Source organism: Rhodothermaceae bacterium (assembly GCA_009838195.1).
Taxonomy (GTDB): Bacteria; Bacteroidota; Rhodothermia; order Rhodothermales; family Bin80; genus Bin80.
In genome coordinates, this window is sequence record VXSC01000018.1 from 230686 (window position 1) to 274114 (window position 43429).

At 49.5% G+C, this 43429-nt stretch carries 34 protein-coding genes (1 of these 34 cut by a window edge); 14 read left to right on the top strand and 20 right to left on the bottom strand.

Annotated elements, in window-relative coordinates; all coding sequences use genetic code 11:
• The 6 genes from F4Y64_04020 to F4Y64_04045 form a co-directional block, all read right to left on the bottom strand.
• Positions 1-882 carry the 5' portion of an MFS transporter gene (locus F4Y64_04020; GenBank protein MXX96765.1) on the bottom strand. Its footprint begins 576 nt before the window's first position, so the window shows 882 of its 1458 coding nt (coding positions 1-882); its start codon is at positions 880-882; its stop codon lies beyond the left edge, outside the window.
• 660 nt (positions 883-1542) lie between these two features.
• Positions 1543-2556 (bottom strand): DUF2806 domain-containing protein, encoded by a 1014-nt coding sequence (locus F4Y64_04025; protein MXX96766.1) that lies wholly within the window; start codon positions 2554-2556, stop codon positions 1543-1545.
• 360 nt (positions 2557-2916) lie between these two features.
• On the bottom strand, positions 2917-3726 hold the full coding sequence (locus F4Y64_04030; GenBank protein MXX96767.1) for a 2,3,4,5-tetrahydropyridine-2,6-dicarboxylate N-succinyltransferase: 810 nt from the start codon (positions 3724-3726) through the stop codon (positions 2917-2919).
• On the bottom strand, positions 3726-4472 hold the full coding sequence (locus F4Y64_04035; GenBank protein ID MXX96768.1) for an ROK family protein: 747 nt from the start codon (positions 4470-4472) through the stop codon (positions 3726-3728). The genes F4Y64_04030 and F4Y64_04035 overlap by 1 nt, the downstream gene beginning before the upstream one ends.
• A gap of 255 nt (positions 4473-4727) precedes the next feature.
• Positions 4728-5054: a hypothetical protein gene (locus F4Y64_04040; GenBank protein MXX96769.1), complete on the bottom strand. Its 327-nt coding sequence runs from the start codon at positions 5052-5054 to the stop codon at positions 4728-4730.
• Positions 5055-5165: 111 nt separating this feature from the next.
• Positions 5166-5501 (bottom strand): hypothetical protein, encoded by a 336-nt coding sequence (locus F4Y64_04045; GenBank protein MXX96770.1) that lies wholly within the window; start codon positions 5499-5501, stop codon positions 5166-5168.
• Between the two features lie 472 nt (positions 5502-5973).
• On the opposite strand from F4Y64_04045, the gene F4Y64_04050 reads away from it, so the two are divergent.
• The gene (locus F4Y64_04050; GenBank protein ID MXX96771.1) at positions 5974-7827 is read left to right on the top strand and encodes a DNA primase; all 1854 of its coding nucleotides are present in this window, start codon (positions 5974-5976) and stop codon (positions 7825-7827) included.
• 146 nt (positions 7828-7973) lie between these two features.
• On the opposite strand, the gene F4Y64_04055 is transcribed toward F4Y64_04050, so the two are convergent.
• The 6 genes from F4Y64_04055 to katG all read right to left on the bottom strand — a co-directional run bounded on the left by F4Y64_04055 (position 7974) and on the right by katG (position 16202).
• Positions 7974-8390 (bottom strand): hypothetical protein, encoded by a 417-nt coding sequence (locus tag F4Y64_04055; protein ID MXX96772.1) that lies wholly within the window; start codon positions 8388-8390, stop codon positions 7974-7976.
• On the bottom strand, positions 8380-9066 hold the full coding sequence (locus tag F4Y64_04060) for a gamma-glutamyl-gamma-aminobutyrate hydrolase family protein (protein ID MXX96773.1): 687 nt from the start codon (positions 9064-9066) through the stop codon (positions 8380-8382). Before F4Y64_04060 ends, F4Y64_04055 begins: the two co-directional genes overlap by 11 nt.
• On the bottom strand, positions 9063-9395 hold the full coding sequence (locus tag F4Y64_04065) for a hypothetical protein (protein MXX96774.1): 333 nt from the start codon (positions 9393-9395) through the stop codon (positions 9063-9065). Before F4Y64_04065 ends, F4Y64_04060 begins: the two co-directional genes overlap by 4 nt.
• Positions 9392-9811, bottom strand: coding sequence for an arsenate reductase ArsC (locus F4Y64_04070; protein MXX96775.1), 420 nt, complete (start codon positions 9809-9811; stop codon positions 9392-9394). The genes F4Y64_04065 and F4Y64_04070 overlap by 4 nt, the downstream gene beginning before the upstream one ends.
• Positions 9804-13739 (bottom strand): DNA polymerase III subunit alpha, encoded by a 3936-nt coding sequence (gene dnaE, locus F4Y64_04075; protein MXX96776.1) that lies wholly within the window; start codon positions 13737-13739, stop codon positions 9804-9806. Before dnaE ends, F4Y64_04070 begins: the two co-directional genes overlap by 8 nt.
• Positions 13740-14015: 276 nt before the next feature.
• Positions 14016-16202, bottom strand: coding sequence for a catalase/peroxidase HPI (gene katG, locus F4Y64_04080; GenBank protein ID MXX96777.1), 2187 nt, complete (start codon positions 16200-16202; stop codon positions 14016-14018).
• A 331-nt stretch (positions 16203-16533) separates the two neighbouring features.
• Here katG and F4Y64_04085 point away from each other — a divergent pair, with 331 nt between their 5' ends.
• The 4 genes from F4Y64_04085 (at position 16534) to F4Y64_04100 (ending at position 23661) form a co-directional block, all read left to right on the top strand.
• Positions 16534-19008 carry a zinc-dependent metalloprotease gene (locus F4Y64_04085; protein ID MXX96778.1) on the top strand — a complete coding sequence of 825 codons (2475 nt, stop codon included), beginning with the start codon at positions 16534-16536 and terminating at the stop codon, positions 19006-19008.
• A gap of 241 nt (positions 19009-19249) precedes the next feature.
• Positions 19250-19906, top strand: a complete 657-nt coding sequence (locus tag F4Y64_04090; GenBank protein ID MXX96779.1) for a hypothetical protein — start codon at positions 19250-19252, stop codon at positions 19904-19906.
• A 465-nt stretch (positions 19907-20371) separates the two neighbouring features.
• Positions 20372-22687: a sensor histidine kinase gene (locus F4Y64_04095; protein MXX96780.1), complete on the top strand. Its 2316-nt coding sequence runs from the start codon at positions 20372-20374 to the stop codon at positions 22685-22687.
• Positions 22648-23661 carry a response regulator gene (locus F4Y64_04100; protein ID MXX96781.1) on the top strand — a complete coding sequence of 338 codons (1014 nt, stop codon included), beginning with the start codon at positions 22648-22650 and terminating at the stop codon, positions 23659-23661. Before F4Y64_04095 ends, F4Y64_04100 begins: the two co-directional genes overlap by 40 nt.
• Here F4Y64_04100 and F4Y64_04105 read toward each other — a convergent pair.
• A complete protein-coding gene (locus tag F4Y64_04105; protein MXX96782.1) occupies positions 23602-24915 on the bottom strand; it encodes a DNA cytosine methyltransferase in 1314 nt (437 codons plus the stop codon). The two genes, F4Y64_04100 and F4Y64_04105, sit on opposite strands and share 60 nt — an antisense overlap.
• 1267 nt (positions 24916-26182) lie before the next feature.
• Here F4Y64_04105 and dcm point away from each other — a divergent pair.
• The 4 genes from dcm (at position 26183) to F4Y64_04125 (ending at position 28786) form a co-directional block, all read left to right on the top strand.
• The gene (gene dcm / locus F4Y64_04110; GenBank protein MXX96783.1) at positions 26183-27136 is read left to right on the top strand and encodes a DNA (cytosine-5-)-methyltransferase; all 954 of its coding nucleotides are present in this window, start codon (positions 26183-26185) and stop codon (positions 27134-27136) included.
• A complete protein-coding gene (locus F4Y64_04115) occupies positions 27084-27806 on the top strand; it encodes a hypothetical protein (protein ID MXX96784.1) in 723 nt (240 codons plus the stop codon). Before dcm ends, F4Y64_04115 begins: the two co-directional genes overlap by 53 nt.
• 2 nt (positions 27807-27808) lie before the next feature.
• Positions 27809-28258 carry a DNA mismatch endonuclease Vsr gene (gene vsr, locus F4Y64_04120; protein ID MXX96785.1) on the top strand — a complete coding sequence of 150 codons (450 nt, stop codon included), beginning with the start codon at positions 27809-27811 and terminating at the stop codon, positions 28256-28258.
• Between the two features lie 228 nt (positions 28259-28486).
• On the top strand, positions 28487-28786 hold the full coding sequence (locus F4Y64_04125; GenBank protein MXX96786.1) for a glycoside hydrolase: 300 nt from the start codon (positions 28487-28489) through the stop codon (positions 28784-28786).
• On the opposite strand, the gene F4Y64_04130 is transcribed toward F4Y64_04125, so the two are convergent.
• Genes F4Y64_04130 through F4Y64_04155 form a run of 6 tightly spaced genes read right to left on the bottom strand, consistent with a single transcriptional unit; the run spans position 28783 to position 34399 of the window.
• A complete protein-coding gene (locus F4Y64_04130) occupies positions 28783-29325 on the bottom strand; it encodes a spore maturation protein (protein ID MXX96787.1) in 543 nt (180 codons plus the stop codon). The two genes, F4Y64_04125 and F4Y64_04130, sit on opposite strands and share 4 nt — an antisense overlap.
• On the bottom strand, positions 29322-30266 hold the full coding sequence (locus tag F4Y64_04135; GenBank protein MXX96788.1) for a nucleoside recognition protein: 945 nt from the start codon (positions 30264-30266) through the stop codon (positions 29322-29324). Before F4Y64_04135 ends, F4Y64_04130 begins: the two co-directional genes overlap by 4 nt.
• A gap of 4 nt (positions 30267-30270) precedes the next feature.
• Complete coding sequence (locus F4Y64_04140) at positions 30271-30660, bottom strand: cytochrome c (GenBank protein ID MXX96789.1); 390 nt, start codon at positions 30658-30660, stop codon at positions 30271-30273.
• On the bottom strand, positions 30660-31802 hold the full coding sequence (locus F4Y64_04145; GenBank protein ID MXX96790.1) for a sulfite oxidase: 1143 nt from the start codon (positions 31800-31802) through the stop codon (positions 30660-30662). Before F4Y64_04145 ends, F4Y64_04140 begins: the two co-directional genes overlap by 1 nt.
• A complete protein-coding gene (locus F4Y64_04150) occupies positions 31792-33660 on the bottom strand; it encodes an excinuclease ABC subunit C (GenBank protein ID MXX96791.1) in 1869 nt (622 codons plus the stop codon). Before F4Y64_04150 ends, F4Y64_04145 begins: the two co-directional genes overlap by 11 nt.
• Positions 33653-34399, bottom strand: coding sequence for a VOC family protein (locus F4Y64_04155; protein MXX96792.1), 747 nt, complete (start codon positions 34397-34399; stop codon positions 33653-33655). The genes F4Y64_04150 and F4Y64_04155 overlap by 8 nt, the downstream gene beginning before the upstream one ends.
• Positions 34400-34492: 93 nt before the next feature.
• Here F4Y64_04155 and rsmB point away from each other — a divergent pair, with 93 nt between their 5' ends.
• From rsmB to F4Y64_04180, 5 genes are all read left to right on the top strand, one after another.
• On the top strand, positions 34493-35809 hold the full coding sequence (gene rsmB / locus F4Y64_04160) for a 16S rRNA (cytosine(967)-C(5))-methyltransferase RsmB (GenBank protein MXX96793.1): 1317 nt from the start codon (positions 34493-34495) through the stop codon (positions 35807-35809).
• 167 nt (positions 35810-35976) lie between these two features.
• Positions 35977-37107, top strand: a complete 1131-nt coding sequence (locus tag F4Y64_04165) for a PorV/PorQ family protein (protein MXX96794.1) — start codon at positions 35977-35979, stop codon at positions 37105-37107.
• A 376-nt stretch (positions 37108-37483) separates the two neighbouring features.
• Positions 37484-39652: a TonB-dependent receptor gene (locus tag F4Y64_04170; GenBank protein ID MXX96795.1), complete on the top strand. Its 2169-nt coding sequence runs from the start codon at positions 37484-37486 to the stop codon at positions 39650-39652.
• A 2-nt stretch (positions 39653-39654) separates the two neighbouring features.
• On the top strand, positions 39655-40410 hold the full coding sequence (locus tag F4Y64_04175; protein MXX96796.1) for a hypothetical protein: 756 nt from the start codon (positions 39655-39657) through the stop codon (positions 40408-40410).
• 357 nt (positions 40411-40767) lie between these two features.
• Complete coding sequence (locus F4Y64_04180) at positions 40768-42156, top strand: NADP oxidoreductase (GenBank protein MXX96797.1); 1389 nt, start codon at positions 40768-40770, stop codon at positions 42154-42156.
• Between the two features lie 100 nt (positions 42157-42256).
• On the opposite strand, the gene F4Y64_04185 is transcribed toward F4Y64_04180, so the two are convergent.
• Positions 42257-43378 (bottom strand): 6-bladed beta-propeller, encoded by a 1122-nt coding sequence (locus tag F4Y64_04185; protein MXX96798.1) that lies wholly within the window; start codon positions 43376-43378, stop codon positions 42257-42259.
• Positions 43379-43429: the final 51 nt, after the last annotated feature.

Consider the following 43429-nt stretch of genomic DNA (forward strand, 5'->3'; position numbering starts at 1 on the left):
AAAAGCCATTAGCGGTGACTCTGCCATACTGAACAGGTAGAGTCCCAGTGTGGCAAGAATTGCGCCCCCAAACAGGATGCCGGTCGGAGTAAGAACTCGAACTACCGGACCAGCGAGCAAGCGAAGCGTGCCCATGATGCCAAACACGAATCCGAACACGAGCAATCCATCGATCCCGCCTGCTTGGAGTACAGGGGGAACCCAACTTGACGGAGGCAGCTCCATCGAGGCTGTAAGCAACATCATAGGTAACATGATGAGCATAATCGGGGCAAAGAGCGCCTTAAATGATTGACCTACAGAGACCCCAGCCTGAACTCCCTCCGTTTGTGGGAAGGGGGCAGTAAACATCATCAAGCCATATCCTAGGGCGGGGATCAAGATCAGTAAGGGTTGTGCGCGCCAACCCCCTCCAAGTTGTGCGAAGACTAGGGTCAGAAGGATGGCGGCAATCAGGTTTCCGTAAGGGAACCACATGTGAAAATGGTTCAGCTTGGAAGTCTTGTTGTCTGGATAGAGTGCTGCAACAAGCGGATTACACCCGGCTTCGACCAAGCCAGCACCAAGTCCGGCGCATAATGAACCGGCAACGGCAGGCACATAGCTCGGGGCAGTCATGATCAGTATTGCCCCAGCTACATGTGTCACGAATGCTCCTCGCACAATCCACCGCATTCCAATTATATCGCAGAGTGGAGAAAAAATGGCCTGACTGATGGTAAATCCAATAAAGAAAACACCAGTGAAAACCCCCAGTTGTGCATTTGTGAGTACAAACTCTGATTTCACCGAGAAGGCAATACCAGAAATGACAGTGAAAGCAAATGCTGTCGTTAGCAAGGCAAGACAGCTGCCATAAAAGAGACGATTACGATTAACCATATGTCCGAGTTAATTGGAATGGAATTCTGAGAATGATCAAATTGTGAAGCCTCGATTAATATAAACAAATCACAGCTACATGTGAGCGATGGCGTGCCAAGCCATCAGGGCCCACGGAGGCAGCACTGCGCTATGGGGTATTGGTGGATATTCTAAATCGGTGCTTCTCAATGCCCAAGCACATGTTGTTGCGAGTGTACCAGAGGCTGTAGTTAGTATGCCTTGGAAAACAGGGTCCTCGTCTGTGAGGCACAATGGGGTTAACCTTATTATAGACTAAACCCTAAGTTAGTGTGCGAATGGGTTGAGCCAATCGTGGCTAGGGCGGGTAATTAACTGGGCATTTATGGATTCCGTGTCCGTCTTTAACGCGGTTCTGATTTTGCAGAGAGTAGCAGATAAGTCTCTTTTCGCAACGAAAGCCAGGTCAGCATCAGGGCCTTGAGACTATTTGAGTGCAAGAGGCACTAAATTCGACCGTTATTCCAGTGTGGTAGGAGACCTTATGGTTGCATCAACCTTCTCTTTCAACAACTCTTCGGAATCATTAATTGGGTAAACAAATTCCCCAAAAAGACTACAGGTAGATCTTTGTAGAGACTGAGGACATTAGCTATGGCACAATGATCGGAAAGCCTGAATACAAGTCCTCTAAGCTGATTATTTACTTGAGCGTATTTTCTTTAACAACGAATGGTTCATTATGAGTTGCTCCTGTTGCTCGTTGAAATCGAAAGCTTCCAGTGTATCTAAGTCCACAAGTAATATTCCGGAAGCCCGAAGGAATTTGCGCATTGCGGCTAGATATGAATCATCTGAAACGACTTTCACCAAGGAGAACAGTTGATTGCCTGCGGTACTCAACATGTCTGAGTCAATTTTTCCAGTATGTGACGTGGTTGATTCAGGATTTTCGGCAATAAGAAGCCACTCCTTACCCTGAAACTCCGGCCAGTAGACATTATTGTTGTCCTGCCGCAAAACAAGGCGGTCCAAATCAATGGCCGGTATTCCCGCAAATGTTGTAAGACCGTATTCATTGAGTAGCATTTTTTCGTGATACTCCAACCCTGCCTTATGCAGCACCCCCGCCGCTGGCCTGGATCCACGTGGGTTTAATGCAAATCCTCTGGCAAACGGGCCCATACGTGGTGCGCGGAAGCACTGGGAACAGAATTTGGCGAACACGTCGGCCACATGTGTATCCATGTTCTTCAGCACCGTAACGGTTCGAATTGAGTACGAACCGGGGTGCATAATCTTGCCGGCAAGAAGTCGTGCCCATATTTCCTGCATCTGGTCAGAAGAAACATTTTGCACACATGAGAAAAATTCTGCTACAAAATCATGGTCGGGTTCCACGTCGGGCGGTTTTTTTCCTTGGAGTAATGGTACAGCCTTCATTGACGTACTCATTACGTTATCTAGCTTTCTGGTTTCCTGAAAGACTATTTTCTGCCTAATCGTATTTCCAATCTCAATTTCTCGAGATGCCACAGTATCTGGAGGGATAAGTACCTTTAGTGCTTCAGATTGATTTTCTGCCAGTAGCTTTAGGTCCTCCTTCCACAGCCTGTTCTTGAAGTCTGTAAACTTGGTGCTAATGTAGCTTGCGGCGATGTTGCCTAAGCCGTATTCGATAAATGTTTGAAGTGCGAAAAGTCCCGGATCCATGCGTCACAATGGCATATGTCGGCTGAATTGGGCAAGATACGCCTCATTCGCAATTTATGTCCCCCTGTTCTTACATTCTGCTTTGCCGCTAGTCGTTAGCGAGACCACGCAACAGGTACCTGCTGAATACAACAGTTGCTCCACGGTGCAGGGTAGCCTCCGGGTTACAACGAATGGGCAGGGCAGTTTCTTGAACCTTAGGCGTGGTGCGTGTGCTCTGAGGGAAAGAGAGAAGATCGGGATGTATATTCACATCCACGGTCATGCCCAAAAGAGCAGGGTCAGAGTATTTGAAAAAAGCGAATCCCCCACCCCTGACCAGCTAGGGTAGCTCTGCTAACGATCTCAATATGCGGTGGGTTAACGCAGCGCCGATTCCAGCTCCGTTGCCGCATCTGTCTGAGTGTCGCGATACTTCACGATCACGGGCACATACGTGGAAATCCCATGCTCATGGGCAAAGGAGCCTGATTTGGATCGGCTCCCGGGGACAACAACAGCCCCGGCAGGTACCTCACCCGGCTTGGCGATCCGTTCATGGACTAGATCGTAGAGTCGCGTGGAATTAGTCAGAATGACCCCGGGAGCCAAAACAGCACCTTCTCGAACAATGCAGCCTTCATAGATACCGCAGCCACCGCCAAGAAAGCTGTCATCCTCAATGATCACCGGCAGGGCCCCGGGAGGCTCTAATACTCCTCCGATCTGCACAGCAGCAGATACATGTACCCGTTTTCCAACCTGTGCGCAACTACCCACGAGAGCGTGTGAATCCACCATGGTCCCCTCATCCACATATGCACCCGTATTGATGTACATCGGGGGCATGCAGATGACGCTTGGGCTGACATAGCAGCCGGTTCGAATGGAAGAGCCTCCGGGTACCAGTCGAACACGATCTGTGACGTTGAGGGGTTTGACCGGAAACGTATCCTTGTCAAAGAAAGGAGCCGGCTCGGCAGCAATTTTCTCCAGTCTCCCGATTCGAAATCCGTAAAGCAGACCTTTCTTCACCCAGGCATGAGCCTGCCAGATCCCTTCTTCATTGCGGGAAGCCGCCCGCACAGACCCATGATTGAGCGCATCAATCAGGTGCTCAAAACCAGATCTTTGTAGACTGGGGTCATCCGATGAAAGCTGCTGTTGAATGACTGATGGTGAAAAGGGCATCAATCTGTTAAAGTGTGGGCCGCACACGCGGCTCCGATAATGCCGGCTTCATTCTGAAAATGTGCTGGTAGAAGTTGTGCCGTTGTTTTGAGCAGGTGAAAGTAGTGCTTGGTACGTTTCGGCCGGCTGACCCCGCCACCGAGAATAATCAAATTTGGGTCAAAAAGGAATTCAACGTAGGTCAGGTAGTTTTGAAGGCGCTTCGCCCACTTTTTCCAAGACAGTTGATCACGCTTGCGAATGCTGTTGGCTGCCAAGGCTTCCGCAGTGGTTCCAGCCATGCGTAGATGGCCCAGTTCCAGGTTGGGGACCAGAACGGGTCCCACGAACAGGCTGGAGCCAATGCCTGTACCCAAGGTCAGGACGAGCGTCTTTCCAGATGCACCTTTGGCCGCACCATAGTGGACTTCTGCGTAGCCAGCGGCATCCGCATCGTTGAGCACCGTTACTTCAGAGCCTAACGTAGATGAAAACAGTTCCTCTACATTTGTGCCGATCCAGGATTGATCAATATTTGCGGCCGTACGGGCAATGCCGTCACGTATGCGTACAGGCATTGTGACTCCAACCTTTTTCTTCCACGAAAAACGCTTCGTGACCGCGTGCACGACTCCCGCAACCTCCTTCGGGTATGCTCCGGTGGGCGTCTCAAGGCGGAAACGCTCCGAAGTCAGTTGCCCGGATTCAATATCAACCAGAGCTCCCTTGATCCCGGATCCCCCTATGTCTATTCCTAGAATTTCCAAGCCAAGACGTATCAAACCAAGCCCAAAGATAGTGTAAATCGGGCACCATAAGCAAGGCTCATCAGTTCTTGATTCAGTTAGTTGAGATTGGGCAGAGAGACTTTGTTAACGGTTCTGGTGGAGAGTTTATGTTAAGCAGGATGTTATTGGTTCCTCTGGATGAGTGAACCAAGGCGGATGTGCAAATTTTACGCTAGATGGCAGCCAAGAGAGTACCGATAGGAACAATAACCAACAAAGCCCTAACCATATCGGCTAATAGAATTCGAACATCCTCTGCACGAACCAGCCATAACCAAAAACAACCAATAGAACCCAAAACACAATTCCGATGAGGAATCCCCACCAAGTGGCCTTGATCCGTTTTGCTTTCAAAGTCTCACTATAGGCTTGTTCAAAAACATATCGGTCATCCCCTTCCCAGTTCACTAATATGCGGATGGGTACCTTAGGAGAGAGCAGATATACAATCAGCAGACCTATGGTATTAGCAAACAACCCCACGAAAAACCAGCCAGTGACTGACACATTTTGTGCCGTTGACTCGGCTTCTGTTATGGGAGAATGCTTGTCATTTGTCATGAGAATAGTTGAATCTTTTGAATGAGATGAGGCAGATATGTTGTGAGTTGGATGTGCGATTTCCAAGATAGATTGTAGTTGGGAGAGTAACGATAACCGACAGAATCCAAATTACATTGACGGAGCGAATTTCATCATGAACCAGAAGAAAAAGACATAAAATCCACCAATCAACAGAACCAACAACAAAATTCCCGCGAGGAATCCCCACCAAGTCGCCTTGACCTGTTTTGCTTTCAAGGCCTCGCTATAGGCTTGTTCGAAAACATATCGGTCATCCCCGTCCCAATTTACGGATAACCGGATTGGTGTTTTGGGTGAGCGCAGATATACAATCAGCAGCCCGATGGTAGTAGCAAGAAGCCCCAAGAAAAACCAGCCGGTCACAGACACGTTTTGTGCCGCCGATTCGGCTTCTGATAGGAGGGAGCGCTTGTCATTCGTCATGAGAATATTTGAATCGTTTGAATGAGATGAGACAGATGTGTTTTGGGCTGGAATACCTTCTTGTTTCACAGCATGTGTCAGATAAGCTCAACCAGATTTTGTGTCTTTAGAATGTTTTCCTGCTTCTTTGAATGTGACAGACTGATCGGTTATTGTACTGCAGACACAAATATAATAAGCTCGGATGGAAAACATGTACTCTATTAGGTTGGTGAATTATAGCAGCAAGGGGTGATGTTTGCCGCCACTGAGACCACTGGTTCATGAGAACAAAGGCCTACTGAGCAGGTACAGAGAATGAGGTAAAATATATACCCGTTTTTCGTTAGACCTCCAATTATAATTGTAATTCATTTGCCATGGTAAGAATTATTTTTTCGATCCTTCTAGTAGGACTGCTTGCCTTGGGGGCATGTCAGTGTTCCGATAAGCCCGAGCAACCTCCGGTGGAGACAGCTCGCCTGTAGGGCATATGTGGATCCCCGATCACATAGTGGATCAGGTGCGGGAAAGCTCAGATATCCTGGGTGTGGTTCAGGACTATGTGCGGATGAAAAAGGCGGGCAACAATTACGTGGGATTGTGTCCGTTTCACGAAGAAAAGACCCCATCCTTTAATGTGAATCCATCCAAAGGAATTTTTAAGTGTTTTGGGTGTGGCAAAGGGGGCAATGTCTTGACATTCGTGATGGAGATTGAGAGGCTTGAGTTCGTGGATGCGGTGCGTTGGCTTGCTGACCGAGCTGGGATTAAAATCCCGGAGCAGAGAGTAGATCGGGAGGCATTTGAACAGACAGAAGTCGTCTATCATGCGCTTCGATTCGCGTCCGAGTACTTTACCCAAAAACTTCAGGACCCCGTATCTGGTGCTGTGGCTCTTGCGTACTTGCAAAGGCGTGGATTAACAGAAAATACTATTGAGCGATTTCAATTGGGTTATGCGCCCGATTCATGGGATGGTCTTCTCAAGGCGGCAGAGCGCGGACATATCAAGCCTGAGGCCCTGGAAAGAGCCGGACTGGTCAAAAAGAATGACAAAGGGGGATATTATGATCGGTTCCGAAACCGGGTGATCTTTCCGGTCTGGTCCCATATCGGTAAGATTACAGGTTTTGGCGGTCGGGCGCTGAAAGAAGGTCCGAGAACGCCGAAGTACCTCAATTCACCAGAGACTGAAGTGTATCACAAAAGCTTCGTGCTCTATGGTCTTTATCAGGCCAAACGGGAAGCACGTCAGCAGGGCAAGGTTCTATTGGTGGAAGGGTACACGGATGTCCTGGCTCTGGATCAGGCAGGCATTGGATCGGTGGCATGCTGTGGAACCGCGCTCACACCGCAACAAGTAAAGCTGTTGGGACGCTTTGTGAAAGAAATCCAGTTGCTCTATGATGCAGACACAGCAGGAGCTGAGGCGACCGAACGTGCCATTGACTGTATCCTCCAAAATGGACTTGATGCAAGCGTTGTGTCGTTGCCGGAGGGAGAGGACCCGGATTCATTTGTTCGCAAACAGGGTGCCGATGAATTCAAGGCCTACCTTCAGGACGAGACCAGAGATTGGCTTGAATCCTTTTTCTGGTCTGCTAAGCAGAAGAACACACTCAGCACACCCCAGGGGATGCGGAAGGAAATTTCCAGGGTAGCAGAACGGATTACATGGTTGCAGGATCAGCTTCTGCAGAAATTATATATCCAAAAAACGAGTCAATTATTTGGTGTTCTGGAGGGAGATGTAGCGCAGGAGGTCGCTGTGCATTTCAGGAGCCGCCAAACGTCGGCCAATACAGCTCCTGCGCAGCCTGAAAGCTCTGAGACCGTCGATACAATTCCCGAGCCGGAGAGAAAACTCTTGGAGTTGATGCTGGAGGAGGGGGCTCCCATGATTGAATATATCCTGGGGAATATGAGCCTTGAAGAGTTTCAGAAAGGTCCCTCTCTGGAACTCGTAGAGGCATTGGTTGCTCTTTACCATGGGCATACTCGGGAGTCCGACAAACTGGGTTCGATCGACGTTGGGCAGCTTCAGATCAGCGCACTCGGTCGGCAGTTGGCCGCTAGCCTCCTGATACGTCAGCATGAGATTTCGAAGAAATGGGAAGAGAAAAAGATTGCAGTTCCCAAACTGAATCAAAATCCAAAGCGTATTGCGAAGGATTGCATGCGGCGAGTCAAGAGAAAGTTGATCAAAGGAGAGATGAAAGACCTGATGTCTGGGATAACAAGTGCCGAAGAAGGTAGTGAGGCGCAACTCGAACTACAGGAGGAGTACCGAAAGAAGAGTCAGTATCTGATTTCTCTTGAGAAGGGAGAAGTTTTTGAGGATTGAATGCAGGAGGCAATCAGAACGAATACTCCAGCAAGTACTGGGTCAATTAGGACTCACTGCAATGCGGTGTGGGTGCTGTCGGCATTAGAGACCGGTTGGCACAGAAGTAGGATCCTTAACGGGGCGGAGATTTCGGCGTGGCAGAATCAGTAGTAGCGCTCAAGGCGCTCGGGTGCCTCGGCATCGTATTCTTTGGAGATCCAGTAGGTTTTCGCGTCTGGATCGAGTTTGCGCCGAAGCGGATCCTTCCCGAAGAGTTGCATCAGCAAGCCAATCGGGATGAATAGGAATACGAAGATTACAGTCAGTATAACCCGCGTCATGATGAAACCCAGAACCAGTGCCAGCGCCATCCATGGCTTGTAGAATGGTCGCAATAATCCTGGGGCAATCAACCCGGTAACCAGGAGCAGACCACCAATCCCCGCAACGATTACCACTCCCGGAATATCACGCCAGTAGAGTACACCGGCAACGATTAGGAATGCAATCCCAAGCGTGATCCCAAAGGAGCGCAGTTGACGGGGTCCTGTATCAAGTGACTGTAATTCTTCACGCAGCATATTCGTACTCCAGGGCCTGTCGGACAAGGTTACGGAATAAGGAGTATGCCTCCATTCGTTCTGGATGAAACTGTACACCGATATGGATGCCGTCTATGCGTTCGATGGCTTCAATGGTGCCATCCGAGCTCTGAGCACTTACAATATAGCCGGTTCCTGGATCGCATACGGCTTGGAAATGGCGGGAATTCACAATGTTAACGTCTGAATCCCAGATCTTCGCCAGGTGGCTGTTTGGAAGAATTTTCATCGGATGGTCAGCGGCTCCTCGTTTTTCGCTGTGCACGCATGTTCCGCTGACCTGCTTTTCGACATCTGCGTAGAGCGTCCCTCCAGCCCGGACAGAGAGCAGTTGCATGCCATAGCAAATTCCAAGGATAGGCAGATTCTGTTCAATTGCCACATCCAGAATCAGGTTGTCAGACTTCCACCGCTTCGGATTGACAGGGTCCAGTTGAGTGGGGAGGGTTCCAATCATGTTGGTGGTGATACCGGGGCCACCGGGGATGATTAGTCCTTGAAGCGGATCACAAAGTCGTTTCGCTTCTACTACAGAATTCACCAGTGGCAGAAGCGTTGGCTGTCCGTGAGCGGCCCTTACCGCATTCACATAGCTGTGATCAAGCCGGTATTGTTCGTCTTCAAAAGATGTCGTTATACCAATCAACGGTTTCATAAATGGCCGATGTTACGCAAGGTCATGCGTCCAGGGATGTGACGGTTTCCCGTTCTTCGTAAGGCAACAATCATATGGCCTTCAGACTTGAACGCGCCGCTCACATGTAGGGTAAGCTCCCCACTCTCAATCAACTCAGTGAGAGCAGATTTGATCGTGCGCTTGCCGGGGGTTGAAGTAGACATTCCGTGAATCAATCGCACCGAGTCCCGGCCACGACGTGAAGATTCAATGATTAGCTGGCGGGCAAGGCGCAGCGCCTCGTTTACTGTACAGCCGTGTAAATCTAGTTCCGGTCGGATTCCATTATCGGTGAGGCGGGGCTTCATGATGGAGGTGGACGAAAGTAGTCCTCAATCCAGACATATATTTGCTGTCGCACACGTCGAAAGGCTGCGAGCTTTTCAGCATCTGAGCCACTGGTTGCGCGGGGGTCCTCAAAACGGCGATGAATATTACTTCTGGCAGGGACGAAGGGGCAGGCTTCACGCGCAGAATCACAGACGGTCACAACGGTATCCAAGTTCATCGACAGGAATTCGCGGACGTTTTTGGAGGATTGGTCCTGGATGTCAATCCCGATTTCATCCATGGCACGGATTGCAAATGGGTTCACACCGCTTGGATCCGTCCCCGCGCTGTACACTTCATAGTGATCGCCGTAGAGGTGTTTCAGCAAACCTTCTGCCATTTGCGAGCGGGACGAGTTATGTGTACAAACAAATAGCACAGTCGGCTTATTCATCGTGTTTTTTCTCTTTCCATTCAAGGTGCACCTTATGTGCTCCGAACGTAGATGCCAGAGTTGATATGACATCCGAATTTGCCTCTATGGTCGTGTTCTCACTGATGAGTTTTAACTCCTGATCCTTTTCCTTGACCTTAAAGAAAAGTTTCTTTTCTCCCGGATTCTTTTTGCAGATCCGAATGAAATGATTCAGATCCTTGTCATTCAGCTTCTCAAAGTCAGGAGAGATAACAATATTATCAAGAAGTTCACCGCGGATTGCACTCAATGGAATAATACGGCGAACAAGGATTTTGAGAGATCCTCCACTCTCTTCAATCTCACCGGAAGCCATCACAAGGACGTTCTCCTTGAGATGGTCCTTAACCTCAGCATGTACGGAGGGAAAACAGACGAGCTCCGCCTGTCCGGTACGATCTTCAAGCATCGCCGATGACATCAAATCCCCTTTGCGAGTTTTTCTAGGCTTGACCAGGGTAATAACGCCACAGACGGAGCGGTATGGCTTTTCCTCGCTCTTGGAAGCGAGTGCGGCAATGCCTGCTAGGTCAGAGTCAGAAGAGGAGCGCTGTTCAATTTCCCAGCCATCCAGCGGATGCCCGGATATATAAAAGCCGGCCAACTCCCGCTCCATCGCAAGTATTTCGGCGTGGGACCACTTTTCACATAAGGGTAGATTTGGTTCTGGTCTCTCGGTAATCGAATCTTCTTCTGCAAACAGGAAGCCTTGTCCCAGATCTTCATCACGCTTTGCATATTCCGCATAATTAGTAGCGAGGTCCAGGGCTTCAACGATTTGTGCCCGATGTTCTCCAAATCGGTCTAGGGCACCCACACGGGCCAGAGACTCCAGTGATTTCCTATTGAGGACATGTGGGTCCAGGCGCTTCACAAACTGGAAGAGGCTTTCTGCTGGTCCCTCTTTGTCCCGGCTGGCCACGATATGGTCAACCGCGGTCCGGGCAACGCCTTTGACAGAGGACAACCCAAAGTGAATCGTTCCACTTTCATCCACGGAAAAGTCCTCCCTGCTGTGTGTGACGGACGGGGGCTGAGGTTGCAGCCCCAGTCGCCGTGCCTCATCCAGCATTGAGATGAATCTTTTGGAATCGCCAGAGGCGTGCGACAGGACCGCTGCCATAAATTCAGCGGTATGGTGCGCCTTCAGGTATGCAGTCTGGTATGCGACAAGTGAGTAGGCAACGCTATGGCTGTTATGTACCACAAAGCCATTTGCAATGTAGTTATGATCTTCTGCCACGGTGAGATCGTACGTATGTGCGTGACCTGCCGGGATGATTTCTGCGATGCTGTCCCAGATAATTTTTACACCGGTATCAATCACACAGGTACCCTCTCTACCATATTCAGCGGAAACCAGCGAGGATTCGGGTTCGAGCGTTGCGATCTGATCCCCAGTGCGAAGGTTTCCCAGGCGCTGCCAGTCTCCTTGTATGCGAAACCGGTGCGTAGAGGTTGTACGAATGCGTCGTCCATTTCTCGTCACCAATTCAAAAACCTGCTTGAATCCGTTATAGTGAACAGCCTCCACATCGCGGGGAACCAGAGCGCCGTTACAAGTAAGTGCGTAGACCTGAAATCCCTCCCAACCTTCTTCATGGAGTTGACGAACAGTCGTCTGTGAGCCTGTGCGTGCATCCATGATGAGAGTGGATTCTTCGACACATTTATTGAATCCGTAACCCGCAAATTTATCCATCATGTCAAAGACTTCTTCCGCAGTTGCTTCGGGGATCCCGCGTTCTTTTGCCCCCTCTACGAACCGACTGCGCTGGGCGCTCATTACGGATTTTTTCTTCTTCCCCATTGCTCGGCGTAAGATATCCGCTGCGCCAAGAGAATAGCCTCCCATGACCTGAGCCATTTGCATGACCTGTTCCTGAAAAACGGGGAGTCCGTAGGTAGACTTCAATACTGGTTCGAGAATTTCGTGTGGGTATTCAATTGGCTCGTCACCATGTTTGCGCTTGATATAGCTCGGAATTAAGTCCATTGGCCCCGGCCGGTAGAGTGCGTTCATAGCGATTAAATCATCCAGCGAGGTAGGCTTCAACTGCTCGAGCCACTTGCGCATACCGTCTGATTCAAACTGAAAAATACCGTTTGTGTCTGCCCGTTGAAAGAGTTCAAATGTACGGGCATCGTCCAGCGGTAGTGCATCCATATCGGGTGCATTACCGGTACGATCTTGGATAATTTTACAGGTGTCGTTGATGATGGTCAGGGTTGAAAGCCCCAGAAAGTCCATCTTGAGCAAGCCGAAATCCTCAACCCAATCTCCCGAATACTGGGTTGTAAGAACCTGTTCATCTTTGTTTTTTGTAGTTGAAACCGGGATGTAATCACTGACTAAGCCCGGGGCAATAATGACGCCAGCAGCATGAACTCCGGTGTGTCTAGCGCATCCTTCCAATACCCGTGAGGCCTTGATCAGGGTCTTGAGGTCCTTACGGTCGGATTTTCGCAATTCTTTTAGTTCCGGGACGGACTTCAATGCCTCCTCCAAACTGGTTCCAAACGGGATGGATTTGGCAAGTTTATCCGCCTCTTGAAGCGGGATCCTAAGGACCCGTGCCACATCCCGAATGACTGTGCGCGCTCCCATAGTGCCGAAGGTGACAATCTGACTGACGTTACGTTTTCCATATTTTTTGATCACGTAATCAATCACCTTTGCTCGCCCATGGTCATCAAAGTCAATATCAATATCCGGCATGGAAATGCGCTCTGGATTCAGGAAGCGCTCGAAGAGTAGATCATACTTGAGTGGATCTACGTTCGTAATTCCAAGGGAGTAGGCCACCGCACTGCCAGCTGCCGAGCCTCGTCCGGGGCCGACGGACACACCCATTTCACGAGCGGCAGTAGTAAAATCCTGCACGATCAGAAAGTAGCCGGCATATCCCATTTCGCGAATGATGCCCAGTTCGTTGCGCAGGCGGGCCTGCACAGAATCTGAGAACTCCGGGTACCGCTTTCTGCCCCGCTCAAACACCATATGCTCCAGGTATTTGTCTGCACTGTCTCCAAATTCATCGGGGATCTGGAAGTGTGGCATCAGAAGGTTTCCCATCGGCAGATCGAACTGACATTTCTCCGCAATCGCCAGGCTATTTTCCATCCAAACGGCGGTGTCTGGTTTCTTCCCTAGGCTGGCACGCATTTCGTTCGCGGACTTCAGATAGAACTCTTTCTTATCAAAACGAAGGCGCCGCGGATCATCGAGATCCTTTCCTGTCTGAAGGCAGAGGAGGATGTCCTGTGCGAACGCATCCTCCTTCATGACATAGTGGACATCGTTGGTTGCGACCACATTCAGATTGAATTCAGCGGCCCATTTCAGGAGTGTCTCATTGACTAAGGCCTGCTCTTTAATACCGTGGTTTTGAATCTCTACATAGTAATCCTCAGTGCCAAACAGATCCAGGAATTTTTTGAGCAGCTCGCGTGCTTCGTCCAGGTCGCCATTGAGAATCGCCTGGGGGATTTGTCCCTGAAGGCAACAGGTCGATGCAACAAGGCCTTCTCGATATTCTGAAAGAAGGTCAAAATCAATGCGGGGTTTGAAATAAAACCCATCCAAAAAAGACAGGGAGGACAGCTTGATCAGATTCCGATACCCGGTCTCATTTTTCGCCCACAGGATCTGATGATATCGTACTCGGTCTGCTCGTTCCCTCATGGGGCTTGCACAGAGATAAAACTCGCAGCCTATTACAGGTCGGATCCCATTGCGTTTGGCAATTGAGTAAAATTCCGGCACACCATAAAGATTGCCGTGGTCGGAAATGCCCAGAGCATCCATGCCAAGCTTTTTTGCCTGTCCTACAAGAGAGTCAATCCGTGCAGCTCCATCCAGTAGGGAGTAGGAGGTATGGCAATGCAAATGGCAGAAATCAGACATAATTGCGCAGCACTATTTATGCAAAAGGTGTGATGGGGAAGATAAGCAGTAGCAATGCTATGTTGTCCCTGGGGTTATTGAGATTTAGGAGTGCGGCATACCTCAGGTAGTCAACCTTGCAGTATCGGGAGCCTGCACAGGTTTCTGGAAGACGTACTCTGAGTATTAGGCGGCTTTTGCTTGGGAAATTCAAATTCCAGGATGACAGGTAAAGGGGCTGGAATCCCGATTGTGCACAATAGGGACTCAATCAGAAAACCATCCGCTGCCTCAAGTTTACTGGAGATCAAAGCGGTCGAGATTCATGACCTTTGTCCAGGTACTTGCAAACGTTTGTACAAAGAGGTCATCCGCATCATCACAGGCAAAAGTCTCTGCAATCGCGCGCAGTTGTGAGTTTGAGCCAAATATCAAATCAACGGCCGAGCCGGTCCATTTGAGCTCCCCGGTATTGTAGTCTCGTCCCTCGAAGACTCCATCCCCCGAGGCCGAGGAGGTCCATATCGTATCCATATCCATTAGACTCACAAAAAAGTCGCGTGTGAGCAGGCCAGGCCGATCTGTAAATACACCCAGGTCAGATTCATCAAAGTTTGCATGAAGAACACGCAGTCCCCCAACCAGTACCGTCATCTCGACCGGAGTCAGCGTTAACATGGAGGCACGGTCAATCAATAATTCCTCTGCAGACCGAGTTAATCCTGGCTTGACGTAATTGCGGAATCCATCTGCAACGGGCTCCAGTACGGCGAACGAGTCCTCATCGGTTGTTTCCTGTGTAGCATCTGTACGGCCCGCAGAGAAGGGAACATCAATGTCATGCCCCGCATGCTTTGCTGCTTCCTCAACCGCTGCACAGCCTCCCAAAACAATCAAATCTGCAAGTGAGACCTTCTTGCCATTCTCAGCCGAGAAGTTCGACTGGACCTGCTGCAAAGCATGGAGCACGTTCTCGAGTTGGGCCGGCTGGTTGACTTCCCAATTTCGTTGTGGTGCCAGACGGAGGCGTCCTCCATTCGCTCCACCGCGTTTGTCCGTACCTCGGAATGTAGAGGCGGATGCCCAAGCAGTTCGAACCAACTCTGAAATTGTTAAACCGGATTCGAGTATACGGCGCTTCAGTGTATCAATGTCCTGGGAATCGACCAATTCATGATCGACTTCCGGCACAGGATCCTGCCACAGGAGTGGCTCATCAGGCACTTCTGGACCAATATATCGACTGATCGGGCCCATGTCCCGGTGCGTCAGCTTAAACCATGCACGCGCGAACGCATCTGCAAATTCATCAGGGTTCGTGTGAAATCGCTTTGATATCGGAGCATACACCGGATCCATGCGAAGTGCCAGATCTGTTGTTAGCATCATGGGGGCATGGGTTTTAGACGCATCATGCGCGTCCGGTACTGTTCCGTTAGCAGTTGTGTCAACCGGCGTCCACTGCATAGCTCCACCAGGGCCCTTCACTGGTTCCCATTCGTATCCGAACAAATTCTCAAAGAAGTTGCTGTCCCATTTTGCAGGGGCTGTAGTCCATGCCCCTTCCAACCCACTTGTAATTGTATCAGAACCTTTGCCATCACCAAACCGGTTCTTCCAGCCCAGTCCTTGCTCTTCGATAGTGGCTCCTTCCGGTTCAGGACCTACATACTCGCCGGATGGTGCAGCACCGTGCGCCTTGCCAAACGTGTGACCACCTGCAATAAGGGCAACCGTCTCCTCGTCGTTCATTGCCATACGTGCAAACGTCTCACGGATATCTACGGCGGCTGCTAAAGGGTCTGGAGTGCCATTGGGGCCTTCGGGATTCACATAAATGAGTCCCATCTGAACCGCACCCAATGGGTGTTCCAAATCACGGACGCCAGAGTACCGTTCATCGCCTAGCCATGTAGTTTCTGATCCCCAATAAATATCTTCCTCGGGTTCCCACACATCTTCGCGTCCTCCCGCAAAGCCAAACGTTTTGAGTCCCATGGATTCCAGAGCGCAATTCCCGGTTAAAATCATGAGGTCGGCCCACGAAAGCCTGCGACCGTACTTTTGTTTAATGGGCCAAAGCAGTCGGCGTGCCTTGTCAAGGTTTGCATTATCCGGCCAGCTGTTGAGGGGAGCAAAACGGAGTGTGCCGGTGGAGCCACCTCCACGTCCATCTCCTGTACGGTAGGTACCCGCGCTGTGCCAAGCCATCCGGATGAATAAAGGACCATAATGCCCGTAGTCTGCAGGCCACCAGTCTTGTGACTCGGTCATCACGGCATAAATATCCGTTTTGAGCTCATCCAGGTTCAACTTGCTGAATTCTCTGGCATAGTTAAAGTCTTCGCCAAAAGGGTTTAACTGAGGAGAATTTTGGGTAAGAATTTTCAGGTTTAACTGGTTTGGCCACCAGTCCGAGTTGGAAAAACTTCTTGTTGTCGGGCGGGTTTTGCCTGCCACAGGGCAGCATCCTTCTTTGCTCATTTAGTGTCTAGAGGTTGATGATTGGAGTTGTTCAGGGCCGAAGAGAACTCACAAATATACTGCTAGTTTCTGAAGCCAAAAAAGCGAGATGAAAACACAGATTTGTGTTGACGATCAAGATACAAAGCCCGTTGAACATGGCTGGTTCGGGGTTGATTCAGATTGTATTGTCTGCATGTAGGAAGTCGTTGATGTTAGGGCAGAATAAGTGCATCCTGCTGCGAAGAGGTGGACGCAACGAACCATTTATTTCTTTATTCCTGATGCTCCTGATAGGTGTGGATACCCTTTGATGTCGTATCTTCGGTGACTGGACCGAACCTTTATAATCATGAGATTCCTTCGCGGCTTACTATTCCCCTTGATTGCACTTATGCTGATCGCAGGCTGTTCATCCATGCGCCAGTCCGCCCCTACCGTTGCAGACAAGCCTGCTCAACCGGAGAGCAAAGAGGATGATTCAAAAAAATACAGTGATGTCATCACCGAGGATGCGGTGACGGATGAAGGGCTTTTCAAGGTGCATCAGATTGAAGAAAAGTTGTATTTCGAAATCCCCGACTCGCTTCTGGATGTTGAAATGCTCCTGGTGACACGTCAGGCAGCGACGATGAATAATATGGGATACGGGGGGATGAAGACGAATACCCAGGTACTGCGCTGGCAGAAACAGTCCGAGAAGATCATGCTGCGCATTGTGTCTTATGAGAATGTTGCAGACGAAGATGATCCGATCTACAATGCGGTTCGTAACTCAAACTTTGAGCCGATCTTGCGCTCATTTGATGTTGAAACACTCAACGATGATTCCACAGCGAAAGTAATTGAGGTCACAGATCTGTTTACCTCGGATGTCCCCTCGCTCGGATTACCCTCATTTCGACGGGAGCAATACCGTGTACGCCGCCTGGATTCTGATCGGACCTACATTGTCTCAGCGAAGAGTTATCCGCTGAATATTGAGGTCAAGCACGTGCTCAGCTATGATGCAGCGGAACCGCCTTCAAATTCTTCTGCGGGAACAATTTCCGTTGAAATGAACCAGTCCATGATCCTTCTGCCACAGGATCCGATGCAGCCAAGACTCTGTGATCAGCGAGTCGGATTTTTCAGTGTGAACATGATTGACTATGGTCGAGACGCGCAGAAGGCGGAGGAGAGGTGCTACATTACACGCTGGAGGCTCGAGCCCAAAGACCCTGAAGCGTATGCGCGGGGTGAATTGAGCGAGCCCATTAAGCCGATTGTCTATTACATCGATCCCGCCACGCCAATGAAGTGGAGACCTTACCTGAAGCAGGGTGTGGATGACTGGAACGTGGCTTTTGAGGCTGCAGGGTTCAAGAATGCGATCATGGCCAAGGATCCACCCAGTGAGGAAGAAGATCCCGAGTTCAGCCCCGAGGATGTCCGCTATTCTGTGATCCGTTACTTCTCCTCTGACATACAGAATGCATTTGGTCCTCATGTCCATGATCCACGCACCGGCGAGATCCTGGAAAGTGACATCGGGTGGTATCATAATGTGATGAACCTGCTTCGGAACTGGTTCTTTGTGCAGACTGCTGCGGTCAATCCCGATGCGCGTTCCGTCAAATTCAGAGATGAAGTGATGGGGCGTTTGGTTCGTTTTGTGTCTGCACATGAGGTCGGGCACACGATTGGGCTGCCTCACAATTGGGGCTCAAGTGCTGCCTATCCTGTAGATTCCTTGCGGTCACCTACATTCACAGATACCCACGGAACGGCTCCTTCCATCATGGATTATGCCCGATTCAACTATGTTGCACAACCGGGTGATGGGGTGACAAATCTCATGCCGGATGTGGCGACCTACGATAAGTGGTCGGTGAAGTGGGGATATACGGTGTTTCCAGATGCAGAGTCAGCAGATGATGAGCGCGAAACCTTGAATGCGTGGGTTGTTGAACGTGCAGGGGATCCACTTTACTTCTATGGACGCCAGGGGCCGCGCGTAGATCCGCGGTCGCAGAACGAAGACTTGGGAGATGATGCCGTCAAGGCAAGTGACTATGGAGTTGCAAACCTGAAGGTGATCCTGAATGAGTTGATTGACTGGACGGCAGAGGATGCGAAAGACTATGGGGATTTGAATGAGCTTTACGGTCAGATCGCATCCCAGTGGAACCGCTACATCGGCCATGTGGCTGCGAATGTAGGCGGACACCATGAGAATTTCAAAACCTATGATCAGGATGGTGTGGTCTATACGCCTGTGCCAGTTGAGGTTCAGCGCGATGCCATGGACTGGCTCTCAAGGCAAGCATTTGCAACCCCAACCTGGATCCTGAATAGTGACATCCTGCGCCGGATTGAGGGAGTTGGAGCGATGGATCGTGTTCGTCGTTATCAGGTCGGTACTGTGAACACACTTCTGAATCCAATCCGCATTGGACGGCTCATGGAGACCGAAGCGTTGGCGAATGGGGAGGATGTCTACACATTCTCAGAACTCTTGAGTGACTTGCGTGACGGGATCTGGACAGAGCTGCCAAGGGCTTCGGCGATTGGTCCATTTCGGCGTAATCTGCAGAGAGGACATCTGGAGCGTCTTGAGTATCTGATGACTCAGGAAGCTGCACCGGTTCCATCTTTCTTTGCCAGCTTTGGGATGGCACCTGTCGATGTGAGTCAGTCGGACATCCGTGCGTATGTGCGAGGCGAGCTCAAGTCATTGAAGACTGCGGTTGATCGAGCAGCTAGGCGGACTGGTGACCGGATGACACGACTCCACCTAGAAGATGTCAGTGCCCGCATTGAAGATATTCTGGACGGCGAAGACTAGGTTTTTAAACTTCCTCCTAAATTTCCTCAATCGAGGATAGGGTGACGAGCAATTCACACTTTTTTGTTTGCACACAGCGTCGATTGGGTCCGATTTCGGCTTGAATCGCGAAAAATTGAGGTATTATGGACGATATCGGGGGATGTCTCGATTTTCTCAATGCCTAATTTTGAGATAGTGCCCGAGGCCGCTGGAGGGAGGTGACAAACTTGCAAATAGATTCCTCAGAGTTCCGTAATTCATGATTAACCCTCAGGAGGCAAGTAAGCAATATGGTCATTTCATGCGGCGAATATGGTATCGGATCGATGTGATCTCTCGGTGTAGAGCAAATAGCGAATATAGCAAGTTAATGACCGGGTACTCGCACGTTGATGTTGACCTTTGCTATCTGCAGTTGCGTAAATGCTTTGAGTTAATGATGTTCGCCTCGGTTTTGGCACATGACTCATTCGGACACGAATTAGGCAAAAAAATACTAAACAAGGAATGGAAGCCTGGGAAGATCATAGAGAAAATGCGTCAGGTGAATCCTGACTTCTATCCCATACCCATTCACGAAACCTCGTCCGGAACCTCCGGTGCTCGGAAGTCAGAGAGGCTCAAAGATGGATTTTTGACAGAACTAGAATTTGCCCAAGCATATGGACACTGTGGTGATTGGCTACATGCAAAAAGGGAAGATCCATACCGAGATCTGGACATGTGCTGGCAAAAAATCCAGAACTATGAGACTAAACTAGTCAGACTCTTGAAGCATCATTTTATACTTCTAACAGATAGTCTCATTCTTGAAGCGAAAATGCCTGAAAAATTAAGTGGAGAGGTTGAAGTAATCATTTTAACACATTCTACACCCGATGGGCCTGTAGATTTGCATCACAACCACGCTCCCTAAATTGTGGAGTCAAAGGACCTTGTGCGTATTTGATTCCATGGTGATTCCGTCCTTTGTGTGTAAGTATTGGCTACCTGTGATAAGTTGTAATATCAGATTGCTCATTAAAGGATTAAACCTCCAGATCAGCTTTTTCAAAAGATCGCGGGAGGAGTTTAAAAGTCATCTTAGATGCGATTCATTCTTCGGAACAAAGAAGTGTTTTGAGTTCTGGTTTGCAAGTGTGAAAGGTGCAGCCGTAAAGGAGATCATGAGGATGGCCGAGACGTTTGAACAACACGTCAAAGGTGCTTGCAATGCAATTTGGCAAGTACATTCAATGCTAAAGTGGAGCGACTCAACGGAACGATTCGGGAAGTCATACAGTCGGAAAAGGATACACAAAATTTGAGAACTTCAGATCTACACTAGATCTTATGTCCACAACATTTGCGGTAGAGCCATCTTAAGAAATAAATTGCTTCAATGTCAAGACATAGCTTTCGTGTGAGTACTGGCCTGAAAGACCTCATCGGACGGGGGCTTATTACTAATGAATTTGTCGCAGTCTTTGAACTGGTTAAGAACTCGTTCGATGCCCACGCCAACAAAGTCATACTTCGCTTTGGGAGCGATAGTATTCATATTATTGACGACGGTAAGGGAATGTCAAGGCATGACATAATTAACAAGTGGCTCTTTGTTGCATATTCTGCAAAACGAGATGGAACAGAAGATGTTGACTACAGAGATTCAATACGTAAAGGGAGACGTGATTTTGCCGGCACCAAAGGTGTAGGTCGTTTCTCTTGTGATCGCCTGGGTAAATCTCTAGTTCTCTTATCCAAAGCCAAAAATCGTCCTACATACAAATTGACTACTGACTGGACAAAATATGAGGTAGACGCACAGGAAGATTTTGCGAACATACAATGTGACTTGTCACAACTCCGACCAGGCTCACAAGAAAACGATTTGCTGGCTGCTGAGACTGGAACAGTGTTACATATTACTCAATTGCGCACATCTTGGGACAGGCAACGACTGGTGCAACTGAAATTGGAATTAGCCAAACTTATAAATCCAATAGAAGAGATTTCGCCTAAGTTTTCGATTGAGATAGAAGCCCGCAAGGAATCAGATGCCGATAAGCAGGAGTCAGATCCTGTGAAAAAAATTAATGGTCCCGTACAAAACAAGGTGATGGACATCTTGAAACAACGGACGACTACTCTCTCCGTTCATTTTTCTGACGAAGGTCAACGGGTTGAAACTGAGTTAGTTGATCGCGGAGAGATGATATACCAAATAAGTGAACCCAACACTTTCGAGTCGCTCTATGAATCAGAATTTCGGGCTGAAATTAGTTTTCTGAATCGAAGCGCAAAAGTCATATTTGCCAGGAAAATGGGGCTAAGAAGTAGGGACTTTGGATCAATATTCCTGTTCCGCAATGGGTTTCGAGTATACCCCATCGGAAACGAGACGAACGACTTCTTTGGTTTGAGCCGTAGAAAACAACAGGGATGGAGTCGCTACCTAGGTACTCGAGACCTGATTGGTGTAGTAGATGTCAAAGGGATTAAGGGCATTGATGAAGCTACAAGCCGGGATCAAGGGCTCATATTGACTCGCGAGGCACGTGAGTTGCAAAAGTGCGTGCTCGAAAAATGTGTTATACGCCTTGAGCGGTACGTCGTGGATATTTCCTGGAAGGATAAGTTAGATAAGGATGAGGATACTATTTCACGAATGAAGTTAGACGAAAGTAGTGCTCTGATTACTAGTCTTGTTTCACGCTTAGCGGCCACAGAGGGTGTCGAAATAATCGGATTCAACCCAGATCTTGTTCGAATAGTAAGTCAAAGGTCCGATCATTTCAAAACGTCGATGGATGCTATGGAACAGTTAGCTGGAAAAATATCCGACCCGAAACTTACAGATTATATTAGAGCAGTCAAGGATAGTGTTCGTGAATTGGCTCGTGAAAAGCAGGAGGCGGACAAGATTCAAAAAAAGGCAGTGAAAAGGGCAATTCGTGCAGAAAAGGAAGCGGAAAAGGCCAAAAAACAGGTAGACAAGGAGCGTAAGCGCAATAGATTTTTAGTGGCAGCCTCGTCGCTTGATCACGATACTGTCTTAAATTTACATCATCAAATCATTATGTATTCCTCTGATGTGAAACATCATATTTTGCGCTTGATCAAAAAGGCAAAAAAAACAATCGACATTAGCTACAACGATTTGCTCTCATCCTTGAATGTAATCTCCTTCAGAAATAGTCAGATTCTCTCGGCCGCTCAATTTGCAACAAAGAGTGGATACGTACACCAAGCAGTAAAAACAAGAGACGATATTGCTTTGTACATTCATGACTACGTTGAGCATGTATCGCCACTGTGGAAATCAAGAGGGATTGAGGTGATCGTAAGTGAACCGTTACCCCAGTTTGTCGTGGAGTATCAACCGATTGATATTGCAATACTGATAGATAACCTCGTAACAAATTCCGTTAAGGCCTCGGCTACCCGTCTGTGTCTGTTCTTGAGCGTAATATCGTCAGAAAAGCGATCTGAACAACTTGTTGTTAATGTAGCCGATAATGGAGATGGGTGGGCAGCGGAGATTGATCCACTTGACACCGTACTTGAAAAGGGGACTACTACTACATCAGGTGCAGGACTTGGTCTTTACCATGTTGCCGATGTAGTTCGTTCACTGAACGGATCAATTTCGTTGTCACGCACGGGACAATCTAAAGAATGGTCGGGTGCGTCCATCAGTATTCGCATCCCGAAATGACATTAACCTTCTCGCTTTTGGTCGTTGACGACCAACCGGCTACAATCTCTGGTGCTATTGCCCTTCTGGACGACCATCTGCAAGAGAAAGGATTTCGTTTGAAGTATGATGTAGTGGCCATAGAATCTGGTGATACATCTTCGCTTGGCAATTATGAATCAGGGGCATATGATCTTGCGATTATTGACTTCAACTTGGGTGATCCGAATATGAACGGTATAGAAGAGGCTAAGTACTTTCGCAATAAAAATCAATACAATGAATTGATCTTTTACTCGGGGCAGGCAGGATTATCAAATCTTCGATCGGAGTTGTCGGAGGCCGCAGTTGATGGAGTGTTTCTTAGTACACGTGAAAATCTTGGTGAAGCTCTAATCGGTGTTACTGATATCGTCATTGGAAAGCTTACGAACGTAAACTTCATGCGAGGTATCGCGATGGCGGAAGTGGCGGAAATAGATGTGGAAATGCTGACAACCTTGATTGATATTTTCGAGGATAGTGCCAATGCTGATCTACAAGAGCTGGCAACACGCATACAGGGAAAATTAGCAGATAAAAAAACCACTCATTTCGAGAAAACAGTAAAAAGGTTCGAGAAGGACTCTCTTTCGAAAATCCTAGAAGATGGTAAAACGGTTACATCAGCAGAAATTTATCAACTGATCATTTGGCTTTTGCAAGAGATAGGGGTCATGGGTCGGAGTAAGAAGAAGAGTGATCGGCAATTATGGAAATACAATAACAAAGTGCTCAAGCCTCGTAACATCCTTGCCCACGCTGTAGAAAAGCAAGTTCAGGGGCAGCCTCCTGTCCTCTGTTTTAAGAAAACAGGGGAGTCTCCCTCAGAGATAGATGAGGAGTGGATGATCGGTTACCGTCGTACTTTATGGGAGACTAAAGAAGAAATCAAATCAATCTGCAATAATCTCCTCCAGAAGCTTCCGGGGAGGGACATTCGTGAGGATGCTTAACAGAATGATGCCAATTTGCTCCGATACAAGTGGCGGGACAGCATCCGCTACCTGAGTATATCGCGGTGTTTCTTGGCTTCTCTTATGCCCTCCGGTCGTATAATTGCCTTTAAAAGAAAACCAGTCTGGAAACGATTGTAGTCGCGCATATTCTCTAACAGTGAGTATTCTAGGTTCTGAATAATGTAATAAATCTTCTGGCAGGCTTGTGAGTGTCGGAGCTACTCCTTGGGATTTAAGGATACGAACCGTGTGCTTTTTCAGTCCGTGCATCTCCCGTATTTTTTCTGGAACGGTTACACCGGGGCACCCGTCTTCCCTACAGTGCGAGATAATCGACTCAAATCGCTCTATTATATGTTTCCTGTGACGTGGAAGTCTTAAGTCTGATGGTGTACCATCTAAACCGTCGTGCATCCCGATTTGATATGATGTCTGAGGTGATTTATATCGAATTGAATCAAATCCAGGGAATTGAATGCTTGGGGACTTGCCGTTGCCAGACAATTCTAGATCCCCAATAGCGTCTTTGACTGTTGGACAGTGGGGAAGTCCCTTTGAGTTAAGAAATATTTCTACATTTTGACTGAGCTCGAGAAAGAAATCATGAATGCGGGAAGCAGACTGCATATCTTTATTCGCGCCTACGAGGATGTACCGCTTTCGCGCCTGGGGAACACCAAAGTCTCGTGTATTGATAATTGTGCTATTAATTGTGTACTTATTTTCTAATTTCCGTTCAAGTTCGGTAGCAAAATTTCGAATTGATTCTTCGGCATCAACGGGGAAGTTGTTGGTGAATCCGGTGACATTTTCAAAACAAATTAGGCTAGGCTGGACCAAATGCAATAGCTGAATGTACGCCTCGTATAGGCGATTACGAGGATCAGCCTGATTTCTTCTTCCTGCCATAGAATAACCCTGACATGGGGGCCCTCCAACTACCAGATCCACCGCACCCGCCATCTGTGACAGCTCATGTGTATGTGTATCTAGCAATTTCTGGATGTCCCAGGGTTTAAGTTCAATTCCGTCGGGCCAATCGAAACTATTACGGTACTTTCCTTCAATTAAGTTGTGTTTGTACGTATTAAAGGCCCACGGATCTTTCTCAACTGCTAGTAATCCCCTCCAGTTTCCACGTGCAAGGCCAAGGCTAAGGCCTCCACAGCCGGAAAAGACATCAATGTACGTTGGGGAGGACAAAAACCCTTTACAGCATTCAATGACCGCACCACCGTTGCTATTTGTCATGGAGAATCATGAGTTTTGGGTAGTCGTACGCCGTACACTGGAAACGTTGTACCGTTGGCACCGCATTGCGAATTCGACGAGCTCCTGAGATGAAGAAGGCTTCTCTTCATACGGGATCACTATTCGCTAGGTTAATTGGCGCTCCTCCTGATTTATTTTCCGCAGGGCGAGAGGAACATAATTGTCGACCGATTCAACAAGAGATCACCTGCACTAGTAGCTCTGTGACGGTCTTCGTGGCACGCGTGGTCCCGTATTTGGCATATACATCCGATAGTGGCCCACTCGGTTCCACGGATAATTAAAGTCACAGCTTAGGACCTGCTTCACGATACTCAAAACAAAGGAATTTATATGTTTAAGTTGAAAAATCGAAAAAACGCACCTTAGGTAATATACGAACACTAATTCGGAAGTTGTATATTAATGTTGGGTTTTGGTCCTTTACACTGAAAGGGTGCTACCATTTTGGAGTTCACCGAAAAGGAACCCCGATGAAGCAACAACTCAACGATGGAGTGAGAATTTCCATTGTCCGGACAGTGAATTAACATCCATCGATACGAAAGTGAGAAAGTGTATCGATGCAAGCACAATACCATGGGACTCGAATTTCGCAACTGAAGAAAATGCTTCAGCTTCAAAACGAATACGGCAATGGAGAAATCACGGTTCCTTTGAAGATATGGGTGTGGGCGATCTGCCTGAATCGCACCAGTCTGAAGGGTATTTTCTTTATGAAGTTATTTAGATACGTTGATGTTTGTCAGGCAACTACATGGTTTATGCTTCAACGGATTCGAGAAGGGTTAATCCCTAGTAGGATGTTATTTGAGGCTCCGGTTGAAGTATACTTCGACAGTCTTGAGAAGAACAAGCACGAGCGGAAAAAGGCCAGAATGGGCCGAGGGCCAGCGAGTAAAACCGCCGTAGCCACTATGAGGGACGGGACTATTGGGTTGATCAGAGCGCAGCTTTACGCGGACTCTACCAGTAGCTGCAAGAACATAGATCCTCTACGTAATACGGTTGCACACTCGGTTTTAGGATACGTTAACGGTTGGGCGCACGTCGGTGGTATGGAGAGTTTCTGGGTCGGGTTCAAATGGACGTTGCAAGGCACGCATCACCAGATTTGCAAGAGGCACTCGAATCGATATGTAGTGCAACCTGTGGGCAAGCAAAACATGTACCTGTTGGGCACTGTGGCCAAATGCATTATGTGTTGGTGGGGCTTGTTGGAAGGCGAATTCTTTATAGGGAATTGATGGCAATGAAAATGGAGACGTTTGCTGACTTGTTTTGCGGTATTGGGGGCTTTCACTACGCGGCTGCTAACTTGGGCCTGCGCTGCGTTTTCGCTTGTGATATTGATGAGGCGGCGTGCAGACAATACAAGGAGAATTTCGGACTTGAACCAGAGAGGGACATTTATGATGTGGTGGCCACGGATATACCAGATCATGATTTGCTGTTTGCCGGATTTCCGTGCCAGCCATTCAGCATTATCGGCGACAGGAAGGGGCTAGGGGATTCCAGAGGTCTCTTGGCATTTGAGATTGTCCGCGTGCTTCGGGCAAAGCAACCGGCGGCGTTTGTCCTCGAGAATGTTCGCCAGTTCGCCACAATTGGCAAGGGCGCAGTAATCCGCTCGCTTCTATGCGAATTGGGAGAATCCGGCTATAACTGCGACTGGCGAATTTTGAATGCTTTGAATTATGGCCTCCCTCAGAAGCGAGAACGAACGATAATTGTCGGTTTCCTTGAACAGCAGACAATGGATCAATTCAAGTGGCCCGTTTCTGCGCGAAAATATAAGCCGTTGTCTGAAATTCTTGAGGACGACCCGGACGCCAGGTTTTTGGCAAGCGACTACATACGAGATAAGCGAAAGGCGGCTCACACTCCCCAGATCGCACCGTCGATCTGGCACGAGAATAAGGGCGGCAACATTAGCAGTCACCCATATTCGTGTGCACTTCGGGCTGGCGCGTCTTATAATTACTTACTGGTCAATGGCGAGCGCAGGCTTACACCTAGAGAAATGTTACGGCTTCAGGGATTTTCAGACAGCTTTGATATAATTGGCAATGATAGCCAGATTAGGAAACAGGTGGGGAATGCCGTCCCCGTCCCTATGGTTCAAGCAGTCATAAACGAGGTGCTAGATGCAAACAAGAGTACGTGGCGGGTTCCAGAAGCGCGAACCGTATCCGCTTAACCAGCCCACCGAGGCTGTCGTATTAAGGATCTGCCAGCGAATCGTTTACCAGCTAGCTAGTGGCCGTGCTGAATTGTCCGGCGACGATTGGTCAAGGATATTCGCGGAATCCATAGAAGGGGTCAATCACGCCAGCCCATTGGGCTTGGCCGACGTTTCGTGGAACGGTTGTTGCTGGTCGCTCAAAACCGTTAAAGCGCGCGACCCCCTTAATACGCGCACCGTCAGACTAATTTCAGGACGAAATGATCCGAATTTTTCGAGTGGGATATCCGATCCTTATGTAGATATTTCTGCCACGGGGGCATCGGTTCTTTCCATTTGTAATCAGCGGTTGGCCGAGACACAGATACAGCACAGTGACATACGCTTGGGTGTGTTGGTGCGCAATATGAGTCGACTTGAGTTCACTTATTTTGAGCGGCCTATGGTCATATTTCCCGTGAATGATTACAAATGGGAAGTTAACCGCAACAACAATCTGGAAGGGTATGGGAAAAGTGGCCACAGGTTCACTTGGCAGCCACATGGGGGACAGTTTACGATCAAAGAATCGGTACCGGACAGTGGGAGACGATTCAGAATCGTCCAGCGTCCTGGAGTGGCTAGTCTTGAAGCAGTACTGCAGAACGTTGGTTTTGCCGAAGATTGGGTACAGATCATAAGGTAGCCATGGATCGACTCACTCCGAAACAGCGTAGCAAGATAATGGCGGCTATTCGCTCTAAGGACACGAAGCCCGAACTGTTCGTGCGACGGCAACTGCATGCACTCGGCTACCGGTTTCGATTACACCGAAAAGATTTGCCCGGGAAACCAGACATTGTGTTCCCTTCCCGAAAATGCGTGATCTTCGTGCACGGTTGTTTTTGGCACGGACATGGCTGTAGACCTAACGCGCTTCCGACAACTAGGCGCGAATACTGGGGGCCTAAGATCAAAGGAAATATGGCGCGTGACGAACGAAACCGCAACGATCTTGAGGCGGCGGGATGGAATGTATTGACAGTTTGGGAATGCGACTTAAGACAGCCAAAATCATTGGACTCCGTGGCAGCTTGGCTGGACGCGCATAGCGTAATGCGTGGACCAAAAAATGGAAGTGGACAAATGAATCCGTGAAACAGCCGATTACAAGCAAATTTTGAGCACATGGGCAACGCTCCCACCGCGAACTCGTGTGCTGCCAAGGAAAGCCATATGGTGTGGACGTTAATTTGATCTGCGATAAAACCTCATTTTTGAGTGCAAATCGAGCCAAAAATAATTTTTTTCAAGCATGCAAGCGCTTCCATTGAAACCAAATCTCAAAAGACCGTAAACAGGGGCGTCATAAATTTTTGCAATCTCATGATTATCAAAAAAGTCAGCCCTAAAGGGCGCTCAGTACGTGTCACGTTTGAACTTCCTCTGGAGGAAGCTCAGCACAGTGCCAGCATCGTTGGAAGTTTCAATAACTGGGACGCGACGGAGCATCCGATGACCCGCAACGATCGTAAAGGTGTCTGGACAAAGGCACTATCGTTCAAGCCGGGCTCCAAAATTGAATTCCGTTACTTCATTGACGGACACAGATGGCATAACGAGCCCCAAGCCGACACGTATGAGCCGAATCCACACTATTCGGATAACAGCGTCCTGACGCTTTAACCGAACAGGAATAGGACGACGTAGACCGCGGCAATCATTGCGAATACATCTGCAATGAGCCCCGCTGGAACGGCGTGACGCGTTTTTCGGATATTCACGGCACCAAAGTAGACCGCAATCACATAAAACGTGGTTTCGGTGGAGCCGAACATGGTGGCGACCATTTTGACGAAGATGGAATCTTCGCCGAACTGGTTGATCATGTCTAGGACAATCCCGACGGATCCAGATCCCGTCAACGGACGGACTATACCCATGGGGATTACCTCAGCGGGGATGCCGATCAATCCGACGACAGGTCGAAGGAGGTCGGTTAGGAAGTCCATTGCGCCGCTGGCGCGAAACATCCCGATCGCAAAAAGGATTGCGATCAAATAGGGGATGATCATTACGGCGACGTGAAACCCCTCTTTGGCACCGTCCACAAAGACTTCGTAGACACGAACCTTGCGGATCATCCCGTAGAGCGGGAAGCCGATCAGGATTGCCGGTAGGACCAGTGCAGATGCGTAGTCCAGAAATACCTGTACTATATTCATGGTGTCACCTCGCGGTAGCGTTTGAGCCGTCCTAAAAGCTTGACAGCAGTAATCCCCACGATCAGGGAAAGTGCGGTCGTAATCAGGATGGAGAAAAACAGCTGGTTGATTTGCAGCCCCATGATGGCAACCAGCGTGACTGGGGGAAGGATCTGTACGCTGGCGGTATTCATGGTGAGCAGCATGACCATCGGGTCTGTTGCGGTGTCTTCGGTTTCGTTGAGTGTCTGAAGCTCTTGCATGGCTTTGATGCCGAGGGGTGTGGCTGCATTGCCCATTCCCAGCATATTCGCAGAAAGGTTGAGGACGATCATCCCTAGAGCGGGGTGATCCTTGGGGACTTTCGGGAAGAGTGGTCGGATGAGCGGCTGCGTGAAGCGGACCAATGCATGGAGCATGCCGGATGCTTCTGCGATCTTGAGAAGCCCCATCCACAGCCCCAGGCCTCCAATCAGTCCAAGGGCCAGGGTGACTGCTGTCCTGGCAAAATCCAGTGCAGCAGAGGCTATGGCATTCATCTTGACCCAGCGCACGGGACCAAAAGTGATGGCCGTTTGCCATTCGGCGCCGGTGGGGGTGCCCTGCAAGGCACCACGACAGTCATCCTGACCTGTTTCCTGGCAGACCGTTTGCAGAGGCTCTGCGAGGGAGGCCTCTGCTGCAAACCGGAGTTCACGTCCCGCAGACGTCTGAAGAAGTATACCAGGCCAGGTGTTACCAGTGATAGAGCTGTCTCCGTAGTGGGTCGCAAGATCACTTCCCAAGAGCTGTACGTCTACATATTGTCGACGGGCATCGGCATTGTACTCCTCATCAAACGTGACCGTGATGGGCAGAGGGGTGCCGTTACGGTAGGTATCCTGCACAAAATCCGTTAGATCACTCGTCAGAGCGAATACCAGACTCAGGACAATCAGTCCACCCCAGATATGATTCAACATAGGCTCAAGGTTTGGGCGTGGAAGGGGATACCTCTTCGGTTGGAGGGGAGAGTAAAACAGTTTCCATATTGCGCATACTAAGTGTGGTGTTTGGTCCGAGCAGGTTTGCACGTACAAGAAGCCACGCAGTCACATTCAGATAGTCCTCATCTGAGAGCGTTTCCGCCGCATTATAGGGCATCTGCTGTTGATTGTAGGTATAGAGCTTGGCTGCATCGAGTCGGGAGGCAAGAACTGCAGGGGTCAGTCGTGGGCCAGTTCCGGGAGCTTCGTGACAACTATGGCAATAGGTGGAGTAGACGGCACTGCCAAGTCTTTGCTGCAACTCGGGATCCGGGTTTGAACAGGCGGAAGCGGCAATCAGGACGGATGTCAGTCCAAACATGATCCGCATCAACTCACTACCTGAATGGGATGGGGTAACCGCATGTTGAACAAGTAGCCCTTTTCATTGTGCGGGATAGTTTCGGGCTGCTCCGTTCCCAAAGCGTCCACAGCAGAGGTGATGATGATGTGTTGACCAGGTGTTGCATTCCAGTCAAGTTCAAATCGTGTCCAACCATAGCGCATGCGAGGCTCTAATAGCTTTGCATCCTTCCAAGAACTGCCGCCATCATCGCTCCAGCGGACCTGAGCAATTGGGCCATCCGGGCCATAGGCATACCCATAGATGCGGTGAACCCCGTTTCTTAGCACGGCTGGCCACGGCAGGGCTAACGTGCTCTTGAGCGATTGCTTATTGGCGACCTGCCCGCGGGCCTGTCCTTCGGGAGGGTAATCCTCCCCGATCAGTACGTAGGAGGTCGTATTGTTCCGGCTCCATATCTGCGTGTCCGATACTTCAATCCGGCCGAGCCATTTGACGCTGCTGCTACCAACCCATCCGGGCACTAATGCGCGTACGGGTGCGCCATGATCTTTAGGAAGCGGAACTCCGTTCATGCGCAGCACCAAGAGTGTATCCGGGTCCATCGCTTTGCTCACAGGCAATGGTCGCCTGAATCCTCCCTCTGGAGCACCTTGATCCATCCCAATCAGTTGGACAGCCTCTGCAGATTCCTGGATTCCTGCTGCCTGGAGCACCTCAATGAGTGGAACGCCGGTCCACTCGGCCATCCCAACTGCACCACGCTTCCATTGGGTTCCCGTTGCGACTTTGCCAAGTAATGAGCCAAAGAAAGCGCGCTGATTCCCACCACACTCTAGGTAGGCAAAAACGGTTCGGCTCGGCATGGATCGGAGATCCTCATAAGAAAGGGTGAGAGGGGTCTCAATCGCGGTCCCTTCCACCGTGAGGCGATAATCATCCACGGGGATATCAAGACTCACATCATTATTACGAACAAAGAACTCCTCTACCGGGGTCAGAAAGCTTTCCTGATTCTCCAGCTTGGATTCCAAGTTGGCCGTGCCATGCTGCACGAATGGTTTTGGATCCTTGAAGAAGGCCTCGGGCGCATCCTCGGCACTGGTACAGCCTCCGATGAGGCTGATGGATCCCACTGTTTTGAGAAAATTTCGGCGGTTACGGGACATTCACTTGTTTCGAAAAATACGCTTCAATCTGTTTTGCCAGAGACGGACCAACAATATTCTTGAGTGATCTTTGATCAGCATGTTTGATTTTTCGGACGGACCCGAATGCTCGAATCAGTTTCTGCACGGTCTTGGGGCCGACTCCCGGGATGTCTAGCAACTCCGAATGTAATAGACGACTCTTTCGTTGTTTTCGCTGGAGATTAACTGCAAATCGATGCGCCTCATCCCGAACACGCTGAATCAGTTGCAATGAGGCACTTTGCTTTGCAATGTGATATGGCTCTTTGTCTTCCGGGAAATATACTTCTTCCAAGCGCTTGGATAGTCCTATGACAGGAAAATTTCCATACGTGTCCGTTTGTTTCAGGGCTTTGATTGCACTGGAGAGTTGCCCCTTTCCCCCATCGACGACGACTAGATCGGGCCAAGGGCCATCTTCGTCTTGGATACGCTGAAACCGGCGGCGGATGACTTCTTCCATAGATAGAAAATCATCCGGTTTTCCGTCCAGGACGCCGCGGATTTTGTAGCTCCGGTAGTCGCTCTTTCGGGGGCGTCCATTATGAAATACAATGCACGACGCAACTGTACCGGTCCCGCCGAGATGGGATATGTCAAAGCATTCAATCCTTTTGGGTAGCTTGCTTAGTCTCAGATCAGACTGCAGGGCCTTTACTGCGAAGGGGATACGGTCTTCTCCACGCTTGAGTAATTCCAGCTTAAATTCCCCGAGCAAAAGATCCGCATTGGCCTGTACCATGCGCATCAACTCTGCCTTTTGTCCACGTTGAGGGGTAATCAGGAGAACTTTTTTGCCACGCTGGGCGGTTAGGAATTCCACGAGGGCTTCCGGTTCGGAAGTTGGGATATTCAGAAACACCTCTTCGGGGAAGAAAGCCGTTTGCGTGTAATAGTTTTCGAGGTAGCGCTGCATCAGAACAGAATCCTCATGCCCCTCAATCTGGCGCATGATCTTGTGTTCACGTCCTATAATTTTCCCCTCCCGAACCTTAAAACAGACACCAACGGCAGCATTCTCATCGCGTGCAGTCGCTAGGGCAAATAAATCCCGATCTACGGGTGTCGCTGTCACCACCTTTTGCCGCTGTGCATATGTTTCGATGGCATCAATTTGATTCCGAATGCGTGCTGCCTCTTCATACTGTTGTTGTTCACTGGCGGCTTGCATCGCATCTTGGAGCGTACGCTTCAGTGCGCTCGTATGGCCTTTCAGGAGCATTTCGACCTGAGCAACGGTCTCGTCATAGGATTCAGCAGACTGATATCCTACACAGGGGCCTGCGCATTTCTTGATATGAAATTCCAGACAGACCTGATACTTGCCACGCTGAATGGGCTCGGGAGACAGGTCCAATGAGCATGTACGGAGCTTGAAAATGGACCGTACGATTCCTAGAGCACGCCTCATACTTCCCACGTCGGTATAGGGGCCAAAATATTTGGAGCCATCCTTAAGGATACGTCGGGTAATAAAAACGCGAGGAAATGGCTCCTTCTTAATACAGATATAGGGATAAGTCTTTCCGTCCCTCAGGACGATGTTATAGCGTGGCTTCCGTTCCTTGATCAGGTTGTTCTCAAGGATGAGGGCTTCTGCTTCGTTATCGGTCACAATCACTTGGACATCAACTGCCTTTGCAATCAGAAGCCTTATGCGACCCTGCACATGTGTATCCTTGCGGAAGTAGGATCGGACACGGCTACGCAAGTTGATGGCCTTACCGATGTAAAGCGGGTTACGGTTCTCATCCAAAAACTGGTACACGCCACACCTGGTCGGCAGCTCAGACACTTTAGTCTGGAGGCTATCATTATTTGTTGTAGGTTCACCCATTCTCCAATGATGACCAGAAATCTAGCAGGGCTGTCGGGAGTAGCTTAAGCTGTGAATTCTCTGGAAGAATGATGAGCTCTGCTTTAGGCCATTGCTCCTGAAGCGCTTGGGCATGGGTTGATGCAGAACTGGCTTCACTGATGAGAACCGGTACCGATGGGGCATCAGGCTTTCCCCGAGACAGTTTGGATGAGGCGTTATGAAGCACCAGGCTTCGACATTTCTCGGGCACAGGTCCACCGCTCACAACATGTCCGGGAGTTTCATCACAGGGGATGCAATGACCGGTTGACAGCATGCGCTGTTCCAGTTCATTGCACGACTCGAATCGTACGGCGTACTGTTTGTTGGGTTGGCAGAATTCCACAAGGATTCCACAGGTATCGCGCGGATGTAAAAAGAAGATAAGCTTTCCGTTGGCTCCCGGGATGGGATTTTCAGTCAGTGGTTGAAACCCCGCTGCGCGCATGCGCTCAAGCTGCGCTTGCGCATTGGCCACCCTGAAAGCAATATGGTGAAGCCCTTCGCCACGTTTTGAGAGGAAGCGGGCAACGGTGGAATCTGCGTTCAAAGGTTGAAGAGTTTCCAGTTTGGTACCATCACCATAGAACCGCACCCGAACACCCTGCGCATCAATATCCTCAGGTAGAGAGGGGGCAGAATTTGCAAGTTTTTTGAGCAGGCTATCCATAACCCTGTCATCATGAACGGCGACACCAATGTGGTCTATGGGTAGCATGGGGAGCGGAATAAAGGATGCAAATTTATACAAACTACGGGATAAAGTGTCCAGTTGCGTGTCAGAACTGGATGTGCTGCGTATACGTGCTCTATGAATACATCAACCCAATCGGCCATCAGGTCACCGAATGATCGAAGAGATGCGGTGCAGCACTTACTGCGCATTACGCAGGATGGAGCTTATCGTAGCTTGGTCGATCGCGGTGCGGGGCCAAGAGTGGTTGCATTCGTGTCTACGGTCACACGTTGGAGACGATATTTATTATTCCTTCTCCACTTTTTCCTCAAGAACAAATCCCAATCGCTTTCACAACCTCTAGAACAGCTTCTGCTGCTGGGAATTGCAGAGATTGTTCTTTTGGATGAGCCGCCCCATGCAGTGGTGAACGAGACTGTCAATCTGGCGCGATCCATGCGCTTGTCTACAAGGCTAACAAATGGGGTACTCCGGTCTGTGGTACGGTCCCGTACTACACTTCCCGAACCCAATACTGGGAATCCGGTACGTGACTTGGCGATTCGCTGGTCTCATCCTACATGGCTCACTCGTAGGTATGTGAAGCGTTTTGGCGTAGATGAAGCCACTCGCCTATTTCAGCGAAATAATGAAGCTCCGATCTATGGTATTCGTGTGAATCAGACGCACACGAATGCGGCACAGCTTCTGGATGAACTCAGTGCTCAAGGAATAGTGGCCAATCCGTCACCTCTCCTAGAGGATTATCTACAGATCACTTCTTTGGGTCCCCTGATCCGAAAGGGCTACATGAGTCGTGGAGTATGCTCCGTGCACGATGAGAGTGCAGGGCTTGTGGTAGCATTGCTTGATCCGAAACCTGACGAGATCATTCTGGATGCATGCGCGGCGCCGGGAGGCAAGGCACTGGCTGCGGCCTGTCGGATGCAGGGGAGCGGGCAGCTACATGCCTGGGATATTCATCCAAACCGGCTTTTGAAGGTGGATGAACTGGCACATGTTCAAGGGCTGGAAAATATTCACACACGGGTCGCAGATCTTCTGGATCCTCCAGAAATGCATGCGGACCGTGTACTTCTGGATGTGCCTTGTACTGGGACCGGGGTCATGGATAAGCGTGCCGACCTGCGTTGGCGGCGAAGAGAAGCAGATCTGGTGAATCTCACCAAACTGCAGCTACGCCTAATGGACGCAGCTGTACCGTGTGTTCGCCCTGGTGGTCTTCTCGTATACAGTACCTGCTCCATTGAACCGGAGGAAAATGAACTGCAGGTGGATTCTTTTCTGGAACGCCATCCCAATTTTACTTTGGAGCGTGTGGGGGATTTGCTTCCCGCTGAGCTCGTGACTCCGAAAGGGTACATGGCTACCTTACCGCATCGTCATGGCATGGATGGGGCATTTGCAGCTCGCCTGCGTAAATCCCGGTGAATTTCTCCATGAGATGCCATTTACCCCTGAACTGTACACGAGAGGCAACGTACAGAGCGTTAGCCCGAGCAAGAGAAATTGGATTTCAGAAATCCAATGCCCGTAGTCCAAGTACCGGGGTGTCAGTACAAGGGGTTTCCGTGTATAAGTTCAGGATACAGAACTGAATGATCTTGCGTCATCTTATTCTTTTCTTGTTGGCCACACTGATTTGGTGCACTCCCGCATCAGCGCAAAGGATTGCCAAATATGGGGCCGACTTTCTGGCTGGAGGAGTAGATGCCCGGGCATTGGCAATGGGGGGTGCAAATGTTGCGCAGACCCGGAATGTAAACAGTGTCTATTGGAATCCATCAGGTCTGGCGCACACGGAATATCCTGAAGTTGCCTACATGCACGCAGAGCGCTTTGCCGGCATTGTATCCTTTGACTTTGCAGGAATAGCTTATCCGATCAGTCACAATTCAACCGTGGGTTTGAGTTTTTTCCGAAGTGGTGTGAATGACATCAAAAACACCCTCAACGCCTGGGATGCCGAACGCAATCAGCCCAAGGCCAATCCGGAGTCGTACATCACCAGCTTCTCCGCCGCAGACATGGCGTTTCTGCTTAGTTATGCGCGACGGCTCAATGAGCGATTTACGGTAGGTGCATCAGGTAAAATCATCCGGCGCACGATCGGCGATTTTGCAGATGCATGGGGATACAGTTTTGATGCAGGCGCCCAATGGCATGGAGACCGGTTTATGATCGGTGTACAGTTACAGGATTTGTCAACGATGCTCCAGAGCTGGAGTGTGAATGCATCGGCATTTTCGATTGATGAAACGAATCCGGATACTGGAGCACCTTACACATTTTCGGAAGTTTTTGATCAGGAATTGCCGACCGGGGACACATTCCTGGTATTACCGGTTGTTCGACTGGGCTCGGGTTTGATCGTACCAGTCAGTTCTCAGAGTACCCTAACCTTTGGCCTAGATGTGGACATCGCTTTTGATGGACAGCAGGCAAATGCGTTCAATCTGGGGGATCTATCCTTCCATCCGAGGTTGGGTGGGGAGTTCTCATTCAGGAATCTTGTTGCGCTCCGAGCAGGAGTGAACCGTATTGCGCAAACGGAGAGTTACGGATTGGATATTGTTCCTTCTGTCGGTGCAGGGATTCGTCTGGGCCCATTGTCCGTTGACTACGGGTTTGGGGATTTTGGGGGCCTTGTGAGTGATCTGGGATATTCCCACAGAATTTCGGTGCATTTTACCTGGAAGCGGGCGCAGTTTCGCCGGCCATCGGAGTAGATGAACCTCAATAAAATTGGCGAGCTACGGTACCTTTCCCATCTAGGATAAGGATACCGGGAGCAAAAGATTTTAAGGTCAGTCCAGATGATCTCAGAGTGTCGGAAATATTTGGCATTCGAGGCGGGCCGACTGATTGATCTATATTCTCGCCGTGTTTGTAATGGTGCTAGGTGAAGTTCTGGCTGCTTGTTGCACCATCGATTCACTCGGATTCATCTCTTCTGAGATGGTAGCGTACAAGAGTGTGTTCAGACGAGATTCTGCGTCCAAGCGCATTTTGAGTTCGTGTTCACAAAAAAATCACTCATACAGGACAGGAAAATAGGATCTCGTACGGCAGATCTTTGTATATTTAGACTCAATCTAAATAAGAATGATCACCCAACACCGTAATCACTCTTGTATGAGACTAATTTGGGGCGTCTGTGCAGTCATGCTCTTTTGCACACGGGCGGCAACTGCGCAACAGGTGCCGTCTGATTCCAGCCGCGCAGATTCAATGCGTACAGTACGGATGGCTCCCATGGTTGTCACAGCCACGCGGTCCGAGAAAGTTCTTGAGGATGTAGCTGTGCCTGTAAGTGTGATTACGTCAGATATTATGGAACGTGAGGGTGCAATACGCCTTGGTGATGTGTTGGCTTATGAGATGGGGATGGCTTTGTTTGACGATCACGGTATGGGGTTGCAAGTGCAGGGGTTTGCGTCGGATTACACGCTCATATTACTTGACGGTGAGCCGGTGATTGGTCGTACTGCTGGTACACTTGACGTGGACCGAATTACAGTAAAAGGCCTGAGTCATTTGGAAATCGTACGCGGGCCGTCCTCATCCCTGTATGGAAGCGAAGCACTTGCGGGAGTCGTGAATTTGATTACGGCTCCGCCGGCTGAAGGCATGCAAGGATCAGCGAGTTTTCGTATCGGTTCTCACGCTACCTCAGATATGACGCTTCAAATGGAGGGGGGCCGCGAGCGCCTTGGTGCACGGCTTGTGGTCAATCGGTATGCTTCAGATGGTTACGATTTAACACCGGGAATCTATGGTCCGACGACTCCCTCCTTTGCCGATTGGACTGGGGATTTACGGAGTCGAATGGTCTTCTCGGATCGTGTCCTGGTCAGATTGGGTGCTCGGGCAACGATCGAAAATCAGGAGAGTGTATTTGCCTCTGAGACAGATGGGCTTCTCGAGGATCGTTACAACGATGAGGGGCGGCGCTTGGAGTGGAGTATTCATCCAGAAATCAAAGTTCGACTTAGTGATAAAGTCCGACTGAACACGACGCTCTACGGGACCAGTTATCAGACAGAGACCCATCATCGGCGCCAGGATGATGGGTTTGTCAACTATGAAGATGAATTCGATCAGACGCTTGCGAAGGCGGAGATGCAAGTGGATGTCCTTTGGGATACAAAGCATCTGACCAATCTCGGAGGTGGGCTGATTGGCGAACAAATTGGGGGGAGTAGATATGGGGAAACGGGAAGCGACCCAAATCCAGAATCAACGCAGGCCTATTTTTTTGCCCAACATGAATGGCTGGCTTCGGATCTGCTCCATTTCAATACGAGCGTCCGTTTTGATAATCATTCCGATTACGCTGCCAGGGTTACTCCAAAATTTGCCGTACTGGTTCGTCCATCAGGCAAAATACGCTTGCGTGCAAGTGTTGGCAGCGGTTTCAAAGCTCCTGCTTTCCGCCAGCTTTATCTGTCCTTTACCAATCCAGCCGGTGGATACTCTGTATTTGGTTCGTTGCCAATGGACGAAGGTATCAGGCGGCTAGAGGCAGAGGGGCAAATTGAGCAGAAATTTTTTGCCATATCTCAATTGGATCCCCTGTTAGCGGAAAATTCTGTCGCATTTAATCTGGGTGGATCTGTGGAGCCATTCGTGTGGCTCACTGTTCAGGTGAATGCATTCCACAATAATGTTCGGGATCTTATTGAGACGCAGCCGGTGGCCCAGAAAACCAATGGATCCTTCGTATATGGTTATTTCAATCTAGCCCGAATCTATACACGGGGAGTAGAGCTCGAAGCGAGCATAAAGTCACAACTGGTAAAGCAGAGTTCGCTTGATATTTCTCTGGGGTATCAATTTCTACAGGCTCGGGATCGCGAAGTAGTCACAGCGCTTAAAGAAGGCACCGTGTTTGGGCGCCTTCCAAATGGGCGGGATTATCGGCTTGGTCTTGGGGATTACACAGGTATGTTCGGGCGCTCGCCCCACTCCGCCTCACTTCGTGCTGCCTACATTAACAGAGATCTTGATTTGATTGTCAGTATCCAGGGTCGATGGCGTAGTCGCTATGGATATCGGGATCTTGATGGAAACAACCTAGCCAATCGATCGGACGAATTTGTCCCCGATTATGCTGTACTGGGTGCAGCAGTCACCAAATCGTTTACAGTCGTCCAGGCCGTTGAAGCGGTTGTGCAGGTAGGTCTGGATAATGCATTTAATCACACATACCCCACATTAGTACCTTCACTTCCCGGGCGTCGGGGTTATGTATCACTCGAATTTAATTTCTAAAAATGAATCAAACGCTACTTATCAGAAAGACTTCAGCCATTTTTCGAAATGCCTGGTTAGCGTCAGTAGCAATCACAATATTCATCGGGGCATGTGACAGTGCCAGCACCGAACCAGAGCCCATTCCACTTGAAACCCAGCTGGTGGAGGATGTGCCAGCTGACCCGGTATCGGGCAGAGATCCGACAACTGGACAGTCAATCTCAAACAACCTCTTTACACTCTATGATCTTGATGCAAATCAGATCGTTCTTCCTTCATCGGTGACTGATTCTGCTCAACGCCAGGCAGATTCCACGGGAACAGTCTGGGATATAGGTTTCAGGGGTACTATGATCATATTCAACGGAGGTGACAGTGGTCCTGGTGAAGCAAGTGCACAAATCCTTGTCCAGTTGTTTGATGAGGTCGTCGAGGCACCGGCCGGCGGCTACACGACGGATGGAGAAAACACGACCTGCCCGGAAGTTCAAACCCCGATAGGACCTGTGCCCGGCAGCACGCTGGCCATCTGTACAGGTTCCGGAAATGGATGGTATAGTTACAATCCAGATCAGCTTCTCATCAGTCCTATTCCCGGCCGCACCATTGTGATGAAAACTGCAACGGGTAACTATGCGTCGTTGCGCATTCTGGGCTACTATCAGGGAAATCCAAATCCCCCGGATCCGAACAGACCATCACGTTACTATACCTTCGAATTCATCGTTCAGCCGGATGGGTCACGTGATCTTCGGAGTACAACCCCTGACAGCTAATAGGTAGAGTTGATTTAGACTTCTGAAAAGGAGACGTAGGAAGTTGGATGTTGGGTGAGTGGGAACCCCCGCCGCAAGTCATGTTGTATCTCTTCCCAGAGGAAAGATCACAAAATCCCCCGACCTTTCCAGATTCTTCGGTGGCATAGTAGCAGGCAACTTACTGCACGGATGTAATGATCCATAGCCAGTAAATTCCCCGAAATCACTCAGGCTCGTGAACAGTGCATATGTGTCCGATAATTCTGAGAATGCCGATCCTTATGAGTCGTTATGGTAATTGTGCCAGCGTATTACCCAGTTTTCATGACAGAGGCATACCTTTGGGGTTAATTGGCTAAAATGCGTTGACAGAACATGGCTATCATCGGAAGTGCAAAGAATCCTTGCAGGATTGCAATCATCGGAGCCGGTCCGGCGGGGTTCTATGCAGCAGGGCATCTGTTGAAACAAAAAACTCACGCTGTGGCGGTAGATGTATATGACAAACTTCCCGTCCCCTATGGACTTGTTCGCAGCGGTGTTGCCCCTGATCATCAGAAGATCAAGAATGTGACACGTGTCTATGAAAAAATTGCTGCACAAGAAGGATTTCGGTTTTTTGGCAATGTCGAGTACGGCAGGGATATTGACCTTGAGGACTTGAGCAATCATTATCATCAGGTGTATTTTTCCACAGGTGCACAGGTGGACCGCAGACTGAATATTCCGGGAGAGGATTTACACCGCAGCTACTCGGCTACAGATTTTGTGGCCTGGTATAATGGTCACCCGGATTACACGGACTTGCAGTTTGATCTGTCCAGATCTTGTGTAGCAGTCGTAGGGGTCGGGAATGTGGCGGTAGATGTTTGTCGAATCCTTTGCCGCACAATTGACGAGCTAATAAAAACAGACATTGCAGATTACGCGCTGGAAGCACTGGCTGAAAGTCAAGTGCGCGAGGTCTATATGCTGGGAAGGCGAGGACCTGCGCAAGCAGCATTTACCAATCCTGAAGCCAAAGAACTCGGTGAGCTGCCCGGTGCGGATATTTTTGTCCTGGAAAAAGAAGCGGAGTTGGATCCAGGATCCGAAGCATGGTTGTCGGCCCATGGCAATCGGTTGACTGCTAAGAAAGTCGAACTCATTCAGGGGTTTGCAAAAGAGGCAGGTAGAGGGAAACCGCGTCGCCTGGCTCTGCGCTTTTTGGTTTCGCCTGAGGTATTGCATGATGATGGAGCAGGTGGAGTAGGGGGTGTAACACTTCGCAAAAATAGACTGGTTGTCGATGGAGATCGACTGCGCCCGCAGCCGACAGGTATTACCGAGGAGTTACCTGCAGAAGTCGTATTTCGGTCAGTTGGATATCGGGGAGTACCGCTTCCGGGGCTCCCGTTCAGGGATGACTGGGCTGTGATCCCGAGTGATCAAGGTCGAGTCACGGGTGATGGAATTTCCTGTGGGGTGTACGTAGGGGGGTGGATCAAGCGTGGACCCACCGGAGTGATCGGTACCAATAAGCCGGATGCACAGGAAACTGTTCGGAGCATGTTGGAAGATCTTGAAGCCGGCCGCTGTTTCAATCCCGGGTACACAGAGCCTGAATCCATTGACCATCTGTTGGAGGATCGGTGTGGAAGTGTTTTTCGGTGGGATGATTGGACGGAGCTAGATCGCCTGGAAACCGCTGCCGGTGATCCTCTGGGGCGTCCCCGGGTGAAATTCACCTCAACTCAAAGTATGCTGGAGGCACTTCAGCGTTAAAGGAGAGATTCTCAGGTTATTGCGTCCAGCCCGTCTGGCAATTCATAGAGATATAGATCTCAGGTAATTTGTGCTGTTATTGGGGCTTGGTACTCCCGGATCATTCTTGGATCTTATAAACCACAACCATTGGAGCGGCACCGTCCCCTTGGTGTATACCATAGGCATGCCCGCCTCGAATCACCTCAAGATCCACGGCAACTGGAAGTGTAGCACGACCGACTGCATGAGATTCTCGGCTCAGAATTAACCACTCCGCCTGAACCGCATCTTCGGGGCTACTCAGCTTGATCCATATGCGGTTCACCTCATCCACCACAAAAGTCTGAAATGCCGGCTTCGTCTCGTGGGGTTCACGGGCCTCCACTAATTCCCGATAGTGGGGCTCCTCCGGCATTGCTTCAGCCATTTCTGCACTCGTGATTGGTACCGGTTCGTGCTCATAGCGGATTGTATCACGAGTTGATTCGTCGGCGGATACGGTCACGATTTCAATTTTGTCGCTCCAACCGTAGTAGAGCATATCATCAGGGCCAACTGCCCAAGAAGGTGATCGACCAAATGGAGTCCAGACAAAGTTCATGCCACCGCCTTCCTCAAGATTGTATATCATTTCATACTCATCTACGGTGCCAATAATGTCCGTACCATAACTTCCATCCCTGTTGATCTTGATCAGTTCGTAGTGAGTATTGTCATTGATCGTCATTGTGCCATCATCGGATTCCAGAAAAGGAGACAAACTCTTGGTCATGATCCATCCATCTCCAATGGCACCGATCAAAGAATTGAACTGTTTCTCTCCATCATCTCTTACTTCAACGCTACGCACGTAGGAGAAGTCATCAGGATCATAAATTAGGATCCGGTTTGTAACGAATTCCCACAGATACACGGAATCTGCTGCACCAATGACGGCACCACTTAAATACTGGTACTCGCCTGGTCCTTGTCCTCGGTCTCCGACTTGGCTCAGATGGGTACCGTCTGGTCCGAATACGTGAACCAATGGGGATCTCTGCCCTTCTGACACAAGTATGTCACCATCTCCATTGACCGCGATTTGTGCAATCGGACCAAACAGGATCGTGTCCCCTGCAGATTCATCGCCGAGTCGAAGGATTTCTTCCAGTGTGATCGAGGTGGCTTCGCCTTCGTTCTGTACCGGACCCGTGCTACGCCCACATCCAGCCAAGAGGATAATGCAGAAAGGAATTAAGATCTTATAGCAGGACGGTTCTGCCTGATTAGCGCTACCTTAGCGCGATCCAAT

What these genes read in the sequence shown, in the direction of transcription:
- F4Y64_04030 (MXX96767.1), bottom strand. Translation starts at nt 3,726, where the DNA reads ATGCCCTTTTCACCATCAGTCATTCAACAGCAGCTTTCATCGGATGAC.
- dcm (MXX96783.1), top strand. Translation starts at nt 26,183, where the DNA reads ATGGCAATGAAAATGGAGACGTTTGCTGACTTGTTTTGCGGTATTGGG.
- F4Y64_04130 (MXX96787.1), bottom strand. Translation starts at nt 29,325, where the DNA reads ATGAATATAGTACAGGTATTTCTGGACTACGCATCTGCACTGGTCCTA.
- F4Y64_04045 (MXX96770.1), bottom strand. Translation starts at nt 5,501, where the DNA reads ATGACGAATGACAAGCGCTCCCTCCTATCAGAAGCCGAATCGGCGGCA.
- vsr (MXX96785.1), top strand. Translation starts at nt 27,809, where the DNA reads ATGGATCGACTCACTCCGAAACAGCGTAGCAAGATAATGGCGGCTATT.
- F4Y64_04165 (MXX96794.1), top strand. Translation starts at nt 35,977, where the DNA reads ATGATCTTGCGTCATCTTATTCTTTTCTTGTTGGCCACACTGATTTGG.
- F4Y64_04040 (MXX96769.1), bottom strand. Translation starts at nt 5,054, where the DNA reads ATGACAAATGACAAGCATTCTCCCATAACAGAAGCCGAGTCAACGGCA.
- F4Y64_04055 (MXX96772.1), bottom strand. Translation starts at nt 8,390, where the DNA reads ATGCTGCGTGAAGAATTACAGTCACTTGATACAGGACCCCGTCAACTG.
- F4Y64_04145 (MXX96790.1), bottom strand. Translation starts at nt 31,802, where the DNA reads ATGTCCCGTAACCGCCGAAATTTTCTCAAAACAGTGGGATCCATCAGC.
- F4Y64_04065 (MXX96774.1), bottom strand. Translation starts at nt 9,395, where the DNA reads ATGAAGCCCCGCCTCACCGATAATGGAATCCGACCGGAACTAGATTTA.
- F4Y64_04100 (MXX96781.1), top strand. Translation starts at nt 22,648, where the DNA reads ATGGTCGGGTGCGTCCATCAGTATTCGCATCCCGAAATGACATTAACC.
- F4Y64_04175 (MXX96796.1), top strand. Translation starts at nt 39,655, where the DNA reads ATGAATCAAACGCTACTTATCAGAAAGACTTCAGCCATTTTTCGAAAT.
- F4Y64_04025 (MXX96766.1), bottom strand. Translation starts at nt 2,556, where the DNA reads ATGGATCCGGGACTTTTCGCACTTCAAACATTTATCGAATACGGCTTA.
- F4Y64_04095 (MXX96780.1), top strand. Translation starts at nt 20,372, where the DNA reads ATGTCAAGACATAGCTTTCGTGTGAGTACTGGCCTGAAAGACCTCATC.
- F4Y64_04115 (MXX96784.1), top strand. Translation starts at nt 27,084, where the DNA reads ATGCAAACAAGAGTACGTGGCGGGTTCCAGAAGCGCGAACCGTATCCG.
- katG (MXX96777.1), bottom strand. Translation starts at nt 16,202, where the DNA reads ATGAGCAAAGAAGGATGCTGCCCTGTGGCAGGCAAAACCCGCCCGACA.
- F4Y64_04150 (MXX96791.1), bottom strand. Translation starts at nt 33,660, where the DNA reads ATGGGTGAACCTACAACAAATAATGATAGCCTCCAGACTAAAGTGTCT.
- rsmB (MXX96793.1), top strand. Translation starts at nt 34,493, where the DNA reads ATGAATACATCAACCCAATCGGCCATCAGGTCACCGAATGATCGAAGA.
- F4Y64_04060 (MXX96773.1), bottom strand. Translation starts at nt 9,066, where the DNA reads ATGAAACCGTTGATTGGTATAACGACATCTTTTGAAGACGAACAATAC.
- dnaE (MXX96776.1), bottom strand. Translation starts at nt 13,739, where the DNA reads ATGTCTGATTTCTGCCATTTGCATTGCCATACCTCCTACTCCCTACTG.
- F4Y64_04180 (MXX96797.1), top strand. Translation starts at nt 40,768, where the DNA reads ATGGCTATCATCGGAAGTGCAAAGAATCCTTGCAGGATTGCAATCATC.
- F4Y64_04085 (MXX96778.1), top strand. Translation starts at nt 16,534, where the DNA reads ATGAGATTCCTTCGCGGCTTACTATTCCCCTTGATTGCACTTATGCTG.
- F4Y64_04105 (MXX96782.1), bottom strand. Translation starts at nt 24,915, where the DNA reads ATGACAAATAGCAACGGTGGTGCGGTCATTGAATGCTGTAAAGGGTTT.
- F4Y64_04070 (MXX96775.1), bottom strand. Translation starts at nt 9,811, where the DNA reads ATGAATAAGCCGACTGTGCTATTTGTTTGTACACATAACTCGTCCCGC.
- F4Y64_04170 (MXX96795.1), top strand. Translation starts at nt 37,484, where the DNA reads ATGATCACCCAACACCGTAATCACTCTTGTATGAGACTAATTTGGGGC.
- F4Y64_04125 (MXX96786.1), top strand. Translation starts at nt 28,487, where the DNA reads ATGATTATCAAAAAAGTCAGCCCTAAAGGGCGCTCAGTACGTGTCACG.
- F4Y64_04135 (MXX96788.1), bottom strand. Translation starts at nt 30,266, where the DNA reads ATGTTGAATCATATCTGGGGTGGACTGATTGTCCTGAGTCTGGTATTC.
- F4Y64_04050 (MXX96771.1), top strand. Translation starts at nt 5,974, where the DNA reads ATGTGGATCCCCGATCACATAGTGGATCAGGTGCGGGAAAGCTCAGAT.
- F4Y64_04090 (MXX96779.1), top strand. Translation starts at nt 19,250, where the DNA reads ATGATTAACCCTCAGGAGGCAAGTAAGCAATATGGTCATTTCATGCGG.
- F4Y64_04140 (MXX96789.1), bottom strand. Translation starts at nt 30,660, where the DNA reads ATGCGGATCATGTTTGGACTGACATCCGTCCTGATTGCCGCTTCCGCC.
- F4Y64_04155 (MXX96792.1), bottom strand. Translation starts at nt 34,399, where the DNA reads ATGCTACCCATAGACCACATTGGTGTCGCCGTTCATGATGACAGGGTT.